Source organism: Sphingomonas sp., assembly GCF_017304635.1.
Classification (GTDB): domain Bacteria; phylum Pseudomonadota; class Alphaproteobacteria; order Sphingomonadales; family Sphingomonadaceae; genus Sphingomonas.
Genome location: NZ_JAFKMA010000005.1, coordinates 227,034 through 274,486 on the forward strand (window position 1 = coordinate 227,034; position 47,453 = coordinate 274,486).

The 47,453-nt window shown below is 68.1% G+C and carries 44 protein-coding genes, 1 tRNA gene and 1 pseudogene; 26 read left to right on the plus strand and 20 right to left on the minus strand.

Annotation, left to right across the window (positions count from 1 at the left end):
- Positions 1-28: 28 nt before the first annotated feature.
- Positions 29-2,698 (plus strand): phosphoenolpyruvate carboxylase, encoded by a 2,670-nt coding sequence (ppc, locus tag J0I47_RS14705; protein WP_294047764.1) that lies wholly within the window; start codon positions 29-31, stop codon positions 2,696-2,698.
- Positions 2,699-2,806: 108 nt separating this feature from the next.
- Positions 2,807-3,805, plus strand: coding sequence for a cell wall hydrolase (locus J0I47_RS14710; RefSeq protein WP_294047714.1), 999 nt, complete (start codon positions 2,807-2,809; stop codon positions 3,803-3,805).
- On the opposite strand, the gene J0I47_RS14715 is transcribed toward J0I47_RS14710, so the two are convergent.
- Positions 3,795-4,286: a methylated-DNA--[protein]-cysteine S-methyltransferase gene (locus tag J0I47_RS14715; RefSeq protein WP_294047715.1), complete on the minus strand. Its 492-nt coding sequence runs from the start codon at positions 4,284-4,286 to the stop codon at positions 3,795-3,797. The two genes, J0I47_RS14710 and J0I47_RS14715, sit on opposite strands and share 11 nt — an antisense overlap.
- Before the next feature lie 91 nt (positions 4,287-4,377).
- Complete coding sequence (locus J0I47_RS14720; RefSeq protein ID WP_294047716.1) at positions 4,378-4,953, minus strand: cytochrome b; 576 nt, start codon at positions 4,951-4,953, stop codon at positions 4,378-4,380.
- Between the two features lie 88 nt (positions 4,954-5,041).
- Here J0I47_RS14720 and J0I47_RS14725 point away from each other — a divergent pair, with 88 nt between their 5' ends.
- Both J0I47_RS14725 and J0I47_RS14730 read left to right on the plus strand, forming a co-directional pair.
- Entirely contained in the window at positions 5,042-6,499 is a 1,458-nt protein-coding gene (locus J0I47_RS14725; protein WP_294047717.1) for a glycosyltransferase, read from the plus strand.
- A gap of 106 nt (positions 6,500-6,605) precedes the next feature.
- Positions 6,606-6,782: a hypothetical protein gene (locus tag J0I47_RS14730; RefSeq protein WP_294047718.1), complete on the plus strand. Its 177-nt coding sequence runs from the start codon at positions 6,606-6,608 to the stop codon at positions 6,780-6,782.
- Between the two features lie 75 nt (positions 6,783-6,857).
- On the opposite strand, the gene J0I47_RS14735 is transcribed toward J0I47_RS14730, so the two are convergent.
- Together J0I47_RS14735 and J0I47_RS14740 are read right to left on the minus strand one after the other, a co-directional pair.
- Positions 6,858-7,250, minus strand: coding sequence for an acyl-CoA thioesterase (locus J0I47_RS14735; RefSeq protein WP_294047719.1), 393 nt, complete (start codon positions 7,248-7,250; stop codon positions 6,858-6,860).
- 19 nt (positions 7,251-7,269) lie between these two features.
- Positions 7,270-9,333, minus strand: coding sequence for a S9 family peptidase (locus J0I47_RS14740; protein ID WP_294047720.1), 2,064 nt, complete (start codon positions 9,331-9,333; stop codon positions 7,270-7,272).
- A gap of 124 nt (positions 9,334-9,457) precedes the next feature.
- On the opposite strand from J0I47_RS14740, the gene J0I47_RS14745 reads away from it, so the two are divergent.
- From J0I47_RS14745 to J0I47_RS14755, 3 genes are all read left to right on the plus strand, one after another.
- Positions 9,458-10,405, plus strand: a complete 948-nt coding sequence (locus J0I47_RS14745; protein WP_294047721.1) for an MFS transporter — start codon at positions 9,458-9,460, stop codon at positions 10,403-10,405.
- Positions 10,405-10,815: a hypothetical protein gene (locus J0I47_RS14750; protein ID WP_294047722.1), complete on the plus strand. Its 411-nt coding sequence runs from the start codon at positions 10,405-10,407 to the stop codon at positions 10,813-10,815. The genes J0I47_RS14745 and J0I47_RS14750 overlap by 1 nt, the downstream gene beginning before the upstream one ends.
- A 79-nt stretch (positions 10,816-10,894) precedes the next feature.
- On the plus strand, positions 10,895-12,691 hold the full coding sequence (locus J0I47_RS14755) for an aminopeptidase P family protein (protein ID WP_294047723.1): 1,797 nt from the start codon (positions 10,895-10,897) through the stop codon (positions 12,689-12,691).
- A gap of 25 nt (positions 12,692-12,716) precedes the next feature.
- Here the strand turns inward: J0I47_RS14755 and J0I47_RS14760 are convergent, their stop codons facing one another.
- Together J0I47_RS14760 and J0I47_RS14765 are read right to left on the minus strand one after the other, a co-directional pair.
- Positions 12,717-14,807 carry a bifunctional (p)ppGpp synthetase/guanosine-3',5'-bis(diphosphate) 3'-pyrophosphohydrolase gene (locus J0I47_RS14760; protein WP_294047765.1) on the minus strand — a complete coding sequence of 697 codons (2,091 nt, stop codon included), beginning with the start codon at positions 14,805-14,807 and terminating at the stop codon, positions 12,717-12,719.
- A 116-nt stretch (positions 14,808-14,923) separates the two neighbouring features.
- Positions 14,924-15,241 carry a hypothetical protein gene (locus J0I47_RS14765; protein WP_294047724.1) on the minus strand — a complete coding sequence of 106 codons (318 nt, stop codon included), beginning with the start codon at positions 15,239-15,241 and terminating at the stop codon, positions 14,924-14,926.
- A 155-nt stretch (positions 15,242-15,396) separates the two neighbouring features.
- Here J0I47_RS14765 and J0I47_RS14770 point away from each other — a divergent pair, with 155 nt between their 5' ends.
- A complete protein-coding gene (locus tag J0I47_RS14770; protein WP_294047725.1) occupies positions 15,397-15,894 on the plus strand; it encodes a helix-turn-helix domain-containing protein in 498 nt (165 codons plus the stop codon).
- Between the two features lie 29 nt (positions 15,895-15,923).
- Here J0I47_RS14770 and J0I47_RS14775 read toward each other — a convergent pair whose 3' ends face one another.
- The 3 genes from J0I47_RS14775 to J0I47_RS14785 form a co-directional block, all read right to left on the minus strand.
- Entirely contained in the window at positions 15,924-16,343 is a 420-nt protein-coding gene (locus J0I47_RS14775) for a thioesterase family protein (protein WP_294047726.1), read from the minus strand.
- Entirely contained in the window at positions 16,340-17,119 is a 780-nt protein-coding gene (locus J0I47_RS14780) for a sulfite exporter TauE/SafE family protein (RefSeq protein ID WP_294047727.1), read from the minus strand. The genes J0I47_RS14775 and J0I47_RS14780 overlap by 4 nt, the downstream gene beginning before the upstream one ends.
- A 130-nt stretch (positions 17,120-17,249) precedes the next feature.
- Complete coding sequence (locus tag J0I47_RS14785; RefSeq protein ID WP_294047728.1) at positions 17,250-18,458, minus strand: LL-diaminopimelate aminotransferase; 1,209 nt, start codon at positions 18,456-18,458, stop codon at positions 17,250-17,252.
- A gap of 119 nt (positions 18,459-18,577) precedes the next feature.
- On the opposite strand from J0I47_RS14785, the gene J0I47_RS14790 reads away from it, so the two are divergent.
- From J0I47_RS14790 to J0I47_RS14800, 3 genes are all read left to right on the plus strand, one after another.
- The gene (locus J0I47_RS14790; protein WP_294047729.1) at positions 18,578-20,167 is read left to right on the plus strand and encodes an alpha/beta fold hydrolase; all 1,590 of its coding nucleotides are present in this window, start codon (positions 18,578-18,580) and stop codon (positions 20,165-20,167) included.
- A 208-nt stretch (positions 20,168-20,375) separates the two neighbouring features.
- Entirely contained in the window at positions 20,376-21,086 is a 711-nt protein-coding gene (locus tag J0I47_RS14795) for a phasin family protein (protein ID WP_294047730.1), read from the plus strand.
- A gap of 194 nt (positions 21,087-21,280) precedes the next feature.
- Positions 21,281-23,413 carry a TonB-dependent receptor gene (locus J0I47_RS14800; protein WP_294047731.1) on the plus strand — a complete coding sequence of 711 codons (2,133 nt, stop codon included), beginning with the start codon at positions 21,281-21,283 and terminating at the stop codon, positions 23,411-23,413.
- 3 nt (positions 23,414-23,416) lie between these two features.
- Here the strand turns inward: J0I47_RS14800 and J0I47_RS14805 are convergent, their stop codons facing one another.
- Entirely contained in the window at positions 23,417-24,025 is a 609-nt protein-coding gene (locus J0I47_RS14805; protein ID WP_294047732.1) for an NAD(P)H-dependent oxidoreductase, read from the minus strand.
- 170 nt (positions 24,026-24,195) lie between these two features.
- Here J0I47_RS14805 and clpS point away from each other — a divergent pair, with 170 nt between their 5' ends.
- Both clpS and J0I47_RS14815 read left to right on the plus strand, forming a co-directional pair.
- The gene (gene clpS, locus J0I47_RS14810) at positions 24,196-24,534 is read left to right on the plus strand and encodes an ATP-dependent Clp protease adapter ClpS (RefSeq protein ID WP_294047766.1); all 339 of its coding nucleotides are present in this window, start codon (positions 24,196-24,198) and stop codon (positions 24,532-24,534) included.
- A gap of 442 nt (positions 24,535-24,976) precedes the next feature.
- The gene (locus J0I47_RS14815) at positions 24,977-26,020 is read left to right on the plus strand and encodes a cell wall hydrolase (protein WP_294047733.1); all 1,044 of its coding nucleotides are present in this window, start codon (positions 24,977-24,979) and stop codon (positions 26,018-26,020) included.
- Positions 26,021-26,025: 5 nt separating this feature from the next.
- Here the strand turns inward: J0I47_RS14815 and J0I47_RS14820 are convergent.
- Positions 26,026-26,152 (minus strand) — tRNA-OTHER (locus J0I47_RS14820).
- 62 nt (positions 26,153-26,214) lie between these two features.
- Entirely contained in the window at positions 26,215-28,116 is a 1,902-nt protein-coding gene (locus J0I47_RS14825; protein WP_294047734.1) for a S9 family peptidase, read from the minus strand.
- Positions 28,117-28,225: 109 nt separating this feature from the next.
- Between J0I47_RS14825 and J0I47_RS14830 the strand changes: the two genes are divergently transcribed.
- The 10 genes from J0I47_RS14830 to J0I47_RS14875 all read left to right on the plus strand — a co-directional run bounded on the left by J0I47_RS14830 (position 28,226) and on the right by J0I47_RS14875 (position 37,859).
- Positions 28,226-29,752, plus strand: a complete 1,527-nt coding sequence (locus tag J0I47_RS14830; RefSeq protein ID WP_294047735.1) for an acyl-CoA carboxylase subunit beta — start codon at positions 28,226-28,228, stop codon at positions 29,750-29,752.
- A gap of 99 nt (positions 29,753-29,851) precedes the next feature.
- Entirely contained in the window at positions 29,852-30,142 is a 291-nt protein-coding gene (locus J0I47_RS14835; protein ID WP_294047736.1) for a GIY-YIG nuclease family protein, read from the plus strand.
- 105 nt (positions 30,143-30,247) lie between these two features.
- Entirely contained in the window at positions 30,248-30,676 is a 429-nt protein-coding gene (mce, locus tag J0I47_RS14840; RefSeq protein ID WP_294047737.1) for a methylmalonyl-CoA epimerase, read from the plus strand.
- Positions 30,676-31,458, plus strand: a complete 783-nt coding sequence (locus J0I47_RS14845) for an enoyl-CoA hydratase-related protein (RefSeq protein WP_294047738.1) — start codon at positions 30,676-30,678, stop codon at positions 31,456-31,458. Before mce ends, J0I47_RS14845 begins: the two co-directional genes overlap by 1 nt.
- 138 nt (positions 31,459-31,596) lie before the next feature.
- Positions 31,597-33,735, plus strand: coding sequence for a methylmalonyl-CoA mutase (gene scpA / locus J0I47_RS14850; RefSeq protein WP_294047739.1), 2,139 nt, complete (start codon positions 31,597-31,599; stop codon positions 33,733-33,735).
- A gap of 79 nt (positions 33,736-33,814) precedes the next feature.
- The gene (locus J0I47_RS14855) at positions 33,815-34,276 is read left to right on the plus strand and encodes a DMT family transporter (RefSeq protein ID WP_294047740.1); all 462 of its coding nucleotides are present in this window, start codon (positions 33,815-33,817) and stop codon (positions 34,274-34,276) included.
- Positions 34,273-35,265 carry a biotin synthase BioB gene (gene bioB / locus J0I47_RS14860; protein WP_294047741.1) on the plus strand — a complete coding sequence of 331 codons (993 nt, stop codon included), beginning with the start codon at positions 34,273-34,275 and terminating at the stop codon, positions 35,263-35,265. Before J0I47_RS14855 ends, bioB begins: the two co-directional genes overlap by 4 nt.
- Positions 35,265-35,498 (plus strand): DUF4160 domain-containing protein, encoded by a 234-nt coding sequence (locus J0I47_RS14865; protein ID WP_294047742.1) that lies wholly within the window; start codon positions 35,265-35,267, stop codon positions 35,496-35,498. Before bioB ends, J0I47_RS14865 begins: the two co-directional genes overlap by 1 nt.
- On the plus strand, positions 35,482-35,742 hold the full coding sequence (locus J0I47_RS14870) for a DUF2442 domain-containing protein (protein ID WP_294047743.1): 261 nt from the start codon (positions 35,482-35,484) through the stop codon (positions 35,740-35,742). Before J0I47_RS14865 ends, J0I47_RS14870 begins: the two co-directional genes overlap by 17 nt.
- On the plus strand, positions 35,739-37,859 hold the full coding sequence (locus tag J0I47_RS14875; RefSeq protein WP_294047744.1) for an acetyl/propionyl/methylcrotonyl-CoA carboxylase subunit alpha: 2,121 nt from the start codon (positions 35,739-35,741) through the stop codon (positions 37,857-37,859). The genes J0I47_RS14870 and J0I47_RS14875 overlap by 4 nt, the downstream gene beginning before the upstream one ends.
- 76 nt (positions 37,860-37,935) lie before the next feature.
- Here J0I47_RS14875 and J0I47_RS14880 read toward each other — a convergent pair whose 3' ends face one another.
- From J0I47_RS14880 to J0I47_RS14890, 3 genes are all read right to left on the minus strand, one after another.
- Positions 37,936-38,529 (minus strand): nucleotidyltransferase family protein, encoded by a 594-nt coding sequence (locus tag J0I47_RS14880; protein ID WP_294047745.1) that lies wholly within the window; start codon positions 38,527-38,529, stop codon positions 37,936-37,938.
- Positions 38,516-39,436, minus strand: a complete 921-nt coding sequence (locus tag J0I47_RS14885) for an XdhC family protein (RefSeq protein WP_294047746.1) — start codon at positions 39,434-39,436, stop codon at positions 38,516-38,518. Before J0I47_RS14885 ends, J0I47_RS14880 begins: the two co-directional genes overlap by 14 nt.
- Positions 39,437-39,541: 105 nt before the next feature.
- Positions 39,542-41,743 carry a xanthine dehydrogenase family protein molybdopterin-binding subunit gene (locus J0I47_RS14890; RefSeq protein WP_294047747.1) on the minus strand — a complete coding sequence of 734 codons (2,202 nt, stop codon included), beginning with the start codon at positions 41,741-41,743 and terminating at the stop codon, positions 39,542-39,544.
- A gap of 140 nt (positions 41,744-41,883) precedes the next feature.
- On the opposite strand from J0I47_RS14890, the gene J0I47_RS14895 reads away from it, so the two are divergent.
- Together J0I47_RS14895 and J0I47_RS14900 are read left to right on the plus strand one after the other, a co-directional pair.
- Positions 41,884-42,888 (plus strand): glycerophosphodiester phosphodiesterase, encoded by a 1,005-nt coding sequence (locus J0I47_RS14895; protein ID WP_294047767.1) that lies wholly within the window; start codon positions 41,884-41,886, stop codon positions 42,886-42,888.
- Between the two features lie 9 nt (positions 42,889-42,897).
- Positions 42,898-43,167 (plus strand): hypothetical protein, encoded by a 270-nt coding sequence (locus tag J0I47_RS14900; RefSeq protein ID WP_294047748.1) that lies wholly within the window; start codon positions 42,898-42,900, stop codon positions 43,165-43,167.
- Here the strand turns inward: J0I47_RS14900 and J0I47_RS14905 are convergent.
- On the minus strand, positions 43,140-43,892 hold the full coding sequence (locus J0I47_RS14905) for an alpha/beta fold hydrolase (RefSeq protein ID WP_294047749.1): 753 nt from the start codon (positions 43,890-43,892) through the stop codon (positions 43,140-43,142). The two genes, J0I47_RS14900 and J0I47_RS14905, sit on opposite strands and share 28 nt — an antisense overlap.
- Positions 43,893-43,973: 81 nt before the next feature.
- Here J0I47_RS14905 and phhA point away from each other — a divergent pair, with 81 nt between their 5' ends.
- On the plus strand, positions 43,974-44,858 hold the full coding sequence (phhA, locus tag J0I47_RS14910; RefSeq protein ID WP_294047750.1) for a phenylalanine 4-monooxygenase: 885 nt from the start codon (positions 43,974-43,976) through the stop codon (positions 44,856-44,858).
- Here the strand turns inward: phhA and J0I47_RS14915 are convergent.
- The 4 genes and pseudogenes from J0I47_RS14915 to J0I47_RS14930 form a co-directional block, all read right to left on the minus strand.
- Entirely contained in the window at positions 44,819-45,328 is a 510-nt protein-coding gene (locus tag J0I47_RS14915) for a hypothetical protein (protein WP_294047751.1), read from the minus strand. The genes phhA and J0I47_RS14915 overlap by 40 nt on opposite strands.
- Positions 45,325-46,257, minus strand: coding sequence for a 50S ribosomal protein L11 methyltransferase (locus J0I47_RS14920; protein ID WP_294047768.1), 933 nt, complete (start codon positions 46,255-46,257; stop codon positions 45,325-45,327). Before J0I47_RS14920 ends, J0I47_RS14915 begins: the two co-directional genes overlap by 4 nt.
- Before the next feature lie 88 nt (positions 46,258-46,345).
- Complete coding sequence (locus tag J0I47_RS14925) at positions 46,346-47,044, minus strand: SDR family oxidoreductase (RefSeq protein ID WP_294047752.1); 699 nt, start codon at positions 47,042-47,044, stop codon at positions 46,346-46,348.
- A 148-nt stretch (positions 47,045-47,192) separates the two neighbouring features.
- Positions 47,193-47,453: pseudogene (locus J0I47_RS14930) on the minus strand (chemotaxis protein); the annotation flags it as partial.

Genomic DNA, 47,453 nt, shown 5'->3' on the forward strand with positions numbered 1-47,453 from the left:
ATCTCACGCCGCAGTGCAGCATCCCGACATGGCCGACCTTCCCGCGATCACCAACAATCCCGATGTCCGCTTTCTGGGGCGCCTGCTCGGCGACGTGATCCGGGCCTATGGCGGCGAGGAACTGTATCGGCGGACCGAATATATCCGCGCGGCGTCGGTCGATCGCCATCGCGGGGCGGGGGCGGAGGTCGATCTCGGGCTCGACCGGCTGAGCCTGGACGAGACGCTCGATTTCGTGCGCGGGTTCATGCTGTTCTCGATGCTCGCCAATCTGGCGGAGGATCGCCAGGGCGTCGCGGCCGAGCCGGGCGCCGACGTCGCCGCCGCGATCGCGCGACTGGCGGGCGAGGGGATCGATCGCGCGACGATCGTCGCCTTGCTCGACCAGGCGCTGATCGCCCCGGTGCTGACCGCGCATCCGACCGAGGTGCGGCGCAAGTCGATGATCGATCATCGCAACCGCATCGCGCAACTGATGGCAGCGCGCGATCGGGGCGTCGCGGTCACCAGCGACGGCGACGACGTGGAACAGGCGATCGCGCGGCAGATCGCCCTGCTGTGGCAGACGCGGGTGCTGCGGCGCGAGCGGCTGTACGTGACCGACGAGGTCGAGACCGCGCTGTCGTACCTGCGCGACGTGTTCCTCCCCGTGCTGCCCGGTCTGTACCAGCGCTGGGACCGCGCGCTGGGGGAACGCGTGCCGAGCTTCCTCAAGCCCGGCAGCTGGATCGGCGGCGATCGCGACGGCAACCCCAATGTCGTGGCGGAGTCGCTGACGACGGCGCTGGCGAAGTCGTGCGAGGCGGTGCTCGGCCATTATCTCGACGCGGTCCACGCGCTGGGCGCCGAGCTGTCGATCTCGACCGAGCATGTCGCGGTGTCGCCCGACTTGCAGGCGCTGGCCGACGCGAGCGGCGACGGCGCGCCGAGCCGGGCCGACGAACCGTATCGCCGCGCGCTGTCGGGGATCTATGCGCGGCTGGCGGCGACGCATCTGGCGCTGACCGGCAAGCCGGCGCCGCGGCCGGGGGCGCTGACCGGCAAGCCCTATGCCGACGCCGCCGCGCTGCGTCGCGACCTCGTCGTCATCGCGCACGCGCTGGCCGAGGAAGCGGGCGGGCCGCTCGCGTCGGGCGGTGCGCTCGGGCGGCTGATCCGTGCGGTCGATACGTTCGGCTTCCACCTCGCGACGCTCGACCTGCGCCAGAACAGCGCGGTGCACGAACGCACGGTGGCGGAGATGCTCAAGATCGCCGGGGTCGCCGACGATTATCTGGCCCTCGACGAAGCGGCACGCGTCGACCTGCTCCGCGCCGAGCTCGCCAACGCGCGGCCGCTGGTCAGTCCGTACGCCACCTATTCCGACGATACCGCGTCCGAGCTCGCGATCCTGCGCGCGGCGGCGGCGGCCCACGCCAGATACGGGCCGGCCTGTATCCGCCAGTATGTCGTGTCGATGGCGAAGTCGGTCAGCGACCTGCTCGAAGTCCATCTGATGCTCAAGGAAGTCGGGCTCTACCGCCCCGGCGATCCGCCGAGCGCGGCGATCATGGCGGTGCCGCTGTTCGAGACGGTCAGCGACCTCGAGGCCGCGCCGGGGATCATGACCGACTGGTTCGCGTTGCCCGAAATCGCCGCGATCGCGCAGGCGCGCGGCGTGCAGGAAGTGATGATCGGCTATTCCGATTCGAACAAGGACGGCGGCTATCTCACCTCGACGTGGCAGTTGAGCCGCGCGTCGGAGGCTTTGGTTCCGGTGTTCGCGGCAGCCGGGATCGGCTTGCAGCTGTTCCACGGCCGCGGGGGCTCGGTCGGGCGCGGCGGCGGCTCGGCCTTCGCCGCGATCCGCGCGCAGCCGCCGGGTACGGTGCAGGGCCGCATCCGCATCACCGAACAGGGCGAGGTGATCGCCGCCAAATACGGCACGCGCGAGAGTGCGACGACCAATCTGGAGGCGATCGCGGCGGCGACCCTGCTCGCCAGCCTGGAACCGCCGGCCTTGTCCGACGCCGACGCCGCGCGGTTCGGGGCGGCGATGGACGATGTGTCGGCGGCGGCGTTCGCGGCGTATCGCGGGCTGGTCTACGAGACCGAGGGGTTCCGCACCTTCTTCCGCCAGATGACCCCGATCGCGGAGATCGCCAACCTGAAGATCGGCAGCCGCCCGGCGTCTCGCAAGAAATCCGACGCGATCGAGGATTTGCGCGCGATCCCCTGGGTGTTCAGCTGGGCGCAGGCGCGGGTGATGTTGCCGGGCTGGTACGGCGTGGGCCAGGCGCTGGCGGGGTTCGCCGACAAGGCACTGTTGCGCGAGATGGCGGAAAGCTGGCCGCTGTTCGCCGCGACGCTCGCCAACATGGAACAGGTGATGGCGAAGGCGGACATGCGGATCGCGGAGCGCTATGCCGCGCTGGTCGAGGATCGCGAGCTCGCCGACGCGATCTTCCCGCGTATCCGCGACGGCTACGACCTGACGCGCGACGGGTTGCTGGAGGTGACCGGCCAGTCGCGGCTGCTGGAAAAGAACCCCGCGCTTGACGCCTCGATCCGGCTGCGCCTGCCCTATATCGAGCCGCTCAACCTCCTCCAGATCGAACTGATGAAGCGCCACCGCGCCGGCGAGGAGGACGACCGCGTCGCGGAGGGCATCCTGCTGTCGATCAACGCGATCGCGACCGCGCTGCGCAATTCGGGATAGGGTCTGTTTGAAAACGCGCGGAATAGCGCGTTTCGAAGCGGGCCGGCGCCGCAAGCATATCTCACCGCTTTAACCTCCCCCTAACCGCGATCGGGTACCGCGAGCGGCGTGATACGGGGGCGATCTTGGCGCGGGCGGGGCTGGGCGCTGACGGCGGCGTTGCTGCTGGCGGGCGGCTGTGCCGGGCATGACGATGGCGGCGCGACGGTGACGATGGACGTGCCCGCGCGCAAGGCGGCGGCGGCCAACATGCTGCAAAAGCTAGACCTGACCGTCCCCGCTGATTTCGACATGCCCGAACTGACCAGCGCGGGTGCGGCACTGGGCGCGGCGCCGGCGTTCGATGCGCTGGCGGCGACGCGCAGCCCGGACGACGCCGCGCGCGCGCTCCAATGCCTGACCCAGGCGGTCTATTACGAGGCCGGCAACCAGTCCCAGGACGGCCAGCGCGCCGTCGCGCAGGTCGTGCTCAACCGCGTCCGCGATCGCGCCTTTCCGGCGAGCGTGTGCGGCGTGGTCTATCAGGGATCGACGCGATCGACCGGGTGCCAGTTCACCTTCACCTGCGACGGGTCGCTCAATCGCCGGCCGAATGCCACGATGTGGGAGCGGGCACGCGTCGTGGCGAGCGCGGCGCTGGGCGGCGAGGTCTATGCGCCGGTCGGTTCGGCGACCTTCTATCATGCCGACTACGTGTCGCCGTGGTGGGCGTCGTCGATGGACCGCGTGACTCAGATCGGCGCGCACATCTTCTATCGCTGGCACGGTGGGATGGAGCGCGCGCTCGCGTTCCGGCAGGGCTATTCGGGCAACGAGAGTATCCCGAGCCCGCGCGTGACGCTGGCATCGGCGTCGGCGTCGGTGAACAGCGGCGTCACCGTGTCCTACGGTACGGCCGAGACTGTCGGCGGCGTCACCATCCATCGCAGCGCGCAGGCCGCGGTCGCAACCGTGCCGGCGGTGGCTAGCGCGGCGACGCCCGCCGTCGCGACGACCCAGGCGGTGATCCGCCGCCCCCGCACGATGATCGCCGGCGTCCGCGTCCACCACGGCTTGGCGAGCGGGCCGGTCGGTGAGGATCTGAGCGACAAGGCGGTCATCGACTGACCGTGCTCTGCTCGAGGTCGAGCAGGTAGCGTTTCCCCGTCAGCCCGCCGGCGAACCCGGTCAGCGATCCGTTCGTTCCGATTACCCGGTGGCACGGCGTTACGATCGAGATCGGGTTGCGCCCGTTCGCCGCGCCCACTGCCCGCGTCGCGGTCGGCCGGCCGAGCGCCCGCGCGATGTCGGCATAGCTGCGCGTCTCGCCGAACGGGATCGTCAGCAGCGCGGCCCACACGCTTTGCTGGAACGCGGTGCCCTGTGGCGCGAGCGGCAGGTCGAACCGCGTGCGCCGGCCCGCGAAATAGTCGGTCAGCTGGCGCGACGCCTCGACCAGCAACGGATGGTCGCGCGCTTCCCGCATCGCGCCCAGCCGCACGCGATCCGCGCGGTCATTCTCCCACAGGATCGCGACGATGGCGGCGTCGTTCGCGACGATCTTCAACGCGCCGACGGGCGAAGGCAGAATGGTGTAGGATAACGTCATGACAGGGTCCTCATGTTCCGGACCGATGCTTTAGGCTATCCACTATCGCCGCGCTTCCCGCCGCTTGCGGTCAATCCGGCCATCGGGAGGCTCAGCGGCCGATGCCCATCCGCCGCAGCTCGCGCTGTCCCTGGAACTGATGCTTCAGCGCGCCCGCGAGGTGCAGCACGACCAGCGCATAGACCAGCTTCGCGATCAGCTCGTGCGCCTCGCCGAACGTGTCGTGGACCCATTTCTTGCTGTCGGGCGGCAGGTTCATGACGAAGCCCAGCCGCGGAAACTCGATCGTGCCGAACAGATGCAGCGGCGTCGCGGCGGCATGTTCGTAGGCGGAATCCATCACGTAGCCGGTGATCGGCATCGCGAAGATCACGAAGTACAGCCCCCAATGGACGATATGCGCCAGCGTCCGCTCCCATGGCTGGTAGCTGGGCGGAAAGGCCGGCGGCCGATGCCCGATCCGCCACAACAGCCGCAAGATCGCGAGCCCGAGCACGGTCAGCCCGATCGACTTGTGCGTGTCGATCATCGGCCGGACATATTCGCCGATCGTCGGATGGCTGTCGCCGAGCGGCCAGATCCACGCGAGCGCGATATTGGCGATCACGCCGATCGCCACCAGCCAGTGCAGCCAGATCGCCGTCCGCGTGTACCGTTCGCCCTGCATCCCGTCGCTCCCGTCAGCCCGCGTTCAGGCTAGTGCGCCCACGGAACGAAGGCTAGTAGGCGCGCGTCCCATCCCGTCCGGATTTCCGATGCTTCAGCAGACCGCGGCCGATGCGCTCGCGCAGACCTTCGCGAAACAATCGCCGCGGCTCAATCGCCGCCGGGTCGGCTGGCCGAGCCGGGCCGTCACCGCGTTCGTCTATGCCGCGTTCGTCGCCCTGGTGGTGCAGGCGTTTCTGCGTCAGGGCGTGCTGGTGTGGTCGGTCGGGGTCGCGTACATCCTCTACGATACCGCGCTGCTGATCTTCACCGCGATCGAGATCTGGCCGCTCCGGCACGGAGCGGGGCGGCCGGCGGCGGCGGGGACTATGCCGACGCTCGCGGTGATCGTCGCGGCGCGGAACGAAGCGGCCGTGCTCGACGTGACGATCGACCGGCTGGTGGCGCAGGACGGCGCGCCCGACCTCATCCTGATCGCCGACGACGGGTCTGACGACGCGACCGCGGCGACGCTCGCGCGCTATGGTCTGGCCGAGCCGGCGATCGGGACGCTGAGCCCGCCGGCGAGCGACGTGCCGAGCTTGCGCTGGCTGCGGCTCCCGCACGGCGGCAAGGCGCGCGCGCTCAACGCCGCCATCCTGCATGTGCGCGAGGAGATCGTCGTCACGGTCGATGCCGACACGCTGATCGAGCCCGGCGCGCTGCTCGCGATGCGCGCCGCCTTCGCCGCCGAGCCGGAACTCGTCGCCGCCACCGGTGTGATCCGCCCGATGTGCGGGCCGAGCCTGTCGGGGCGGCTGTTCGAGTGGTTCCAGACCTACGAATATGTCCGCAACTTCCTGTCGCGCTACGCGTGGCAGCGGTTGAACGGGCTGCTGCTGGTGTCGGGCGCGTTCGCGGCGTTTCGGACGAAGGCGGTGATCGAGGTCGGCGGGTTCGACCCCGACTGCCTGGTCGAGGATTACGAGCTGATCCACCGCCTGCATCGCTTCGCCCATGACGGCGGGCGCGGCTGGCGCGTGCGGGTGGTGGGCGGTGCGCTGGCGGCGACCGACGCGCCGGTGACGTTGCCGGCGTTCCTGCGCCAGCGTCGCCGCTGGTTCGGCGGGTTCCTCCAGACGCAGCACTGGAACCGCGACATGGTCGCCAATCGCCGGTTCGGAAAGCTCGGCACCGCGATGCTGCCGGTGAAGGCCGCGGACACGGTGCAGCCGGTGTTCGGGCTGACCGCGTTCGCCATCCTGATCGCCGTGCTGGTCAGCGGGCGGTTTCAGATCGTGCTGCCGATCCTGATCGTGATGGCGGTGAAGATCGTGATCGACCTTACCTTCCACCTGACCTCGCTCCACCTCTATTCGCGCTGGACCGGGCAGACCAAGGGGTTGCGGCTGGGCCCGGCGCTGGCGGCGGCGCTGCTCGAGCCGTTCAGTTTCCAGCTGTTCCGCCACTGGGGCGCGATCCTGGGATGGAAGGCGTTCCTGACCGGCCGCGAGACCTGGGCGCGCCAGAGCCGCACCGCGATCGCCGAAGTAAAGCGCGACGCCTGACCGGCTTTGCCAAAAAAGTCCGGTCAAACAACCTAGTTAAGCGATCGGGGCACGTCCGACGGCGTATAGGTCCACACGCAACCTCGCGAAGGACTGGACACCCCCGATGGCGACTCATGACGACACCGAATTGCGCGATTATTACGCGCGCCGGGCGACGGAAGAACGCCAGCGTGCCGTCTTCTGTGCCGACGACAGCGCGGCGATCGCGCATCTGCAGATGGCGCGCGAATATGACCGCCGCGTCACCGCGATGAAGGCGACCCCGGTCCCGGCGATGTAAACGCTCCGCTCCACCCCCCTCCTTCCAGTGGAGCGCTCGGCGCGGGAGGCTCGTCCTTCCGCGTCTTTTTTGTGCTCAGGACAGGAAGGGCGCGGCGAGTTCCGGCCGGACGCGGAGCAACCGGCCGCTCGCCCGATCGATCAGGGCCCAGGTGGTGACGGCCTCCACCTTCACGCGGCCGTCGGCGCCGGTGAAGCGGACGTGGCGATCGAACCGCGCGCCGACCGGCGGCTCGGCGACCCAGGTCTCCGCGGTCACCGTCTCGCCGGCCGCGACGTTGCCGCGATAGTCGATCTCGTGCCGCGTCACGACCCAGACATAGGCCGCCTGCTGCTCCGGCGTCGCGATGTCGTTCCAGTGCGCGACGGCGATGTCCTGGATCCACTTCACCCACACCGCATTGTTGACGTGGCCGAGCTCGTCGATGTCGGCCGCTGTCGCGGTGATGGGGTAGGACAGGCCGGCCATCAGTCCCGACTTCCCGACGTCATCCCTCAACCCCCAATTGCCACAGCACGAAGGCATGCTCCTCGGCCGCTTCGTACAGGCTGTCGAACCGGCCGGACTTGCCGCCATGGCCCGCGCCCATGTTGGTCTTGAGCAGCAGGACGTTGTCGTCGGTCTTGGTCGCGCGCAGTTTCGCGGCCCATTTCGCCGGCTCCCAATAGGTTACGCGCGGATCGTTGAGCCCGCCCGAGATGAACAGCGGCGGATAGGCTTGCGCGGTCACGTTGTCGTAGGGGCTGTACGAACGGATCAGCGCGAACGCCGCTTCGTCCTCGATCGGGTTGCCCCATTCGGGCCATTCGCCGGGCGTCAGCGGTAGCGACTCGTCGAGCATCGTGTTGAGCACATCGACGAACGGCACGTCGGCGATCACCGCGCCCCACTGCGCGGGGTCGGAATTGATAACCGCGCCCATCAGTTCGCCGCCCGCCGAGCGGCCCGCGATCGCGATCTTGCCCGCGTCGGTCCAGCCATCCGCGACCAGCGCCTTCGCTACGTCGACGAAGTCGTTGAAGGTGTTGGCGCGCTTCTCGAGCTTGCCGTCATGATACCATTGCTGGCCGAGATCGTCGCCGCCGCGGATGTGCGCGATGGCATAGGCGAAGCCGCGGTCTAGCAGGCTCAGGCGCCCGGTCGAGAAGCCCGGCGGAATCGCATAGCCGTAGGCGCCATAGGCGTAGAGGAACAGCGGCCGGCTGCCGTCCTTCGGGAAGCCGGCAGGATACACGATCGAGACCGGCACCTGCGTCCCGTCGCGCGCGGTGATCTTCAATCGCTCGGTCGCGTATTTGCCGGCGTCGTAGCCGCTCGGAATCTCCTGGACCTTGAGCGTGGTCATCTTGGCCGTCGCGACGTCGTAGTCGTACACCGTCCCCGGCGTCACCATCGACTCGTAGCCCAGCCGCAGCACCTGCTGGTCGTATTCGGGATTGTCGCCGAGCCCGGCGGCGTAGCTCGCCTCCGGGAACACGATCCGCTGCGGCGCGATCGTCGGATCGTACCGGTAGATGTCGATCTGATCGAGCCCGTCCTCGCGTCCGTCCACGACGAAGAAGTCGCGATAGCATTCGACCCCGGTCATGTAGAAGTGCGCGGAAGGGGCGATCAGCTCGGTCCACTCGCCGGGGCTGGCAATCGGCGCGGTGCACAGCCGCCACATCGGGTCGGTGTCGTTGGTGTGGATGTAGAGCGTGTCGCCGTGCGTCTCGACAGCATATTCGCGGCCCGCCTTTCGCGGCGCGACGAGGAGGGGTTTCGCCAGCGGATCGCTCGCGGGAAGCAGATAGACCTCGCTCGTCACATGGTCGCCGGTGCCGATGACGATCCACTGCCGGTCGCTCGTCTCGCTGACCGCGACGCGGAAGCCCTCGTCGGCCTCCTTGAACAATTCGACATCGCTGTCGATCGGCGTGCCCAGCCGGTGCAGCCTTGCATTGTCCGTCCGCCATTGTTCGTTGGCGAGGCCGTAGAGGAAGCCGCTGTCGTCGGCGGTCCACACGATCTCCGACAGCATGCCGGGGATGGTGTCGGGCAGGTGTTCGCCGGTCGTCAGGTCCTTGACCCGGATCGTGAAGCGCTCCGCCCCGCTATCGTCGATCGCATAGGCCAGCAGCTTGCCGTCGTTGCTGACGGCGAACGCGCCGAGCCGGAAATATTCCTTGCCCTCGGCCAGCGCCGGCTCGTCGAGCAGCAGTTCGTCCGGGCCGGCGCCGTCGACCGGCTTGCGCCACCATTTGCGATACTGGCCGCCGGTCTCGAACGCGGTCCAGTACAGCCAGTCGCCGTCCTTCTGCGGGACCGAGGAATCGTCCTCCTTGATCCGCGCCTTCATCTCTTCGTACAGCCGGTCGGTCAGCGGCTTGTGCGGTTTCATCACCGCCTCGAAATAGGCGTTCTCTGCCTCGAGATAGGCGAGCACGTCCGGGTCGGTGACGGTCGGATAGTTCGGGTCCTTCAGCCAGTTCCACGGATCGGAAATGGTGACGCCGTGCGTGGTGAATTCGTGCGGGCGCGTGTCGGCGACGGGGGGCGTGGGATCGGTCATGACCGTCCTCCTAGCTTCCTCGTCATCCCCGCGAAAGCGGGGACCCATCTCCCGACCGTGGCGCGCGTTGAAACGATGGATGCTGGGTTCCCGCTTCCGCGGGAATGACGCTAGAGGAAAGGCCATGCCCGCCCCCCGCCACCCGCAACTTACCCTGCTCGCGACGATCCTCGCCTCCAGTCTGGCGTTCATCGACGGGTCGGTGGTCAATGTCGCCTTGCCCGCGATCGGGCGCGACCTCGGCGCGGGAGCGGCGGATCTGCAATGGACGATCAACGCGTACCTGCTGCCGCTGTCGGCGCTGCTGCTGCTCGGCGGGGCGGCGGGGGATCATGTCGGGCGACGGCGGATGCTGGTCGCGGGGATCGCGCTGTTCGCGGCCGCCTCGCTCGCCTGCGCGCTGGCGCCTGGGCTGGAATATCTGCTCTCCGCTCGCGTGGTGCAGGGGATCGGCGCGGCGATGCTGATGCCCAACAGCCTGTCGATCCTGGGCCACGCCTTTTCGGGCGAGAAAAAGGGCCGCGCGGTCGGGACCTGGGCGGCGGTCGGCGCGATCGCCAGCGCGTTCGGCCCGCCGCTCGGCGGCTGGCTGGTCGATGCGGTCGGCTGGCGCGCGATCTTCTACATCAACCTGCCGGTGGCGGCACTCGGCATCGCCATCGCGCTCGCGGCGGTCGAGGAAAGCGGGCGCGGCGAGCAGCCGCTCGACTGGCGCGGCGCGGCGCTGGCGACGGTGGCGCTGGGCGCGTTGACCTGGGCGCTGACCGCATGGTCGAGCGAGCGAGTGATGACCGGGCCGGCCTGGATCGGCCTCGCGGTCGGAATCGTCACCCTGGCGGCGTTCGTCCTGGCCGAGCATCGCCGTGGCGACGCGGCCATGATGCCGCTCGCCCTGTTCGGGACGAAGGCGTTCGTAGGGCTGACGGTCTACACCTTCCTGCTCTACGGCGCGCTCGGCGGGCTGATCGTGCTGCTGCCCTACGTCCTCATCACGACCGCGAGCTATTCGCCGTTCCAGGCGGGGATCGCGCTGTTGCCCTTCTCGGTCGGGTCGGGCTGGGGTCGCGAGTGATGGGCGGGCTGACCGAGCGGATCGGGCCGCGCTGGCCGCTGACGATCGGGCCGCTGGTGGTGGCGGGCGGGTTCGCGCTGATGCTGCTGGTCGGGAGCGGCGGAAGCTATTGGAGCTGCGTCCTGCCCGGCATGGCGGCGATCGCGCTCGGCATGGCGGCGGCGGTCGCGCCGCTGACGACCGCGGTGCTGTCGTCGGTCGACGACGACCACACCGGCACCGCGTCCGGTTTCAATAGCGCGATCGCGCGCACCGGCGGCCTGATCGCGACCGCCTCGACCGGCGCGGTGATCGCGGCGAGCGGGGCGGCGCTGATCGGCGCGTTCCATGTCGCCGCGCTCGTCGCGGCGGCGCTGGCGGTAGGAGCGGCGGCGGCGGCGTTCGCCAGCCTGGGTGAGAAGCGGCCGTAACCTCGCATCGACGCGGGACGAGACCGCCGCTCGACTTCTCCAAGGTCGTCGCGGTAAGGGGCGCGCCAAGGAGAGAATGATGTCCACTTATGCCGACCGCCTGAACGCGTTGCGCGACCAGCTCAAGCGCGACCGCCTCGACGGGTTCGTCGTGCCGCTGACCGACGAGCACATGTCCGAATATGTCGGCGCCTATGCGCAGCGGCTGGGCTGGCTGACCGGGTTCCAGGGGTCGGCCGGGACCGCCGTCGTGCTGCCGGCGGAGGCCGCGATCTTCACCGACGGCCGCTATACGCTCCAGGTTCGCGAACAGGTCGACGGCGGCGCCTGGCAATATGTCGACGTGCCGGCGACGAGCGTATCGGCATGGCTCGGCGAGCATGCAGGGCAGGGCGCGCGGATCGGCTACGACCCGTGGCTCCATACTTCGGCCTGGGTGGCGGAAGCGTCGAAGGCGCTGGCGGCGAAGGGGGCCGACCTGGTCGCGGTCGATACCAACCCGGTCGATGCGATCTGGCCCGACCGTCCGGCGCCGTCGCTCGCCCGGCTGGAGGTACAGTCCGACAAGCATGCCGGCAAGTCCTCGGCCGCGAAACGCGCCGAGATCGCCGACTGGCTGGCGGGCGAAAAGGCCGATGCGGTGGTGCTGTCGGCGCTCGATTCGATCGCCTGGGCGCTCAACGTGCGTGGGGCCGACGTCGATCACACGCCGGTCGCGCTGGCCTATGCCATCGCGCAGAGCGACGGGACGCTCGACCTCTATGTCGCGCCGGAAAAGATGAGCGAGAACGTCGCCGCGCATCTCGGCAATGCGGTGCGAGTCCACGACCGCCGCGACTTCGCGCCGTCGCTGTCCCGCTATGCCGGCAAGCGGGTCGCCGCCGATCCGGAGCGCGCGGTGGCGGCGATCTTCGACGGATTGAAGGCGGGCGGCGCGACCGTGCTCGCGGTGCGCGATCCGGTCGTGTTGGCCAAGGCGATTAAGAACGCGGCGGAGACTGCCGGGCATCGCGCCGCCAGCGTGCGCGACGGCGCCGCGGTGACGCGCTTCCTCAAATGGTGCGAGGAAACCTTTCCCGGCGGCGGCGAGACCGAGTTGAGCGCGGCGGCCAAGTTGCAGGCGTTGCGCGAGGCGACCGGCGCGCTGAAGGATTTGAGCTTCGAGACGATCTCGGCGACCGGCGCGCACGGCGCCAGCCCGCATTACAAGGTGACCGAGCAGTCCAACGCGCCGATCGAACCCGGTCAGCTCTATCTGATCGATTCGGGCGGCCAATATGCCGATGGGACCACCGACCTGACCCGCGTGGTGCCGGTCGGCGAGCCGAGCGCGGAGATGGTCGATCGCTTCACCCGCGTGCTGCAAGGCCATATCGCGCTCGCCGCGGCGGTGTTCCCGGACGGGACCAATGGCGGCCAGCTCGACAGCTTCGCGCGGCGGCCGCTGTGGGAAGTGGGGCTCGATTTCGCGCATGGCACCGGCCACGGCGTCGGCAGCTACCTGTCGGTGCACGAGGGGCCGCAGCGGATCGCGAAGCCCAATTATCCGGGCGGCGGCCCGTCGGAGCCGATCCGCGTCGGCATGATAATCTCGAACGAGCCCGGTTATTACAAAGCGGGCGAATACGGCATCCGCATCGAGAACCTGATCCTGGTCGAGCCGCGCGACATTCCCGGCGCCGAATCGCCGATGATGGGGTTCGAGACGCTGACTTACGCCCCGATCGAGCGGCGGTTGATCGATCCGAGCCTGCTGACGCCGGCGGAACGCGCATGGCTCGACACCTATCATGCCACGGTGCTCGACGCGCTCGGGCCGGAACTGGACCCGGCGGAACGCGCCTGGCTGCTGGAGAAATGCGCCCCGATCGCATAATTCCCTCTCCCGTTGGGAGAGGGAGCTACGGCCTCGCCACCGCCGTCACGGCATCCGCCGCGCGTAACGCCGCCATCAGCTTGTTGAGGTGCCCGGCGTCGCGCACTTCCAGGTCGACGTCGTTGGTGTGGAACCCGGTGTCGCTGGTGTCGAAGCGGATGTTGAGGATGTTGGCGCGGTGCTGGCCGATGATCGTCGACACCGTGCCGAGCGCGCCGGGCTCGTTCTTCAGCGTGACCTCGATCCGCGCGGTCGCGCCTTCCGCCTTGTCGCCCCAGGCCAGGTCGACCCAGTCGGCATCGTCCGACGCGCCGAGCACCGGGCAGTCGATGCGGTGCACCGCGATCCCCTGGTCGGGGCGGCGCAGGCCGACGATGCGGTCGCCCGGCACCGGATGGCAGCATTCGCCGAGCGTGTAGGCGACGCCCGGGGTCAGCCCGGTGATCGAGATCGCCGCCGCCTGTTGCGGCAGGGCGCGGCCGGCGTCGGTGGTGGCCGACCCGGGCATCAGCGCCTCCATCACCTCGGCATCGGTCACGCGCCGCCGCGCCACCGCTTCGAGCAGGGCGTCTTCATTGTCGAGCTTGAGCTTGCGCAGCGCCGTCTTGACCGCATCGACCGACAGCGGGGCGGGCAGGCGCTGGACGATCTCGTCGTAGAGCTTGCGGCCCAGCGCCAGCGTTTCCTTGCGCTCGCTGATGCGCAGCTTGCGGCGGATCGCGGCGCGCGCCTTGCCGGTCGCGGCGAAATTCAGCCAGTGCGGCTGCGGCGCCTGCGCCTTCGACCGCAGGATCTGCACCTGGTCGCCATTCTCGATCACGGTGCGCAAGGGGACGTGCCGCCCGTTGATCTTCGCACCGACCGCCTGGTCGCCCAGGTCGGTGTGCACCGCATAGGCGAAGTCGATCGGCGTCGCGCCCTTGGGCAATTGGTGCAGTTCGCCCTTCGGCGTGAAGGCGAAGATGCGATCCTGGTACATCGCCATCCGGGTATGTTCGAGCAGCTCCTCGGGACTGTCCGCCGTCTCCAGGATTTCGACCAGATCGGAAATCCAGCTGTGCTGGGTGTCGGCGCGGACCTTCCCGGTCTTGTACGCCCAGTGCGCGGCGAGGCCGTGCTCGGCCTCCGCGTGCATCTCGTCGGTGCGGATCTGGATTTCGACGCGGGTGTCGCCGGCGTGCATCACGCTGGTGTGGAGCGAGCGATAACCGTTGCGCTTGGGCGTCGAGATGAAGTCCTTGAACCGCCCCGGCACCATCGGCCAGCGGCGGTGGATGATGCCGAGCGCGCGGTAGCAATCCTCCTCCGTCGCGACGATCACGCGGAACGCCATGATGTCGGACAGCTGTTCGAAGCTGATGTGCCGCTCCTGCATCTTCTTCCAGATGCTGTACGGATGCTTCTCGCGCCCCGAAATGTCGGCATCGACGCCGTGGCGCGACAACAGCAGCTTCAGGCCGGAGCCGATCTTGGCGATGCGGTCGCCGCCGCCGTCGTTCAGGAGCTGGAGCCGCTTGGCGATCGACTCGAACGCCTCGGGCTCGAGCTGGGCGAAGGCGAGGCTCTGCATCTCCTTCATGAATTCGTACATGCCGATCCGCTCGGCAAGCGGGGCGTAGATGTCCATCGTCTCGCGGGCGATGCGGCGGCGCTTCTCCGGCTTCGGGATGTGGTGGAGCGTGCGCATGTTGTGCAGCCGGTCGGCCAGCTTGACCAGCAGCACGCGGATGTCGTCGGACATCGCCAGCAGGAACTTGCGCAAATTCTCGGCGGCGCGCTCGCTCTCGGTCTGCGCCTCGATCTTCGACAGCTTGGTGACGCCGTCGACCAGCCGCGCGACGTTCGACCCGAAGGTCTTCTCGATCTGCTCCGGCGTGGCGACGGTGTCCTCGACCGTGTCGTGCAGGATCGCGGTCGCGATCGTCTCGTCGTCGAGGTGGAGGTCGGTCAGGATGCCGGCCACCTCGATCGGGTGGCTGAAATAGGGATCGCCCGAGGCGCGCTTCTGGCTGCCATGCGCCTGTAGCGAAAACACGTACGCGCGGTTGAGCAGTGCCTCGTCGGCATTGGGGTCGTAGCTCAGGACCCGGTCGACCAGCTCGTATTGGCGCAGCATCTTGGGTGCCAAGATGGCGGGAATGCGCTGCTTTGCAACAAATTCTTGGCCGGTCGCGCTCGCCGGACGAAAAGAGACCGGCCGCGACGGTTCGCCGCGGCCGGCCCGAGGGGAGCTTACTGCGCCTTGGCGTTGCACTTCGTCAGCGAGGCGTCGTCGAACGCCTGGCCGCCGACGGTGAACGCGTTCAGCTTGCCGACGCGCTGCGCGACGAGCTGGCACAGCACCATGTCGCGCTCCGGCGCCTTGGCGGCGGTGAAGGCGCCGTCGCGGAATTTCCACACGGTGTCATGGGTAATCATGCTGGTCTTGGTCGGGACGGCCGTCGGGGTGGCGACATAATAGCCGCTGGTGGCCGGGGCGGCGGCGGCGATCCCGGCGCCGAACAGCGGCGCGGCGGCGAGCGCGGCGAGAATCCTGGTATAGCGGGACATGTTTTCCTCCTTCTACGGTGCAACGCACAATAGGTTGCGAATCGCCACCTACGCCGATAGGTTGCGACTTGCAACCAGAATTTTCCCCAACCGCTTCAAGGCATTTTCATGACAGTCGAAATCGGATACGTTGCGTCGAAACGAGAGGAATTCTGATGGGCGGACACCTCAGGGAACCGCTGCGCGACCTGGTCGAATGCAGTCTGCCTGCCGCGCTCGAGGTGATGGGGGAGCGCTGGTCGTTCATGATCCTGCGTGCCGCGTTCAACGGCCTCCATCATTTCGAGGAGTTCCAGTCCGAGCTCGGGATCGCGCGCAACATACTGGCCAACCGGCTGGGGCGGCTGGTCGAGCACGGCATCCTGACGCGCGACGCGCTGCCCGAGGATCGCCGCAAGATCCAGTATATGCTGACGGAGAAGGGCCTCGCCCTGCTGCCGACGATGGTCGCGTTGCGGCAATGGGGCGAGCGCTGGGAGACGGGCGTGCCGGCGAGCCCGGTGCTGGTCGATGCGCGCGACATGCGCCGCATCCAGCCGGTCCAGGTCCTGTCGCACGACGGCCGCCCGCTGTCGTGCAAGGGCGACCTCCACTGGGCGCTGCCCGAGGACGTGGTCGGCGAGAACGAACCGTTGCAACAGGCGGCGGAGTGATCGTCGCTCCGCTCGCAGCGACGGATTAATTAGCCGACCAGCGTCTCCAGAAACGCGCGGACGTCGCCCGCCAGCGGAACGGGCTGGCCGGTCGGCAGGTGGACATTCACCACCACCATCTCGATCCGTGTATGCAGCACGCCGGTCGTCGCATGGCGCAGCTCGAATGTCTGAGTCAGGCTGCTCGTCCCGATCCGCGCGATCCGTACCGCCGCCTCGACCGTGTCGCCGAGCACGAAGGGTTTCAGGTAATCGATCGCGGTATGGCGGACATGGAACTCGGTTTCCGACCACGCCGTGCCCAGCGCGGCGGCGATGCCGGTCCATTCCCAGAACTCGGTGACTGCGACGTCGGCATATTCGAGGTAGCGCGAGTTGAACACCACCTTCTGCCCGTCGATCTCGGCATAGCGGACGCGGAAACGAGTCGAGAAGGGCGCGGCGCTCATCCGGCCACCAGCTTCCAGCCGACGATCATCAGCACCACCGCCAGGATCGGCGACAGGATGCGGTCGGAAATGCGGCTGGCGACGATGCTGCCGACGATGATGCCCGGCACCGATCCGACCAGCAGCGAGACCAGCAGACTGCCGTCGACCGATCCCAGCCACCAATGCCCGATCCCGGCGAGCAGGGTCAACGGCACGGCATGCGCGATGTCCGATCCGACCAGCCGGCTGATCGGCAACCGCGGATAGAGCACTAGCAGCGCCGTCATGCCGAGCGCGCCGGCCCCGACCGAGGTCAGCGATACCAGCACGCCGAGCAGCGCACCGAGCGCGATCGTCCACCCTGCCGCGCGCCGCTCCGTCCCTTCGCCGAGTCGCGGCGTCAGCCAGCCGACAATGCGCGCGCGGAAGAAGGTCGCCAGCCCCGACAGCATCAACGCGATGCCGAGCACGACCGAGATCGTCATGCTGGTGTCGCGCGCCGTCATCCCGGCATGGCCGAGCACCAGCAACGTCAGGATCGCCGCCGGCACGCTGCCCATCGCCAGCCGCGCGACCACGCGCCACTCGACCGTCCCGCGCCAGCCATGGACGGTAGTGCCGACGGTTTTGGTCGCGGAGGCGTAGAGCAGGTCCGTCCCGACCGCCGTCGCGGGATGGAACCCGAACACCAGCACCAGCAAAGGCGTCATCAACGACCCGCCGCCGACCCCCGTCAGCCCGACGACCAGCCCGACCAGCACCCCGGCGAGCGAATAGAGCGGGTTGATGGTCATGCGATAGTCGTGAAGTTGGCCGTGCTCCTGCGCACGCAGGAGCCCAGGGTTACGAGCGATCCGCTTCGTCCCCTGGATTCCTGCTTTCGCAGGAATACGGTTCTATCGACGATCGAGCGATCCAACAGCCTCAGCCCGCGCCCTGCGTCGGCGTGTTGACGCCCATCGATTGCAGGTAGCGCTTCACGTTGCGCGCGGCCTGGCGCAGGCGCTGTTCGTTCTCGACCAAAGCGATCCGCACGAAGCCCTCGCCATTCTCGCCATACCCCACACCCGGCGCGACCGCGACCTTGGCCTGGGTCAGCAATTGCTTGGAGAACTCTAGGCTGCCGAGATGGGCGAGCGCCGGGGGTAGCGGGGCCCAGGCGAACATGCTCGCGCGCGGCGCCGGAATGTCCCAGCCGGCGCGGCCGAAGCTTTCGACCAGCACGTCGCGGCGCTTGTGATAGAGCAGGCGGTTCGCCTCGACGATGTCCTGCGGGCCGTTCAAGGCGGCGCACGCCGCCGCCTGGATCGGGGTGAACGCGCCGTAATCGAGGTACGACTTCACCCGCGTCATCGCCGCGATCAATCCGGCGTTGCCGACCGCGAAGCCGATCCGCCACCCCGCCATCGAATAGGTCTTGGACAGCGAGGTGAATTCGACCGCAACGTCCTTCGCGCCCGGCACTTGCAGGATCGAGACGGTCGGCTTGCCGTCGTAATAGAGCTCCGAATACGCCAGGTCGCTCAGCACCCACACATTGTTCTCGCGCGCCCAGGCGACGAGGCGTTCGTAGAAAGCGAGGTCGACCGTCTCCGCGGTCGGGTTCGACGGATAATTGACCACGAGCACGCTCGGCCGCGGCACGGTGAAGGCGATCGCGCGTTCGAGGCTCTCGAAATAGGCTTCGTCGGGCGTGGTCGGCACCGCGCGGATCGTCGCACCGGCGATGATGAAGCCGAACGTGTGGATCGGGTAGCTCGGGTTGGGCGCCAGCACGACGTCGCCCGGCGCGGTGATCGCGGTGGCGAGGCTGGCCAACCCCTCCTTCGATCCCATCGTCACTACCACCTCGCGCTCGGGATCGAGCTCGACCCCGAAGCGGCGGGCGTAATAATTGGCCTGCGCGCGGCGGAGGCCCGGAATGCCCTTCGACTGCGAATAGCCGTGCGCGTCGGGCTTCTGCGCGACCTCGACCAGTTTCTCGATGACGTGCGGCGGCGGCGGCAGATCGGGGTTGCCCATGCCCAGGTCGATAATGTCCTCGCCGCCCGCGCGCGCTGCCGCGCGCATGCCGTTGACTTCGGCGATGACGTAGGGCGGCAGCCGCTTGATGCGGTAAAATTCCTCGGACATGGCGGCGCTTTGCACTGCGGCGTGCGTTTGCGAAAGTGCAAATGGCACCGGGCGAAACTATCGTGCGCCGGTTCGCCGCCGACGTGCAAATGTCACGCGGATCGATTAGGAGTTGGACGATGCGCGACGATCCCACCCCACCCGACAGCGATGCAACGCCGGCCAATGGCGTGCGCGCGGTGCTCGACGCCTGGGGCCAGGTGCTGGCCCCGGTCGCCGCCGCCGGGCGCGAGCATGTCGACCCGAAGGACCGCCGCTTCGCCGGGCCGGAATGGGAGCACCCCGTCTTCGACCTGATGCGCCAGGGCTACACGATGATGGCGGAGGCGATGATGGCCTCGGTCGACCAGGCGCCGGGGCTCGACGAGGAACAGCGCGGCCGCGCGCGCTTCGCGATGCGGACCTTGGTCGAGGCGATGAGCCCGGCCAACTCGCCCTTCACCAACCCGCGGGCGCTCAATCGCGCGCTCGACACCGGCGGCGCGAGCCTGGCCGAGGGGTTCGCCAAGTTGCTCGCCGACTTCAAGCGCGGCCAGCTGAGCCATACCGACCCGAACGCCTACGAAGTCGGCCACAACATCGCGACGACGCCGGGCAAGGTCATCCACGAAACGCCGCTCTACCAGTTGATCCACTACACGCCGACCACCGACAGCGTCGCGGCGATCCCGCTCGTCATCTTCCCGCCCTGGATCAACCGCTTCTACATCCTCGACCTGTCCCCGGAGAAGAGCTTCATCCGCTGGGCGGTCGAGCAGGGCCTGAGCGTCTTCATGGTCAGCTGGAAATCGGCCGACGCCAGCATGAAGGACGTGGTGTGGGACGATTACATCGCCGCGCAGATCGACGCGATCGACACGATCCGCGACGCGCTCGACGTGAAGGCGGTGCACACGATCGGCTATTGCGTGGCGGGCACGACGCTGGCCGCGACGCTGGCGGTGCTGGCCGCGAAACAGCAAGCCGACAAGGTTGCCAGCGCCACCTTTTTCACCGCGCAGGTCGATTTCTCCGAAGCGGGCGAGCTGCTCAATTTCATCGACGACGCGTATCTGCAACTGATCGAGAGCGTCTCGGGCGAGGGGTTCCTCGACGGGCGCTACCTTGCCGCCACCTTCAACCTGCTGCGCGGCAAGGACCTGATCTGGTCGCCGGTGGTCAACCATTACCTGATGGGCGACAAGCATCCGTCGTTCGACCTGCTCCACTGGAACGGCGACGTGACCAACCTGCCGGCCAAATGGCACAAGGCGTATCTGACCGACCTCTATCGCGACAACAAGCTGGCGACCCCGGGCGGCGTGAGTGCGCTGGGCGTCGGTATCGACCTGAGCGCGGTCGAGACGCCGTCCTACATCCAGGCGGGGCGCGAGGATCACATCGCGCCGGCGGCCAGCGTGTGGAAGGTCACGCACCATTTCACCGGCCCGCTCAAGTTCGTGCTGGCGGGGTCTGGGCATATCGCCGGGGTGGTCAATCCGCCGAGCGCTGGGAAATACCAGTATTGGACCGGCGACAGCAGCGCGCCGTCGCTCGCCGAGTTCGTCGCCGGGGCGGAGGAGCACAAGGGCAGCTGGTGGCCGGACTGGATCGAATGGATCCGCGGGTTCGGCGGCAAGGACGTTCCCGCCACGCACGCACGCGTGCCCGGCGAGGGCAAGCTGGCAGCGATCGAGGATGCGCCGGGACGGTACGTCAGGACGCGCTAGTTTGCGCGCCTCTCGGCGCGATAGTAGTACCGGCCCACTCCCCCACCCGACCTCCCAAATATCATACCTTATGGGCGGTCGGGTGGGGGAGTGGGTCGGCACCGCGACCAACAAATGACGCTTATGTTGCACTGCACAAAAACCGCTTGACTATCGTTGCCGGCTGCCTATTTTGTGCAGTGCAGCAATGACGCTGCGGAGAACGTGCATGTCGACCAAGGCTCCCGTCTCGAAGGCTCCGGCGCGCAAGCCCGCGGCCAAGCAGCCGGCGAACGTCGCCAAGCCCGCGGCAAAGCCGGAACCGGCCAAGCCTGCTCCCGCCGTCGTCGCCCAAGCGCCTGCCGCAGAGCAGCCGGTGTGGCCGGTCATCGAGACCCCCGCCGTGGAACACGTCGTTACCGCCGTTGCCGAAACCGTATCCGCCGTGGCCGCCGACGCGGCCCCGGCGCTCAACAAGGAAGTGACCACCATGACCGACACGATCAAGGACGCCGCGAAGACCGCCACCGCCAAGGGTGAGGCCGTGTTCGCCGACATGAACTCGCGCGCCAAGGCCGCGATGGAGAAGAGCTCGCAGGCGTTCGCCGAGCTGAACGACTTCAACAAGGGCAACCTCGAAGCGCTCGTTGAGTCGGGCAAGATCGCCGCGAACGGCCTGCAGACGCTGGGCCAGGACTATGCCGAATATGCGCGTGCGCAGTTCGAGGGCGTCACCGCCACGATGAAGAACTTCGCCGGCGTCAAGTCGCCGACCGAGTTCCTGAAGCTGCACACCGATTTCATGAAGGGTCAGTTCGACTCGTTCGTCGCGGAAAGCTCGAAGAACACCGAGGCGCTCATCAAGCTGGCCGGCGACGTCGCCAAGCCGATCTCGAACCGCGTCGCGGTTGCCGCCGAGAAGCTGAAGGTCGCCGCGTAAGCGATCCCTTCCGCCCTTGCGGGCAGGATAACGAAAGCGGCCGCCGGGCAACCGGCGGCCGCTTTTTCGTGGGCGCAAGATAGGACGCATTGCCGCTAGTGTTATACTAACATAATACGGCTTGACGCCGCTGAACTTTCGACTACAGGCGTAATCGAATAAGATTACAGACGTAGTCAGTTGGGAGTTCGGGCGTGATGGTTGGTTTTCCGGGTCGTGCGGCTTATCGCGCTGCGCTCCTCGCCGCGGTGAGCGTCGTGCCCGTCGCGGCATCGGCACAGACCGCGCCGGCGCCCGGTACGACCACCACCGACCCCGCCGTCGTGCCCGCGCCGCAGCCGCTGTCGACCGCAGGGGCCAAGCGCGTCTATCTGCCCGTCGACTTCGCGCGGTTCGCGCCAAACACCGCGTACGACATGCTCCAGCAGGTGCCGGGTTTCACCATCCGCGTCGCCGATCAGGAACGCGGGCTGGGGCAGGCGTCGGAGAACGTCCTCATCAACGGCGAGCGCATCGCCAACAAATCGGGCGGCGCGGTCGACGAGTTGCAGAAGGTTCCGGCCGGCAACGTCGTCCGGATCGAGATCGTCGATGCCGCCGGGCTCGGCATCGCCGGGCTGGTCGGGCAGGTCGCCAATGTGATCGTCAAGGCGAGCGGCGGCAGCGGGCGGTTCGAATGGGATCCCGATTTCCGCGCGCACTATGCCCGGCCCCGGCTGTTCGCCGGATCGATCAGCTATTCGGGCAAGACGGGCAAGGACGGTTGGCTCGACTACACGCTGTCGCTCGAGGATTCGACCGGGCGTGGCGGGTTCGGCGGGCCGGTGCTCATCACCGATGCGACCGGCGCGCTGATCGAGCGGCGCGAGCAGGTCTATCATGGCGAATCCGATATGGTGACGGCGAAGGCCAAGCTGGCGTTTCGCGGGCCGGGTTCGGCCAAGGGCAATCTGACGCTGGCGATCACGCCTTATTGGCAACCCGTCTACAATGCCGACCGCCGCATCCGCGCGGACGGCGACGATCGCAGCCGGCTGCTCCGCGTCGGCCTGTCGGGGCAATATTACGACATCAGCGGCGATTATGACTTCCAGCTCGGCGGCGGCCGGCTCAAGCTGATCGGGCTGCGGCACTTCGACCACGAGCCGATGACGACGACGCAGACGATGACCTATGACAGCGGCGCGCCCGACACCGGCACGCGGTTCGGCCGCAACTCGAACATCGGCGAGACCGTGGGCCGCGCCGAATATACGTGGAAGGGCGGTAAGAACACCTGGCAGCTATCGTTCGAACGCGCGTACAATTCGCTCGACCAACGCGGCACCCTGTTTAACCTGTCGCCCGGCCGCAGCTTCGACCCGATCGATTTCCCCGGCGGGTCGGGCAAGGTCACCGAGACGCGCTACGAAGGGACCGCGACCTGGACACGGCCGTTCGGGCCGAAGATCGATTTCCAGCTAGTGGTGGGCGCCGAGCAGAGCACGCTGACGCGCGTCGACGGCAACCTCGCGCCGCGCCGCTTCTTCCGGCCGAAGGGCAGCGTGTCGCTCGGCTGGCGGCCGTCGCCGGGGTGGGACGCCAATCTGAAGCTGCGTCGCCGCGTCGGCCAGATCGACTTCTACGACTTCCTGTCGCAACCCAATCTCAGCCAGGATCGCCAGAGCGACGGCAACCCCGACCTCGTCCCGCCGCAGAGCTGGGAGCTGGAGGGCGAAGTCGGGCGCGAGCTCGGACGGTGGGGCAAGACGCGGCTGCGCGGTTTCTATCATCGCATCGAGGATATCGTCGACCTGATCCCGATCGGCGTCGACGGACAGGGGGTCGGCAATCTGCCGCTTGCGACGCGGCTCGGCATCCAGAGCACGAGCACGATCCAGTTCGATCCGATGGGCTGGCGCGGCGCGAAGATCGACGCGACCTTCGCCATCGAGCGCACGCGGGTGAAGGACCCGCTGACCGGCGAACAGCGCTCGATCAGCGGCAATCACGACGCCTCGATCGACATCGCCTTCCGCCAGGACGTGCCGCACAGCCGGTTCGCCTATGGCGCCGAGGCGCAGTACGACCATTTCAACCGCACCTATTACCCGACCGAAGTCCTGCGCAGCTGGGAGGGGCCGTGGTATTTCAGCATGTTCGTCGAGCGGAAGAACCTGATGGGGCTGACGGTGCGCGCCAGCGTGTTCAACCCGCTAAACGGGCGGCACTATCTCGATCGCTACGTCTATGACGGCCGTCGCACGACCAGCCCGCTGCTGTTCCGCGAATATCACGACCAGCTGGTCGGGCCGATCTTCCAGTTTTCGGTCAAGGGGACGTTCTGAGCCTCATCCCGGATAGGGCTCGCGCTGGAGCAGGCCGGCGAGGTGCGCGGCGTTGGCGGCGACCATCGTCGCCGTCTTGGCCACCTTGTCGGGCGTTTCCTTCAGATCCTTGAAATCGGTCGAGCCCATCGCCTCGCCGACCCAATAGCAGGCGGCGACCGACGGGATCGTCCAGCCGACGTCGTTCAGCGACTGGAACAGCTGCGCCGACACGAAATGCGCCCCGTCCTCGTTGCCGACGATCGCGGCGACCGCGACCTTCGAATAGCTCGGCATGCGGCCGGCATCGTCGGTTTCGTCGAGAAAGGCGTCCATCCGCTCCAGCACGCGTTTCGCGACGCTACCCGCCTGGCCCATCCAGATCGGCGTGCCGAGGATCAAGATGTCGGCGGCAAGGATCCGCTCGCGCAGTTTCGGCCAGTCGTCGCCGTCGCCCTCGTCCGAGGTGACGCCGGGCAGCACATTGTGATCGGCGACGCGGATGGTCGGCGCGATCGTCACGCCCTTCGCTTCGAACTCCTTGGCCAGCACCGCGATCATGCGGTCGGTCGAACTTTCCTCCCCGCCGCTGCGCTTGAGGGTGCAATTGATCGGCTGGGCGATGAGGGGCATGGCGAGTCCTTCGAAGTGTGCCGCGACCAGACGCGCGAGGACTCCACGGCGTTCCGCTCGAAACGGCGGCGCAACGGCGCGAAAAGCGCGGGGGGCGTTGCGCTTGCCCCTTGCCCTCGATGGCGGCGATGCCATATTTTCGGCCTGCGATGATCGATTATCCCCCCACCATGGCCGGCGATCCCGGCCGCGGCGACGACCGCGACACCGACGGCACCGGCGTCGGGATCGCGACGCGGACCCGCGCCAAGACGAAGCAGCCGACGCCGTACCGCGTGCTGATGCTCAACGACGATTATACGCCGATGGAATTCGTCGTGCTGTGCCTGCAGCAATTCTTCCGCATGTCGGTCGAGGAAGCGACGCGCGTGATGTTCCACGTCCACCAGAAGGGCGTCGGCGTGTGCGGCGTGTTCAGCTACGAAGTCGCCGAAACCAAGGTCAGCCAGGTGATGGACTTCGCCCGCCAGAACCAGCACCCGCTGCAATGCACGCTGGAGAAGGCGTAGCCGCGACACGACTAGCGCACGCTGTTCGCTGACGGCGGCACGCCCGGCCGGCGGTCGGTTTGGCCGGCCGTCCGACGCCCCGCGAATTTACTTCGCGGGCCGGGCACCCAGCTGATTTCGCGGTAGCGTATCCGTCGATGCTTCGTCACCCCGGCCCTGTGCCGGGGTCCACCGGGCGGCTCTCCTAAACGCTAGAGGGTCGAACGATGCGCACGCGGCTTGGTGGACCCCGGCACGGGGCCGGGGTGACGGCTTTATGGAAGTGCCGGGTGAGCCGATCGGTCCTGGTAAGACTCGTTCGACGTCGACGCCGTCCTTCCAAAATTTACGTTAACCATCAACTGCTTCACCGCGGGACGGCGTTCAGATCGGTCGCGATTTGGTGAGGTTTTTGCGCTAGGCGCGGCTCGCGCCGGATGGACCGGCGGGAGTCGCGGCAAGCGTGATCGAGTGGCGGGCAGGAGCGGTGAAGCGGGGGCGGGCGATGCTGATCGCGCTGCTGGCGCTGCCCGTGCTCGCGGTGTCGGCGAAGGCGGCCGTGGTCGCCTATTACGCGCCGCCGCCGGTCGCCGCGCACCCGCCGCTGCCGCCGATCGGCTATGAGAGCGAGGATCATTTCCCCGGCGCGGCGTTGCTCTACGTCGCGGAGGACCATGCCGCGCCGTCCGCCGGGACGACCGGCACAATCGACATCGCGAAACTGGCGATCCCGGCCAACGCGATGCTGATCCCCGACCTCGGCGCAACGGTGCGGCCGGCCACGCCCTTCTCGATGGCCGGCGCCAGCGCGCAGGATCGCGGGCGCGCGCTCGATTGCCTGGCGACCGCGGTCTATTACGAAGCGGCGTCGGAAAGCGACGATGGCGAGCGCGCGGTGGCGCAGGTCATCCTCAATCGCGTGCGGCATCCGGCGTTTCCCGCGACCGTCTGCGGCGTCGTTTATCAGGGGTCGGAACGGACCACCGGGTGCCAGTTCAGCTATGCCTGCGACGGCGCGATGGCGCGGCCGCGATCGGCGCTCGGCATGGCGCGCGCGACGCGGATCGCGGCGGCGGCGCTCAACGGTTACGTGATGGGCGCGGTCGGGCTGGCGACGCACTACCATACCTACGCGGTCACCCCGGCGTGGAACCGCGCGCTGGTGATGACCGACGCGATCGGCGCGCATTTCTTCCATCGGTGGAAGGGATATTGGGGGACGGCGGCGGCGTTCAGCAACGCGCGTTATCACGGCGGCGAGCCGGTGCCGGGGCCGTATCGCGCGCTCGATCCGGTGGTGATGCCGGTGCCGGTGGCGGCGATCGCCACGATGCCCGAGCCGGCGCATGCCCCGCTGGCATCGGCGTCGACCACCGACCTGACGACGATCCAGCCCGCCTATCGCAACGCCAGCGTCGCGATCGTCGCGCCGCCCGCGCGCACCACCGGCACCGACGAGTCGCAGGTGCTCGATCGCTGGAAGGATTCGGGCAAGCCGCTGCGTTGATTTGCTGGTGGCGAAGACGAATCAAACCGGCGCTGCACCACCCCGGCGAAGGCCGGGGCCCAGTTGGGAAAGCCCCGGCAACGGCGCACAACGCTTATCAGACTCGTCCCCAACCTGAGCCCCGACTTCGCCGGGGTGGAGGGTGAGCGAGGATTTAGATAAATCGCGCTCGCGTTGGGACGGGGAGCCTCTGCCTATTTCCCCAGATACTTCGCCCACCATGCGAACACGCGTTTCTTCAGGTCGGCGAGATGCTCCGGCTGGCGGATGCCATGGCCTTCGTCGGGGTAGATCATCAGCGTCGTCGGCACGCCCATTTCCTTCAGCGCATGCCAATATTCGATCGACTGGGTCGGCGGCACTTCGATGTCGCGTTCGCCGACATAGATGAAGGTCGGGGTCCGCGCCTTCTTGATATAGGTGATCGCCGACACCTTCTGGTACGCCTCGGGATCGTCATAGGCCGACTTGCCGAAGAACGGGATCATCCACCGATCGATGCCGTTGGTGCCGTAATAGCTGATCCAGTTGGACAGGCCGGCACCCGCCACGATCGCCTTGAAGCGATTGGTCTGGGTGTTCGCCCACATCGCCATGAACCCGCCATAGCTGCCCCCGGTCAGGCCGAGCCGAGCGTCGTCGATCGACGCGACCTTCTCGACCGCGTCGACCCCGGCCAGGATGTCGCGCAGGTCGCCGCCGCCGAAGTCGCGGCGATTGGCCTGGGTGAACGCCTCGCCCTGGCCGTAGCTGCCGCGCGGATTGGGGTAGAAGACGTAATAGCCGTTGGCGATATACTCCGCGTCGGGCGACCCGGCCGAGATGAAGCGCGGGGTCGAGGCGGCGGACGGTCCGCCATGGACGTTGACGATCATCGGCGCCTTGGCGGTGGGCGGGGTGCGCGGGCCGATCAGCCAACCCTGCACGTCGTAGCCGTCGTTGCGCCAGGTGATGCTGGTCGCCTTCACGACCGGTGCCTGGCCGTCATTGTCCGCCGTGATCTTGCGCATGTCGCCGCGCGCGCCGGCATAGATGGCGGGCGCATGCTCGAAATCCTGCACGATCGTCGCCGCGACCTGGCCGTTGGCGCTGTAGGCGACGCGGCCGTCACCGGCGGCGAAGCTGGCGGGCTGCGTCCACAGCACCTGGGTCGGCCGTCCGGGGACGAGTGCGGCGACTTGCGCATCGGCGCCCATCAGCCGCGTGTCGCGCAACCCCCCGCCGGTCCAGTCGAGCGACGTGACGGTCGCCTTTTCCCCCTTGGTAATGTTGACCGGATCGCCGCCGGTGATCGCGACTGTCCAGACGTCGCCACCGACCGAGCCGAAATCGCTCATCAGCCCGCCGATGAACGCGACGCTGCGCCCGTCAGGCGACACGCGCGGATAGTTGATCTGGGTCTTCGGCCGCGCGATCGTGCGGACGGTGCCGGTCGTCGCGTCGATCGCGTCGAGCGTCGCCACCCACCAATTGTTGTCGCCGTTGCCCAGCGCGCTGCTGGCGACGAACCCGCGGCCATCGGGCGTCCAGTCATATTCGTAGATGTAGCGATCGGCCGGGGAGAGCGGGGTCACCTCGCTGACGGGCTTGGTCGCGGCCAGGTCGAACACCGCGATCCGCTGCTCGTCGCTCTTCTCGCCGATCTCGCCGACTTGGCGCACGCCGGGCTGCGTCGCGCCCGATTCCTTGGCCGCGCCGATCGTGACGAGCAGCGCGATCCGCTTGCCGTCGGGGGAAAAGCGCGGCGCCTGCGCGATGCCCTTGATCGCGGCGATCGTCCGCGTCGACTTGCCGTCCCCGGTGACCAGCGCCACCGTCCCTGCGTTGCGATCGCGTTGCAGCCAAGCGAGCGACCCGCCCGGCCCGAAGGTCAGCCCCGAATAGCTACACGCGCTGCACGGATCGATCGTCGTCAGGATGCGGCCGTCGCGGACCGACCGGATCACGATCTTGCCGCGCGCATAGCCCTCGCTCTCGACATCGGCGATGCGGTCGCCGGCGGGCGACAGCGTCAGGCTGCCATAGGAATGGAGCGGCGCCGCGATCGCCGGCACGGCGGTGGCGATCAACAAGGCGGCGGCAAGGGTCAGGCGCATCGGGCACTCCGGGGGAAAAAGCGAGGATGCGTATCGCTAGCCCGCTTCGCAGGTCGTTGAAAAGCGGGGGCGGTTGCGTTCGTCCGAGAAACGTCCAACAAGCGGCGCCATGTCATCGACCCTGCAAGAACTCGCCCGCCGCCGCGATGCCGCCCGCCTGGGCGGCGGCGAAAAGCGCATCGCCGCGCAACACGCCAAGGGCAAGCTGACCGCGCGCGAGCGGCTCGACGTCCTGCTCGACGAGGGCAGCTTCGAGGAGCTCGATATGTTCGTCGAGCATAATTGCGTCGATTTCGGGATGCAGGAGACGATCATCCCCGGCGACGGCGTCGTGACCGGCACGGGCACGATCAACGGCCGGCTGGTGTGCGTGTTCAGCCAGGATTTCACCGTGTTCGGCGGCTCGCTGTCGGAACGGCATGCGCAAAAGATCTGCAAGATCATGGATCTGGCGCTTAAGATCGGCGCGCCGGTGATCGGCCTCAACGATTCGGGCGGCGCGCGCATCCAGGAGGGCGTGGCGTCGCTGGGCGGCTATGCCGAAGTGTTCCAGCGCAACGTGCTGGCGTCGGGCGTGGTGCCGCAGCTGTCGCTCATCATGGGTCCGTGCGCGGGCGGCGCGGTCTATTCGCCGGCGATGACCGACTTCATCTTCATGGTGAAGGATTCGAGCTACATGTTCGTCACCGGCCCCGATGTGGTGAAGACAGTGACCAACGAGGTGGTGACGCAGGAGGCGCTGGGTGGGGCGGTCACGCACACGACCAAGACCTCGGTCGCCGACAACGCCTTCGACGACGATATCGCGGCGTTGCTGGCGGCGCGCGATTTCGTCGATTTCCTGCCCGCGTCGAACCGCGAGGCGGTGCCGGAGCGCCCGACCGCCGACCCGTGGGACCGCATCGAGGACAGTCTCGACACGCTGATCCCGGCCAGCGCCAACCAGCCGTACGACATGCACGAGTTGATCCGCAAAACCGTCGATGAAGGCGATTTCTTCGAGATCCAGCCGAGCCATGCCGCCAACATCATCTGCGGATTCGGGCGGATCGAGGGGCGGACGGTCGGCGTCGTCGCCAATCAGCCGATGGTGCTGGCCGGCGTGCTCGACATCAACTCGTCGAAGAAGGCGGCGCGCTTCGTCCGCTTCTGCGATGCGTTCGAGATTCCGATCGTGACCTTCGTCGACGTGCCCGGCTTCCTCCCCGGCACAGCGCAGGAGCATAACGGCATCATCAAGCACGGCGCGAAACTGCTGTTCGCCTATGCCGAGGCGACCGTGCCCAAGATCACCGTCATCACGCGCAAGGCCTATGGCGGCGCCTACGACGTGATGGCGTCGAAGCACCTGCGCGGCGATCTGAATTACGCCTGGCCGACCGCGGAGATCGCCGTGATGGGCGCGAAGGGCGCGGTGGAGATCATCTTCCGCGGACGGACGCCGGAGGAGATCGCCGAGCGCACCGCGGAATACGAGGCGCGCTTCGCCAACCCGTTCGTGGCGGCGTCGAAGGGCTTCATCGACGAAGTGATCCAGCCGCACTCGACCCGCCGGCGGATCGCGCTGGGGCTACGGAAATTGCGGGGGAAGCAGCTCGAGAATCCGTGGAAGAAGCATGACAACATTCCGCTCTAGTCCCCGTCATTGCGAGCGCAGCGAAGCAATCCAGGGTTCCGCGCGACACCCTGGATTGCTTCGCTGCGCTCGCAATGACGCGATAGGCTGAACGGTGTGATGCAACCTGCCGTCTACATCATGGCGAGCAAACGGAATGGAACGCTGTACACCGGCGTGACCTCGAACTTGCCGCAACGCGCCTGGCAGCATCGTGAAGGTGTGGCGGACGGATTTACCAAGCGATACGGCTGCAAGATGCTCGTGTGGTTCGAAATGGCAGATATGATGGAGGGTGCGATCGGGCGGGAGAAACAAATCAAGGCCGGATCGCGGGCGAGAAAGCTCGCGTTGATCGAGTCGCTGAATCCCGATTGGCAGGATTTGTACGAACAGGTCGCCAATGGCTGATACATTCACGCACCTCGTCATTGCGAGCGGAGCGAAGCAATCCAGCGTCCCGCGCGCAGCCCTGGATTGCTTCGCTACGCTCGCAATGACGACAGGAGAAACCGCATGATCCTCGGCCGGCTCAACCATGTCGGCGTGGCGACGCCGTCGATCGCCGAGGCGATCCCCTATTGGCGGGACGTGATGGGGGCGACCGCGATCGGCGAGCCGTTCGACGTGCCCGCGCAGGGCGTGAAGGTGTGCTTCGTCGATACCCCCAACACCCAGATCGAATTGATCGAACCGCTCGGCGATTCCCCGATCCGCGCGTTCCTCGAGAAGAATCCGGCGGGCGGGCAGCATCACCTGTGCTACGAAGTGCCCGACATCCACGCGGCGAAGGCGTGGTTCGAGGTGAAGGGCGCGCGCGTGCTCGGCGAGCCGCGGATCGGGGCGCACGGCACGCCGATCTTCTTCGTCCACCCGCGCGACATGGGTGGGGTGCTGACCGAGATCATGGAAAGTCCCCAAGAAGCCGGGAAGGGCGATCATTGATGAGTTACGAGCATATCCTGACCGAGCGCCGCGGCGATGTGCTGGTGGTGACGCTCAACCGACCGGATCGGCTGAACGCGGCGCCGCCGGCGATGTTCGCCGAGTTGCGCGATGCGATCGGCGACCTGGGCGGGGCGCGCGCGGTGCTGGTGACGGGGGCGGGGCGGGCCTTCTGTTCGGGCGCCGATGTCGGCGGCGGCGCACTCGGCAGCGAGAATCCGGGCAACGCGACTTATGCCGCGCTGACCGAGAGCTACAACCCGACGATGGCGGCGATCGCCGACCTCGGCGTGCCGGTGGTCAGCGCGGTGCGCGGGCCGGCGGCGGGGATCGGGTGCAGCCTGGCGCTCGCGGCCGATTTCTGCGTGGCGAGCGAGACGGCGTATTTCCTTCAGGCGTTCGTCAATATCGGGCTGGTGCCGGACGGCGGCGCGAGCTGGATGCTGCCCCGGCTGATCGGGCGGGCGCGGGCGACCGAGATGATGATGCTGGGCGAGCGCGTGGTCGCCGCGAAGGCGCTGGAGTGGGGCATGATCCACCGCGTCGTTGCCGACGATGCGCTCGATGCGGAGGCATTCGCGCTCGCCGAGCGGCTGGCGGCGGGGCCGACCGTCGCGCTCGGGCTGATGAAGCGCGGGCTCGGCCATGCGTTCGAGAACGGCTACGACGCCGCGATGCTGCGCGAGGCGGAGAACCAGCGCGCGGCGCGCGGCACGGCGGACTCGATGGAGGGCGGCATGGCTTTCCTGCAGAAGCGCAAGGCGGAGTTTCGCGGGCAGTGATGCGGTTGCCGTTCAACCATGACGCCTCCCCGGCGAAGGCCGGGACCCAGTCGCGAAGGTCTGCTTTGTCTCGCGCTGCGCTTTCTTACGTCCGTTCGCCCGACTGGGCCCCGGCCTTCGCCGGGGTGGAGGTTTGCATTGGCTGACAGACCTACCCTCGACGACTGGCAGACCCTCGCCGCGAAGGAAGTGAAGGGCGCCGACCTGACCTGGCACACGCCGGAGGGGATCGCGGTCAAGCCGCTCTATACCGCCGCCGACGTGAAGTCGGACCCCGGCCTGCCCGGCTTCGCGCCGTTCACGCGGGGTGTGCGCGCGTCGATGTATGCCGGGCGGCCGTGGACGATCCGCCAATATGCCGGTTTCTCCACCGCCGAAGCCTCCAACGCCTTCTACCGCCGCAACCTCGCCGCCGGGCAGAAGGGCCTCAGCGTCGCGTTCGATCTCGCCACGCACCGCGGCTATGACAGCGACCATCCGCGCGTCACGGGTGACGTCGGCAAGGCGGGCGTCGCGATCGACACGATCGACGACATGAAGATCCTGTTCGACGGCATTCCGCTCGACAAGATGAGCGTGTCGATGACGATGAACGGCGCGGTCATCCCGATCCTCGCCTTCTTCATCGTCGCCGGCGAGGAGCAGGGCGTCGATCGGTCGCAGCTCGACGGGACCATCCAGAACGACATCCTCAAGGAGTTCATGGTCCGCAACACCTATATCTACCCGCCCGAGCCGAGCATGCGGATCATCTCGGACATCTTCGCCTACACCTCGGCGCACATGCCCAAGTTCAACTCGATCTCGATCAGCGGCTACCACATGCAGGAAGCCGGGGCGACGCAGGTGCAGGAGCTCGCCTTCACCATCGCCGACGGCATGGAATATGTGAAATACGGCGTCGCGTCGGGGCTCGACATCGACAAGTTCGCCGGGCGGCTGAGCTTCTTCTTCGCGATCGGCATGAACTTCTTCATGGAGGTGGCGAAGCTGCGCGCGGCGCGGGTGCTGTGGCACCGCGTGATGACTCAGCTGGGCGCTGAGGACGAGCGCTCGAAGATGCTGCGCACGCATTGCCAGACGTCGGGCGTGAGCTTGCAGGAGCAGGACCCCTACAACAACGTCATCCGCACCACGGTCGAGGCGATGGCGGCGATGCTGGGCGGGACGCAGTCGCTTCACACCAACGCGCTCGATGAGGCGATCGCGCTGCCCACCGACTTCTCCGCCCGGATCGCGCGCAACACGCAGATCGTGCTGCAGGAGGAAACGGGGATGACCAAGGTCGTCGATCCGCTTGGCGGCTCCTACTACGTCGAGGCGCTGACGCAGGAACTGGTCGACCAGGCCTGGGCGATCATCGAGCGAGTCGAGGCCGAGGGCGGGATGGCCAAGGCGGTCGCGGCCGGCTGGCCCAAGGCGATGATCGAGGAAGCCGCCGCGGCGCGCCAGGCCCGGGTCGATCGCGGCGAGGACGTGATCGTCGGCGTCAACAAATACCGCCTCGCCGAGGAAGCCGATCTCGACATCCTCGACGTCGACAATCACGCGGTGCGCGAGGCGCAGATCGCACGGATCGCCAAGGTAAAGGCGGGCCGCGACGAAGCCGCGTGCCAAGCGGCGCTGGCGGCGCTGGAGAAGGGCGCCGAGGGCAAGGACAACCTCCTCGCGCTGGCTGTGGAATGCGCCCGAGCCCGTGCGACGCTCGGCGAAATCTCGTCGGCGATGGAGGCCGGGTTCGGCCGCTACGCGACCAAGCCCAATCCGGTGAAGGGCATTTATGGTGGCGCGTACAAGGACGATGCGCGCTGGGACAATCTGCTCGCCGGGGTCGGCTCGACCGAGCGCCGGCTGGGCCGCAAGCCGCGCATCATGGTCGCCAAGATGGGGCAGGACGGACACGATCGCGGCGCCAATCTGGTGTCGAGCATGTTCGGCGACCTCGGCTTCGAGGTGGTGCCGGGCCCGCTGTTCCAGACGCCGAAGGAAGCCGCCGCGCTGGCGCTGGAAAGCGACGTCGACGTGGTCGGCGCCTCCAGCCTCGCCGCCGGGCACAAGACGCTGATCCCCGAACTGATCGGCCATCTGCGCGATGCCGGCCGCCCCGACATCAAGGTCATCGCCGGCGGCGTGATCCCGGCGCAGGACTACGACTTCCTGCGCGAGGCGGGGGTGCAGGCGATCTTCGGCCCCGGCACCAACCTCGTGAAGGCGGCGGAGGACGTGCTCCGCCTGCTCGGCCACAACATGGCGCCCGAAAGCGATGCCGCCGAATGAGCCCCGGTCGCGTCGCCCTGTTCGCGCTTTCGCTGCTGCTGATCGTGGGCGGGTTCCTGCTCAAGATCGGGGTGCTGGCATGAGCGGCGGGGCGCAGCCGTCGTTCACCGCGTTCGCCGCGCTGATGTTCGTGGCAGGGATGGGGATTCCGCTGATGGCGACGCTGAACGCCGGGCTCGGCCAGCATCTCCAGAGCCCGGTCGCGGCGAGCACGATCCTGTTCGCGCTGGCGCTCGCGGTGACCGCGGCGATCCTGGCGCTGGGCGGCGTGCCTGCGCGCGCGGCGTTCACGGGCGTGCCCTGGTATTTCTACGCCGGCGCGGTGCTGGTCGTGTTCTATCTGTTGTCGATCACCTGGACGACGCCGCGGATCGGGGTCGGCAATGCCGTGTTCTTCGTGCTGCTCGGCCAATTGGTCGCGGCGGCCGCGATCGATCATTTCGGCTGGTTCGGCGCGATCCGCAGCGAGTTGACGCTGCGCCGCGTCGCCGGGCTCGCGGTGATGGCGATCGGCGTCTATCTGGCAAGGAAACCGCGATGACTCCCCGCAGCGACTGGACCCGCGACGAGATCGCGGCATTGTTCGACCTGCCCTTCACCGAACTCGTGTTCCGCGCGGCCGAGGTGCATCGTGCGCACCACGCGGCGAACGAGGTGCAGCTGTCGACGTTGCTGTCGATCAAGACCGGCGGCTGTCCGGAGGATTGCGGCTATTGCTCGCAGTCGGCGAGCGCCGACACCGGGCTGAAAGCGACCAAGCTGATGGACGTCCGCGCGGTGCTGCAAGCGGCGGCGCAAGCGAAGGACAATGGCTCGACGCGCTTCTGCATGGGGGCGGCGTGGCGCAATCCCAAGGACAAGGACATTGCGGCGCTGACGCAGATGATCCGCGGCGTGCGCGAGATGGGAATGGAAACCTGCATGACGCTCGGCATGCTGACGTCCGGCCAGGCCGAGGCGCTGGGCGCGGCGGGGCTCGATTACTACAACCACAATATCGACACCTCGCCGGAGAATTACGCGAACGTGATCTCGACGCGCAGCTTCGAGGAGCGGATCGAAACGCTGGAGAATGTCCGCGACGCCGGGATCAACGTATGCTGCGGCGGAATCGTCGGGATGGGCGAAACGCGGAGCGACCGTGTCGGCTTCATCCATGCTTTGGCGAGCCTGCCGGTGCATCCCGAGAGCGTGCCGATCAATGCCTTGGTGCCGGTCAAGGGGACGGTGCTCGGCAACATGCTCGCCGACACGCCGCTCGCCAAGATCGACGATATCGAGTTCGTGCGCACGGTTGCGGTCGCGCGGATCACGATGCCAGGGAGCATGGTGCGCCTGAGCGCTGGCCGCGAGAGCATGAGCGACGCGACCCAGGCCTTGTGTTTCCTCAGCGGTGCGAACTCGATCTTCACCGGCGACAAATTGCTGACCGCGGGCAATGCCGGCGAGGACAAGGATGCCGCTTTGTTCGCGAAGCTCGGGCTGAGCCCGATGGCGGCGGAGCAGCGCGTGCTTGAGGCGGCTGCGTAATGCCGACGGTGCTGCGGATCGGAGCGTTTCGCTTCTATTTCTACAGCCACGAGCCGAACGAGCCGCCACACGTGCACGTCGATCGCGGCGAGGCCACGATCAAGGTCTGGCTGCAACTCGTGGAAGTGGCAAAGAGCCGCGGGTTTCGCGCGCATGAAATCAATGACATCCTCGCCATGGTCGAGGAGCATCGCGAGAAGTTGCTGGAGGCATGGTATGAATATTTCGGCTAAGGTAACGGACGAGCGCGTGCTCGACGTCCGGTTCGACGCGGCCAGCCTGATCGTCGACCTGATGGACGGCCGGACGATCGCTGCGCCGCTCGCCTGGTATCCGCGCTTGCTGCACGCAACGCCGGAGCAACGCGCCGTCTGGGAGCGCGCCGGCGGTGGCTACGGCATCCACTGGCCCGAGATCGACGAGGATCTGAGCACGGAAGGCTTGCTCCGCGGCGCGCCAGCCCCGAGGACGCATTGATGTTCAAGAAAATCCTGGTCGCCAACCGCGGCGAGATCGCGTGTCGCGTGTTTCGGACCGCGAAGAAGATGGGGATCGCGACGGTCGCGGTATATTCGGATGCCGATGCGCGCAGCCCGCACGTGCTGATGGCGGACGAGGCGGTACGGCTGGGGCCGGCGCCGGCGGCGGAGAGCTATCTCAAGGCCGAGCTGATCCTCGACGCGGCGCGGATCACCGGGGCGGACTGCATCCATCCCGGCTACGGCTTCCTGTCGGAGCGCGAGAGTTTCGCGCGCGCCTGCGCCGACGCCGGCATCGCGTTCGTCGGGCCGCCGCCGAACGCCATCGCGGCGATGGGCGACAAGATCGAGTCGAAGAAGCTGGCGAAGCAGGCTGGCGTCAACGTCGTCCCCGGTTTCCTGGGCGAGATCGCCGATACCGACGAAGCGGTGCGGATCGCCGGCGACATCGGCTATCCGGTGATGATGAAGGCGTCGGCCGGCGGCGGCGGCAAGGGCATGCGGCTGGCGTATAGCGAGCAGGACGTGCGCGAGGGGTTCGAGGCCACCAAGCGCGAGGGGCTGGCGAGCTTCGGCGACGACCGCGTGTTCATCGAGAAGTTCATCGAAAGCCCGCGCCATATCGAGATCCAGGTGCTGGGCGATCAGCACGGCAACATCGTCTATCTCAACGAGCGCGAATGCAGCGTGCAGCGCCGCCACCAGAAGGTGGTCGAGGAAGCGCCGTCGCCGTTCGTGTCCCCCGAGATGCGCAAGGCGATGGGTGAACAGGCGGTCGCGCTGGCCCGCGCGGTCGGCTATTATTCGGCGGGGACGGTCGAGTTGATCGTATCGGGTGCCGATACGACGGGGCAGGGCTTCTACTTCCTCGAGATGAATACCCGGCTCCAGGTCGAGCATCCGGTGACCGAGGAGATTACCGGGCTCGATCTGGTCGAGCAGATGATCCGGGTGGCGGCGGGCGAGCAGCTGAGTTTCGGGCAGGCCGATGTCGGGATCAACGGCTGGTCGATCGAGAACCGGGTCTATGCGGAGGATCCATATCGCGGCTTCCTGCCGAGCATCGGGCGATTGGTGCGGTACAATCCGCCCCAGTCCACCGATGCGTCGCAATCCTCGTCATCCCCGCGCAGGCGGGGATCCATAACCCATGTCGTCGATGGAGCCGATGACATTGCGGATCCGGATTCCCGCCTGCGCGGGAATGACGGGGAAAGCGAGGCGGCCGACCCCCAAGCCATCGTCCGCGTCGACGACGGCGTCGCCGAGGGTGGCGAGGTGTCGATGTTCTACGACCCGATGATCGCCAAGCTCATCACCTGGGCGCCGACCCGCGAAGCGGCGATCGATGCGCAGGTCGCGGCGCTCGACGCGTTCGAGATCGAGGGGCCGGGCAACAATATCGACTTCCTGTCGGCGCTGATGCAGCACCCGCGCTTTCGCGAAGGGCGGCTGACCACCGGGTTCATCGCCGAGGAATATCCGGACGGGTTCCACGGCGCGCCAGCCTCGGCGGAATTGCTGAAGGCGCTGGCGGCGATCGCGGCGTTCGCGGCGACGGCGGAGGCGGATCGCGCGCGGCGGATCGACGGCCAGCTCGGCAAGCGGCTGCGGCCGCCGGCTGCCTGGACGGTGCGGATCGACGGGCGTGACCACGACGTCGCGGTTTCGACCGACGGCATCAGCGTGGATGGCGCCGACCTGGCGATCGGACTCGATTATACGCCGGGCGATCGCAGCGTGACGGCCGAACTCGACGATCAGGAGCTGACCGTGCGGATCGCGCGGACGCGGAGCGGTTTCAAGCTGACCACCCGCGGCGCGAGCCATGTCGCGCGCGTCCTGCCGGCGCATGTCGCGCCGTATGCCGCGCACCTGATCGAGAAGGTGCCGCCCGATCTGTCCAAGTTCCTGATCGCGCCGATGCCCGGCCTGCTCGTGCGGCTCGACGTGGCGGCAGGCGACAGCGTCCAGCCGGGCCAGCCGCTCGCCGTGGTCGAAGCGATGAAGATGGAGAACATCCTCCGCGCCGAAAAGGCCGCGACGGTGAAGGCGGTGGCGGCGAAGGCGGGCGACAGCCTGGCGGTCGATCAGGTGATCCTGGAGCTCGAATAGGCGGCGTCGTTGCGAGTGCGGCGAAGCATGCCAAGTCCGACCTGGATTGCCTCGCTCCGCTCGCAACGACGGTCGATTAGCGCCCCCGCACCTGCCCGAATTTGGCGAGCAGTTCCTCCAGCTCTTCCTGCGTATCCACGTCGATCAGCTCGTCGGGCGTCGTCACGACGTGGCGGCCCGCGAGCACCATGTCGCGCGCGCCGGTGTCGCCCTGCATCGCCTCCAGCGCGTCGAAGCGGCCGCGTCCGAACAAGGCCGGCGGCTTGGGGCTGATCCCATCGCTCGACGCGACGACGGTGTCGGGACCGTGTTCCGCCTCGAACAGGCGATGGATCTGAGTCGCGGTGATCCGCGGCATGTCGGCCAGCGCGATCAGCACCGCGTCGACGCCTTCCCCGCGCGCCGCCTGGATGCCGAGCCGGACCGACAGCGACAGGCCCTGTTCGGGCGCGAAATTGTGGACGACCTCGTATCCGCGCGCGGCATAGTCCAGCTTCACCCCGTCCTTCACGACGATCCTTTTGGCGAACGGCACCGCCTCCAGCGCGGTCACGACATGCAGACCGAGCGGTTGGCCGAGGAACATCTCGGTCAGTTTGTCGGACAGGCCGAAGCGTTCGGACTTGCCCGCGGCGAGCAGGACGAGGGCGGTATTCTCAGGAACGATCATGGAAGGCTCCGACCATGGCGGCGGCGATCGACAGCGCGATTTCGGCCGGGCCGATCGCGCCGATGTCGATCCCGGCCGGGGCATCGATGCGATCGAGACCGGTTTCGGAAACGCCCAGCGCCGCGAGACGCTCCCGCCGCGCGGCATGGCTGCGGCGCGAGCCGAGCGCGGCGACATAGCCGGTCGGCGCGGCGAGCGCGGCCTGCAACGCCGGATCGTCGATCTTGGTATCGTGGCTCAGCGTCACCACGGCGGTCGCGGGATCGGGCCTGAGCGTGGCGACCGCTTCGTCGGGCCAGCGATCGTCGAGCGCGACGCCGGGGAAGCGCTCCTCGGTCAGGAACCGCGCGCGGGGATCGATCACAGTGGTCGCGATGCCGAGCTCGCGCGCCAGCCCGGCCAGCGCCTGCGCGATCTGGACCGCGCCGACGATCAGCAGGCGGCGCGGCGGGTCGTAGCGGTTGACGAACGCGGCGCCTTCGATCGGTCGCAGGCTCGACTGGCCGCTGTCGAGGTCGGTGACGACGTCGAGCGCGCGACCCTCGCCGCGGGCTTCGGCGATGCGGTCGAACAGTTCGGGATCGAAGCCGTCGGCGGCGATCGGCTGCACCATCACCGCGATCTCGCCGCCGCACGGCAGGCCGACTTCCCACGCCGCGGCGTCGGCGACGCCGTAGCGCTTGAGCTGGAACGGCGCGCCCGCGATCACCTCGGCGGCGGTGGTCAGGATGTCGTTCTCGACGCAGCCGCCCGACACCGATCCCTCGAACCGGCCGTCCTGGTGGACGATCATGTGGCTCCCGCGCGGGCGCGGTGCCGATCCCCAGGTCGAGACCACTGTGGCGAGCGCCAGCGGCGCGCCCTTCCAGTCTCGCGCGGCGGCGATGACGGCGTCGTTATCGGACACTGTTCGTCACCCCCGCGAACGCGGGAGCCCATCTCGTGCCCGTGCCTCGCGCTGAACCGTGAGGAGCTGGGTCCCCGCGTTCGCGGGGATGACGCGCCTTATCCCTCATACCGGCGGCAACCCCGCGAGCAGCTTGTCGAGCGTCACCGGAAAATCGCGCACGCGCACCCCGCAGGCATTGTAGATCGCATTCGCCACCGCCGCGCCCGACCCGGCGATGCCGAGCTCGCCGACCGCCTTCGCACCAACCGGATTGGCGCTGTCGTCGATCGCTTCGAGGAAATGGCATTCGACATTAGGCACGTCGGCGCTGACCGCGACGTGGTATTCGCCGAAGTCCGGGTTGACGAACTGGCCGGTGCGCGTGTCGACCACCGCTTCCTCCGACAGCGCATAGCCGATGCCCCAGATCATCCCGCCGACCATCTGGTTGCGCGCGGTCGCTTCGTTGAGTACGCGGCCGACGTCGAACACGCCGAGCAGCCGGCGGACGCGCACCTCGCCGGTGACGGCGTTGACCGCGACTTCGGCGAATTGCGCGCCGTGGCTGGCCTGGCTGGTCGCCTTGCTTTCCTTGCCCGGGCCCATCTTGCCGGTCGCGACGATGGGCTTGTCGACCAGGTCGATGAGCGGCGCGGTGCGCTTGCCGGCGCTGACGATGCCGTCCTTCAGCACCAGTTCCTCGGGCGCGGCGTTCATGCGGAGCGCCAGTTCGGCCAGGATGTCCTCGCACGCCAGCGCGACCGCCGAGCCCGAGCTGCCCGCGCCGAACGACCCGCCCGACCCTGCGCTCGGCGGCAGGTCGGTGTCGCCCAGCCGCACGTCGATCGCCGACAGCGGCAGGCCCAGCATCTCGCCCGCGACTTGCGCCAGGATCGTGTAGGTGCCGGTGCCGATATCGGTCATGTCGGTTTCGATCACCGCGCGGCCTTCCGATGTCAGCGTGACGCGCGCTTCCGAATTGACGGTGAAGTTACCGCGCAACGCGGCGGCCATGCCCATGCCGACCAGCCACTCGCCGTCGCGGACCGCGCCCGGCGTCGCATCGCGCCGATCCCAGCCGAACCGCCGCGCGCCCTCGTCATAACAATCGAGCATCAGCCGCGTGGTGAAACGCTTGCCGGTCGTCGGGTCGGTCGCGGGCTCGTTGCGGCGGCGCAGTTCGATCGGGTCGAGGCCGAGCTGCTCGGCCAGCTCGTCCATCGCGCATTCGACCGCAAAGGTGCCGACCGCCTCACCCGGCGCGCGCACCGCGCCCGACGCGGGCAGGTCGACTCGCGTGAGCGCGGTCGTGAAGCGGCGATGCTCGGCCGCATAGAGCGGCAGTGTGCCGAACGGCACCGGCTCGAGAAAGCCCTTGTTATCCTTCTGCGACGTCACGCTTTCGTGCGCGAAGGCGGTGATCCGCCCGTCGGCATCGCAGCCGATCCGCACGCGCTGCACCGTCTCGCCGCGATGATGGACGAGCGCGGCGGTCTGGCGGCGGGGGAGCGCGATCTTGACCGGGCGGCCGAGCTCGCGCGCGGCGACGGCGGCCAGCACCGTTTCCGGCCCGACCCCGGTCTTGCCGCCGAACCCGCCGCCGACATAGGGCGCGAGCACGCGGACCTGCGCCTTGTCGATGCCAAGCGCCGCCGCGATCGTCGCCCGCGCGCCGCCCAGCACCTGGAGCGAGCCGCGCACGGTCAGCGCGTCGCCGTCCCACCATGCCGTCGTCGCATGCGGTTCGAGCGCGGCGGGGAAATGCGGCGGGGTGGTATAGGTCGCGTCGAACGTGACGGGCGCCGCGGCCAGCGCCGTCTCGACGTCGCCCTTGTCGATCCGGGGCAGGAAGCCGATGCCGTGGTCGTCGATCACGGCCTGTTCGCGCGGATCGAACCGGCCCGGCCGTTCGGCATAGCCGACCACGACCGCCGCCGCCGCGTCGCGCGCCGCCTCGATCGTCTCGGCCACGACCAGTGCGACCGGCTGGCCGAAATGGTCGATCTCGCGTGTCCAGCTCGGCATCGGCTCGCTCGAATTGCCGGCGCTGGCCTTGAAGTCGGGATGCTCGGCCCACACGCGGACGACGCCCGGCATCGCCTCGGCCGCCGTCGTGTCGATCGTGGTCACGGTCCCCGCGCCGATCGTCGCGCCGACGATATGGGCGTACAGCGTGCCCGGCGGCGCATCCTCGAACGCGTAGGTCGCGCCGCCCGCGACCTTCAGCGGCCCTTCGTAGCGCGGCAGCGGCCGGCCGATCACGCCTTGCTGACCGGCGTCGAGCGCGTGCGGGCGATAGGGGGCGTCCATCACGATTTCGGTCACGCTGCTCGCCTCGCTGTCACAAATCGCGGATACGGTGCCGCACCAGCTTGGAAATCGGCTCGCTCATGAAACTTTGCAAGGTTTTCGTCCTGTTCGCCGCCGCACTGGCGTCGCCGCTCGTCGCAGGGCAGGATAAGCGGATGCCTGGCCCGTCCCATCCGTCGCTGTCCCGCCCGATCGTCATCGCGCATCGCGGCGCCAGCGGCGAACGTCCCGAACACACGCTGGCGAGCTACGACCTGGCGATCGACGAAGGCGCCGACTTCATCGAGCCCGACCTGGTGCTGACCAGGGACAACGTCTTCGTCGCCCGGCACGAGAACGACATCACCGGTACCACCGACGTCGCCGACCATCCCGAATTCGCCGGCCGCAAGACGACGAAGACGATCGATGGCGAGCAGCACACCGGCTGGTTCACCGAGGATTTCACGCTCGCCGAGCTGAAGACGCTGCGCGCGAAGGAGCGCCTGCCGCAACTGCGCCCCGTCAACGCCACCTATGACGGCAAATTCGCGGTGCCGACGCTGGCCGAGATCATCGCGCTCGCCAAGCGCCGCTCGCGCGAGACCGGGCGGACGATCGGCATCTATCCGGAGACCAAGCATCCGACCTATTTCGCGTCGATCGGCTTGCCGATGGAGCGACATCTGGTCGCCGAGCTGCACGCCGCCGGCTGGGACTCGGCCGATGCGCCGGTATTCATCCAGAGCTTCGAGGTCGACAACCTGAAGCTGCTCCATTCGCTGACGAAGATTCGGCTGATCCAGTTGATGGACGGGCGCGGGGGTCCGGCCGACAAGGCAGTGGCGAGCTATGCCGACATGGCGACGCCCGCCGGCCTCACAGCGGTCGCGGCCTATGCCTGGGGGATCGGGCCGAACAAGGACATGGTCGAAAAGGACGGCACTGCCAGCCGGCTGGTCGCCGATGCCCACGCCGCGGGCCTGCGCGTCCATGTCTGGACGTTCCGTGCGGAGAATTTCTTCCTGCCCGCGGACTTGCGCGCGGGCGACGATCCCAAGGCGCACGGCGACGTCGCGGCGGCGATGCGGCGCCAGCTCGCGCTCGGCATCGACGGTTTCTTCACCGATTTCCCGCTAATCGGGGTGCAGGCGCGCGACACTTACGTCACCGCCAGATAGGTGTCTCGTATGCGTACCCTGCCGCTCGTCCTGATCCTGCCCCTGCTGGCCGGGGGGTGCCTCGGCACCGTTGGCACGATCGTCACCGCCCCGGTGCGCGTGACGTCGAAGGTGGTCGACTGGACCACGACCAGCCAGTCGGAGGCCGACCGCAATCGCGGCCGCAAGATGCGCAAGCAGGAGGAGCGCGAGACGCGCGAACGGCGCAAGGCGGATGCGGCCTGTCGTCGCCACCCCGCCGACTGCGATCCCTACGACGGCAATCGCCCGACCGACTGACGGTCGGCGCCGCCCGCCAGCGTCTCGGCGATCGCGCGGAGCGCCTGCGGATGGATGTGCACGCCCATGTGCGAGGCGCGGATCTCGATCGATGGCTCGCCTTCGGCATGGCAGATCGCGCCGTTGACCAGACCGTCGCTCGCGCTCCAGATCGCGGTCGCGGGAACCGGCGGGCGCTCGGCGAGCGTCAGGCGGCGCGCGACCACCGACTGGTCGTCGATCTTCTCGCCGGTCAGCCATTCGAACGCGCGCCACACGTTGGTCGCGCGCGGATCGCCGGCGAACGGCGAACTGACCGTCACCACTTCGCGCACCAGATCGGGCCGGCGATGCGCGACCAGCCGCGCCATGATCCCGCCCAGGCTGACGCCGACCAGGGTGACCGGCTCGTCCGTCTCGTCATGGAACGCGGCGACCTGTTCGACCAGCAACTCGGCGTCGCTGCCCGTCGCGCGGGCGCCGATGTTCCGCCCCAGCCCCCAGCCGCGCACGGTATAGCCGAGCCCGGTCAGATAACGCCGCATCAGCCCCATCGCGGCATCGTTGTCGAACAGGCCGGGGATCAGCATCACCGGCCGCCCGTCACCGCGCGGCGCCTGCTTCAGCCGCGACCAATGGCTCGGCAGCGTCAGCAACGTCCACGCCCCGCGCGGCAATTCGGCGGCGAGGCGGGCTTTCGACGGGGCCCGGTGGGACGAAGGCTGAGCGATGGCGGCGTGGATCATGACAGATCGGTTACAGCAATCCGCGGTCAACGCCAATCGCCGCTATTTCGCTCCCGCTCGCGAGCGTGATAGGTAGTTGCAATGGCAACCGATACGCACACGCTGGACACGCCCCCGCCCGAGGCCGCGCCTGACTGGACGATCCCGCAGGACTGGGCGCACTATACGGCGGCGGAGCATGCCACCTGGGACACGCTGTTCGCGCGCCAAGCGAAGCTGCTCCCCGGTCGCGCGTCGGAAGCGTATCTGCGCGGGCTCGACGTGCTCAAGCTGTCGAAGCCCGGCATCCCCGATTTCGCGGAACTCAGCGACCGGCTGATGAAGCTGACCGGGTGGCAGGTGGTGGCGGTGCCCGGACTCGTTCCGGACGACGTGTTCTTCGACCATATGGCCAACCGCCGCTTCGTTGCCGGCAACTTCATCCGCCGCCCCGACCAGCTCGATTACCTGCAGGAGCCGGACGTCTTCCACGACGTGTTCGGCCATGTCCCAATGCTCGCCGACCCAGTGTTCGCCGATTATCTGGCGGCGTACGGCCGCGGCGGGCAGCGCGCGCTGGGGATGGACGCGCTCAAATATCTCGGCCGGCTCTATTGGTACACGGTCGAGTTCGGCCTGATCCAGGAGCCGGAGGGGCTGCGCATCTACGGCTCGGGCATCGTGTCGAGCTACGCCGAATCGCAGTTCGCGCTCGACAGCGACAGTCCCAACCGGATCGGCTTCGATCTGGCGCGAGTGATGCGGACCGAATACCGGATCGACGATTTCCAGCAGAATTATTTCGTCATCCCGAGCTTCGACGAACTGCTCCGCCTGACCGTCGAGACCGACTTCGCGCCGCTGTACGAGGCGTTGAAGGGGCAACCGGACATCCGCATCGCCGAAATCCTGCCCGAGGACATGGTCGTGACGCGCGGGACGCAGGCCTATGCGACTGCGAAGGGCGGGGCGGCGGTGCTCGGCTGATTCGCGATCGCGCGGTCGATGGCGGCCCGGAACGCCACCGGGTCGTCCAGCTTGTGCGCGACGCCGGATACGACGCGGCGGCCCGTCCGGACCGGCTCCGTCAGATCGATGAAGACGTTCGGCCACGCGACGAGCGCCAGATTGGCGACGTCGCGTGCCTTGACGTCGGCCTGGCTCCACGACGCGCGGAACCCGGCGATCCGGTCGATCGGGATCGACACGGTGCGGCGCCGGCCGGCGCGCATCGTCAGGTGCGTGTCGGTCAGCTCCACCGGGCAGCGGCGGAACGACACCAGCAAGGCGACGAGCGCGACGATCATCGCAAGGTCAATCGCACCGAGCGGCAGCGCGACCTTCCACCCCCAATAGACGCTGGCGACGAGGTGCACGACCGTCGTTTCGATCACGCCGAGCGCCAAAATCACGCCGATCATCGGGCCGAGGCTGCGATGATAGGCGAAGGTCGTCACAGGTCGAGTGCCCAGCCGTCGCGGCCCTTGGGGTCGATCGGCTTGCTTGGGACGTAGCGCGCCGCGCCGGCCGTCAGCCGCAGGATCGTCCAGTCGCCGCGCTGGTCGGCCGCCTCGAGCGAGCAGCCGCACGCGCGATATGCCGCGACCACCTGCGCGCGCTGCGTGTCGAGCAGGCCAGCCAGGATGATCGTCGCGTTCGGTGCGGCGATCGCGGCGAGTTCGGGCGCCATCGACACCAGCGGCCCGGCCAGCACGTTGGCGATGACGAGGTCGTAGGGCGCGCGCGCGGTGATGCGGTCGTCGAGCGCGCCGTCGGCGACGATCAGGTCGATCGCGGCGACGTGGTTGGTCGCCATGTTCTCCGCCGTCACGGTGATCGCGGCGGGATCGATGTCGGTCGCGGTCACCCGTGCGTCGGGCCACAGGTGCCGGGCGGCGAAGGCGAGCAGGCCGGTGCCGGTGCCGATGTCGATGATGTTCGTGAACGGCGTATCCGCCAGCCCGTCGAGCATCGCCAGGCACCCGCTCGTCGTCGCATGATGCCCGGTCCCGAACGCCTGCCCCGCATCGATCAGGAACGCCCGGCCCCCCGGCGGCGGCGCGACCGGATGCGCGCTGGTATGGACGACGAAGCGCCCTTCCGCGATCGGTTCGAGCCCCGCCTGGCTCATCGTCACCCAGTCGGCGGCGGTCAGCGGCTCGATCACCGGTTCGACCGTCCCCGCGCTCGGCACCAGCGCGCGCAACGCGGCGAGCATCGCGGCATCCGGCCGGTCTTCGGTATAGGCGTCGAGCCGCCACGTCTCACGGTCGTCCTCGATCGTCTCGCTGGTCATCAGCACCGCGTCGATCGCGACGTCGCCGGCGGCATCGATCGCCTCGGCTTCGGCGCGGGTACAGGGCAGGGTGGTCTTCCAGCTATCGATCTGCTCAGCCGACCCGGCCGTCGCCGGGCCGTCGGCCGACGCTGGCGTGGCCGCGTCGCCGGCCGGTCCGATCGCCGGCGGTTGCTGGCTATCGGACATAACTGGCCCCGTTGACGTCGAGCACCGCGCCGGTCGCGCTCGGCGGCGCGTGCAGCGCGAAGAAGGCGATGGCGTCGGCCACTTCGCCAGGATCGGCGACTCGACCGAGCGGAATGTCGGCGAGCAGTTTGTCGCCGCCACGGCTGGCCAGATAATCCTCCGCCATCCCGGTCATCGTGAACCCCGGGCAGACCGCGAAAGCCAGGATGCCGTGACTCGCATAGCCGCGCGCGATGCTCTTGGTCATCGCGACCATGCCGGCCTTGGATGCGGCATAATGCCAGTGCGCCGGGCTGTCGCCGCGATAGGCGGCGCGGCTGGCGACGTTGACGATGCGGCCCGGCGCCTCGCGCTCCTGCCAGTGGCGGATGGCGAAGCGGCACAGTTCGGCGCTGGCGGTCAGGTTGATCCGCATCGTCCGCTCCCACGCGGCAACCCAGGCGTCGTCGGCATGGTCGATCGGATTGGCTTCGAACACGCCGGCATTGTTGATGAGCACGTCGATGTGGCCGAGCTTGGCGAGGGCGGCGTCCCACAGCGTGCGCGGACCGGCGGGGTCGGCGAAGTCGGCGGCGATGCCGCTGGCGGTGCCGTGGCCGACGAGCGTCACGTCGGGGGCGGCGGACAGCGTGGCGGCGGTCGCGGCACCGATGCCGCGACTGCTGCCGGTGAGGAGAATGGTGGTCATGTGGAGGCGATACTCAAGTCCCTCTCTCTTTGGGAGAGGGAAGGCGCGCCGCAGGCGCGACAGGGTGAGGGCTGGGTCGAAACGCTTTCGACTTGGCCCTCACCCCTCGGCGCTACGCGCCTCGACCCTCTCCCACAGGGAGAGGGATTCAGGCCGCGACCTTGGTCACGAACTCCGCGGCGCTTTCCTTGAGGCCACCGAGCTGGCCGTCGAGCGTGTCGAAACCCTGGCCGACGCGATCGATCGCGGTCGCGACGCCTTCGGTATCCTCGCGGATGGTGGCGATGGTGTGGGACATGGAGTCGGCGGCGAGCGCGGTCTCATCGACGGCGGCGGTGATCGCGGTGACGGTCTGCGCCTGTGCCTCCATCGCGAAGCGGATACGGTTGGCCGATTCCTGCACTTCGCT

Bases quoted from the DNA above. Each gene is read 5' to 3' on its own strand.
- J0I47_RS14805 (WP_294047732.1), bottom strand. From the start codon at position 24,025: ATGCCCCTCATCGCCCAGCCGATCAATTGCACCCTCAAGCGCAGCGGC.
- J0I47_RS14785 (WP_294047728.1), bottom strand. From the start codon at position 18,458: ATGTCCGAGGAATTTTACCGCATCAAGCGGCTGCCGCCCTACGTCATC.
- J0I47_RS14760 (WP_294047765.1), bottom strand. From the start codon at position 14,807: ATGCTGCGCCAATACGAGCTGGTCGACCGGGTCCTGAGCTACGACCCC.
- ppc (WP_294047764.1), top strand. From the start codon at position 29: ATGGCCGACCTTCCCGCGATCACCAACAATCCCGATGTCCGCTTTCTG.
- J0I47_RS14715 (WP_294047715.1), bottom strand. From the start codon at position 4,286: ATGACGTTATCCTACACCATTCTGCCTTCGCCCGTCGGCGCGTTGAAG.
- J0I47_RS14740 (WP_294047720.1), bottom strand. From the start codon at position 9,333: ATGACCGATCCCACGCCCCCCGTCGCCGACACGCGCCCGCACGAATTC.
- J0I47_RS14830 (WP_294047735.1), top strand. From the start codon at position 28,226: ATGTCATCGACCCTGCAAGAACTCGCCCGCCGCCGCGATGCCGCCCGC.
- J0I47_RS14725 (WP_294047717.1), top strand. From the start codon at position 5,042: ATGCTTCAGCAGACCGCGGCCGATGCGCTCGCGCAGACCTTCGCGAAA.
- phhA (WP_294047750.1), top strand. From the start codon at position 43,974: ATGGCAACCGATACGCACACGCTGGACACGCCCCCGCCCGAGGCCGCG.
- J0I47_RS14750 (WP_294047722.1), top strand. From the start codon at position 10,405: ATGGGCGGGCTGACCGAGCGGATCGGGCCGCGCTGGCCGCTGACGATC.
- J0I47_RS14735 (WP_294047719.1), bottom strand. From the start codon at position 7,250: ATGGCCGGCCTGTCCTACCCCATCACCGCGACAGCGGCCGACATCGAC.
- J0I47_RS14790 (WP_294047729.1), top strand. From the start codon at position 18,578: ATGCGCGACGATCCCACCCCACCCGACAGCGATGCAACGCCGGCCAAT.
- J0I47_RS14745 (WP_294047721.1), top strand. From the start codon at position 9,458: ATGCCCGCCCCCCGCCACCCGCAACTTACCCTGCTCGCGACGATCCTC.
- J0I47_RS14780 (WP_294047727.1), bottom strand. From the start codon at position 17,119: ATGACCATCAACCCGCTCTATTCGCTCGCCGGGGTGCTGGTCGGGCTG.
- J0I47_RS14765 (WP_294047724.1), bottom strand. From the start codon at position 15,241: ATGTCCCGCTATACCAGGATTCTCGCCGCGCTCGCCGCCGCGCCGCTG.
- J0I47_RS14775 (WP_294047726.1), bottom strand. From the start codon at position 16,343: ATGAGCGCCGCGCCCTTCTCGACTCGTTTCCGCGTCCGCTATGCCGAG.
- J0I47_RS14845 (WP_294047738.1), top strand. From the start codon at position 30,676: ATGAGTTACGAGCATATCCTGACCGAGCGCCGCGGCGATGTGCTGGTG.
- J0I47_RS14795 (WP_294047730.1), top strand. From the start codon at position 20,376: ATGTCGACCAAGGCTCCCGTCTCGAAGGCTCCGGCGCGCAAGCCCGCG.
- J0I47_RS14900 (WP_294047748.1), top strand. From the start codon at position 42,898: ATGCGTACCCTGCCGCTCGTCCTGATCCTGCCCCTGCTGGCCGGGGGG.
- J0I47_RS14720 (WP_294047716.1), bottom strand. From the start codon at position 4,953: ATGCAGGGCGAACGGTACACGCGGACGGCGATCTGGCTGCACTGGCTG.
- clpS (WP_294047766.1), top strand. From the start codon at position 24,196: ATGGCCGGCGATCCCGGCCGCGGCGACGACCGCGACACCGACGGCACC.
- J0I47_RS14755 (WP_294047723.1), top strand. From the start codon at position 10,895: ATGTCCACTTATGCCGACCGCCTGAACGCGTTGCGCGACCAGCTCAAG.
- J0I47_RS14865 (WP_294047742.1), top strand. From the start codon at position 35,265: ATGCCGACGGTGCTGCGGATCGGAGCGTTTCGCTTCTATTTCTACAGC.
- J0I47_RS14770 (WP_294047725.1), top strand. From the start codon at position 15,397: ATGGGCGGACACCTCAGGGAACCGCTGCGCGACCTGGTCGAATGCAGT.
- bioB (WP_294047741.1), top strand. From the start codon at position 34,273: ATGACTCCCCGCAGCGACTGGACCCGCGACGAGATCGCGGCATTGTTC.
- J0I47_RS14855 (WP_294047740.1), top strand. From the start codon at position 33,815: ATGAGCGGCGGGGCGCAGCCGTCGTTCACCGCGTTCGCCGCGCTGATG.
- J0I47_RS14730 (WP_294047718.1), top strand. From the start codon at position 6,606: ATGGCGACTCATGACGACACCGAATTGCGCGATTATTACGCGCGCCGG.
- J0I47_RS14905 (WP_294047749.1), bottom strand. From the start codon at position 43,892: ATGATCCACGCCGCCATCGCTCAGCCTTCGTCCCACCGGGCCCCGTCG.
- J0I47_RS14925 (WP_294047752.1), bottom strand. From the start codon at position 47,044: ATGACCACCATTCTCCTCACCGGCAGCAGTCGCGGCATCGGTGCCGCG.
- J0I47_RS14835 (WP_294047736.1), top strand. From the start codon at position 29,852: ATGCAACCTGCCGTCTACATCATGGCGAGCAAACGGAATGGAACGCTG.
- J0I47_RS14825 (WP_294047734.1), bottom strand. From the start codon at position 28,116: ATGCGCCTGACCCTTGCCGCCGCCTTGTTGATCGCCACCGCCGTGCCG.
- J0I47_RS14895 (WP_294047767.1), top strand. From the start codon at position 41,884: ATGCCTGGCCCGTCCCATCCGTCGCTGTCCCGCCCGATCGTCATCGCG.
- mce (WP_294047737.1), top strand. From the start codon at position 30,248: ATGATCCTCGGCCGGCTCAACCATGTCGGCGTGGCGACGCCGTCGATC.
- J0I47_RS14870 (WP_294047743.1), top strand. From the start codon at position 35,482: ATGAATATTTCGGCTAAGGTAACGGACGAGCGCGTGCTCGACGTCCGG.
- J0I47_RS14880 (WP_294047745.1), bottom strand. From the start codon at position 38,529: ATGATCGTTCCTGAGAATACCGCCCTCGTCCTGCTCGCCGCGGGCAAG.